At 45.2% G+C, this 42,849-nt stretch carries 42 protein-coding genes and 1 riboswitch (1 of these 43 cut by a window edge); of the genes, 16 read left to right on the plus strand and 26 right to left on the minus strand.

Going from position 1 to position 42,849, the window contains the following annotated elements:
* Positions 1-924, plus strand: the 3' portion of a protein-coding gene (locus BM003_RS05265) for a bile acid:sodium symporter family protein (protein ID WP_093670831.1). It extends 54 nt beyond the left edge of the window; 924 of the gene's 978 nt are visible here — the last part of the coding sequence; its start codon lies beyond the left edge, outside the window; its stop codon occupies positions 922-924.
* A 417-nt stretch (positions 925-1,341) separates the two neighbouring features.
* Positions 1,342-2,313, plus strand: coding sequence for a bile acid:sodium symporter family protein (locus BM003_RS05270; RefSeq protein WP_093670833.1), 972 nt, complete (start codon positions 1,342-1,344; stop codon positions 2,311-2,313).
* Between the two features lie 74 nt (positions 2,314-2,387).
* Here BM003_RS05270 and BM003_RS05275 read toward each other — a convergent pair whose 3' ends face one another.
* From BM003_RS05275 to BM003_RS05310, 8 genes are all read right to left on the minus strand, one after another.
* Positions 2,388-4,364: a beta-glucoside-specific PTS transporter subunit IIABC gene (locus tag BM003_RS05275; protein ID WP_093670835.1), complete on the minus strand. Its 1,977-nt coding sequence runs from the start codon at positions 4,362-4,364 to the stop codon at positions 2,388-2,390.
* 237 nt (positions 4,365-4,601) lie between these two features.
* The gene (locus BM003_RS05280) at positions 4,602-4,922 is read right to left on the minus strand and encodes a hypothetical protein (RefSeq protein WP_093670837.1); all 321 of its coding nucleotides are present in this window, start codon (positions 4,920-4,922) and stop codon (positions 4,602-4,604) included.
* 467 nt (positions 4,923-5,389) lie between these two features.
* Positions 5,390-6,181, minus strand: coding sequence for a GNAT family N-acetyltransferase (locus BM003_RS05285; protein ID WP_177184649.1), 792 nt, complete (start codon positions 6,179-6,181; stop codon positions 5,390-5,392).
* Between the two features lie 250 nt (positions 6,182-6,431).
* Positions 6,432-7,121: a 7-cyano-7-deazaguanine synthase QueC gene (gene queC, locus BM003_RS05290; RefSeq protein WP_093670841.1), complete on the minus strand. Its 690-nt coding sequence runs from the start codon at positions 7,119-7,121 to the stop codon at positions 6,432-6,434.
* 30 nt (positions 7,122-7,151) lie between these two features.
* Positions 7,152-7,640: a preQ(1) synthase gene (gene queF / locus BM003_RS05295; protein WP_093670843.1), complete on the minus strand. Its 489-nt coding sequence runs from the start codon at positions 7,638-7,640 to the stop codon at positions 7,152-7,154.
* Between the two features lie 12 nt (positions 7,641-7,652).
* Positions 7,653-8,324 (minus strand): queuosine precursor transporter, encoded by a 672-nt coding sequence (locus BM003_RS05300; RefSeq protein ID WP_093670845.1) that lies wholly within the window; start codon positions 8,322-8,324, stop codon positions 7,653-7,655.
* A 144-nt stretch (positions 8,325-8,468) separates the two neighbouring features.
* Positions 8,469-9,092 carry an NUDIX hydrolase gene (locus BM003_RS05305; RefSeq protein ID WP_177184650.1) on the minus strand — a complete coding sequence of 208 codons (624 nt, stop codon included), beginning with the start codon at positions 9,090-9,092 and terminating at the stop codon, positions 8,469-8,471.
* Positions 9,085-9,795, minus strand: a complete 711-nt coding sequence (locus BM003_RS05310) for an HD domain-containing protein (RefSeq protein WP_093670849.1) — start codon at positions 9,793-9,795, stop codon at positions 9,085-9,087. The genes BM003_RS05305 and BM003_RS05310 overlap by 8 nt, the downstream gene beginning before the upstream one ends.
* Before the next feature lie 175 nt (positions 9,796-9,970).
* Between BM003_RS05310 and BM003_RS05315 the strand changes: the two genes are divergently transcribed.
* Together BM003_RS05315 and BM003_RS05320 are read left to right on the plus strand one after the other, a co-directional pair.
* Complete coding sequence (locus tag BM003_RS05315; RefSeq protein ID WP_093670851.1) at positions 9,971-10,801, plus strand: lipoate--protein ligase family protein; 831 nt, start codon at positions 9,971-9,973, stop codon at positions 10,799-10,801.
* Between the two features lie 71 nt (positions 10,802-10,872).
* Entirely contained in the window at positions 10,873-11,490 is a 618-nt protein-coding gene (locus tag BM003_RS05320) for a L,D-transpeptidase (RefSeq protein ID WP_245734071.1), read from the plus strand.
* Between the two features lie 1,062 nt (positions 11,491-12,552).
* Here the strand turns inward: BM003_RS05320 and BM003_RS05325 are convergent.
* The 6 genes from BM003_RS05325 to BM003_RS05350 form a co-directional block, all read right to left on the minus strand.
* Positions 12,553-12,804 carry a hypothetical protein gene (locus BM003_RS05325; RefSeq protein WP_093670853.1) on the minus strand — a complete coding sequence of 84 codons (252 nt, stop codon included), beginning with the start codon at positions 12,802-12,804 and terminating at the stop codon, positions 12,553-12,555.
* Positions 12,805-12,986: 182 nt separating this feature from the next.
* Positions 12,987-13,943, minus strand: a complete 957-nt coding sequence (locus BM003_RS05330; RefSeq protein WP_093670855.1) for an ABC transporter permease — start codon at positions 13,941-13,943, stop codon at positions 12,987-12,989.
* Entirely contained in the window at positions 13,936-14,874 is a 939-nt protein-coding gene (locus tag BM003_RS05335; RefSeq protein ID WP_093670857.1) for an ABC transporter ATP-binding protein, read from the minus strand. Before BM003_RS05335 ends, BM003_RS05330 begins: the two co-directional genes overlap by 8 nt.
* The gene (locus BM003_RS05340; protein ID WP_093670859.1) at positions 14,864-15,556 is read right to left on the minus strand and encodes an ABC transporter ATP-binding protein; all 693 of its coding nucleotides are present in this window, start codon (positions 15,554-15,556) and stop codon (positions 14,864-14,866) included. Before BM003_RS05340 ends, BM003_RS05335 begins: the two co-directional genes overlap by 11 nt.
* Positions 15,553-15,930, minus strand: a complete 378-nt coding sequence (locus tag BM003_RS05345) for a GntR family transcriptional regulator (RefSeq protein WP_093670861.1) — start codon at positions 15,928-15,930, stop codon at positions 15,553-15,555. Before BM003_RS05345 ends, BM003_RS05340 begins: the two co-directional genes overlap by 4 nt.
* 43 nt (positions 15,931-15,973) lie before the next feature.
* A complete protein-coding gene (locus BM003_RS05350; RefSeq protein ID WP_093670863.1) occupies positions 15,974-16,765 on the minus strand; it encodes a hypothetical protein in 792 nt (263 codons plus the stop codon).
* Positions 16,766-16,920: 155 nt separating this feature from the next.
* On the opposite strand from BM003_RS05350, the gene BM003_RS05355 reads away from it, so the two are divergent.
* The 6 genes from BM003_RS05355 to BM003_RS05380 all read left to right on the plus strand — a co-directional run bounded on the left by BM003_RS05355 (position 16,921) and on the right by BM003_RS05380 (position 24,101).
* Positions 16,921-17,409 (plus strand): hypothetical protein, encoded by a 489-nt coding sequence (locus BM003_RS05355; RefSeq protein WP_425441039.1) that lies wholly within the window; start codon positions 16,921-16,923, stop codon positions 17,407-17,409.
* Positions 17,410-17,727: 318 nt separating this feature from the next.
* A complete protein-coding gene (locus tag BM003_RS05360) occupies positions 17,728-19,167 on the plus strand; it encodes an FTR1 family iron permease (protein WP_245734073.1) in 1,440 nt (479 codons plus the stop codon).
* 133 nt (positions 19,168-19,300) lie between these two features.
* Entirely contained in the window at positions 19,301-20,458 is a 1,158-nt protein-coding gene (efeO, locus tag BM003_RS05365; protein ID WP_093670867.1) for an iron uptake system protein EfeO, read from the plus strand.
* Between the two features lie 23 nt (positions 20,459-20,481).
* Positions 20,482-21,723, plus strand: a complete 1,242-nt coding sequence (gene efeB, locus BM003_RS05370) for an iron uptake transporter deferrochelatase/peroxidase subunit (RefSeq protein WP_093670869.1) — start codon at positions 20,482-20,484, stop codon at positions 21,721-21,723.
* A 253-nt stretch (positions 21,724-21,976) separates the two neighbouring features.
* Positions 21,977-22,885, plus strand: a complete 909-nt coding sequence (locus BM003_RS05375; RefSeq protein ID WP_093670871.1) for a DMT family transporter — start codon at positions 21,977-21,979, stop codon at positions 22,883-22,885.
* 334 nt (positions 22,886-23,219) lie between these two features.
* Entirely contained in the window at positions 23,220-24,101 is an 882-nt protein-coding gene (locus tag BM003_RS05380; protein ID WP_093670873.1) for an aminoglycoside 6-adenylyltransferase, read from the plus strand.
* 93 nt (positions 24,102-24,194) lie between these two features.
* On the opposite strand, the gene BM003_RS05385 is transcribed toward BM003_RS05380, so the two are convergent.
* Complete coding sequence (locus tag BM003_RS05385) at positions 24,195-25,469, minus strand: MFS transporter (RefSeq protein WP_093670875.1); 1,275 nt, start codon at positions 25,467-25,469, stop codon at positions 24,195-24,197.
* An 844-nt stretch (positions 25,470-26,313) separates the two neighbouring features.
* Positions 26,314-27,306: a phosphate acetyltransferase gene (gene pta, locus BM003_RS05390; RefSeq protein WP_093670877.1), complete on the minus strand. Its 993-nt coding sequence runs from the start codon at positions 27,304-27,306 to the stop codon at positions 26,314-26,316.
* A gap of 204 nt (positions 27,307-27,510) precedes the next feature.
* On the opposite strand from pta, the gene hemQ reads away from it, so the two are divergent.
* The 3 genes from hemQ to gerQ all read left to right on the plus strand — a co-directional run bounded on the left by hemQ (position 27,511) and on the right by gerQ (position 29,434).
* The gene (hemQ, locus tag BM003_RS05395) at positions 27,511-28,257 is read left to right on the plus strand and encodes a hydrogen peroxide-dependent heme synthase (RefSeq protein WP_093670879.1); all 747 of its coding nucleotides are present in this window, start codon (positions 27,511-27,513) and stop codon (positions 28,255-28,257) included.
* 184 nt (positions 28,258-28,441) lie between these two features.
* Positions 28,442-28,864 carry a cell wall hydrolase gene (locus BM003_RS05400; RefSeq protein ID WP_093670881.1) on the plus strand — a complete coding sequence of 141 codons (423 nt, stop codon included), beginning with the start codon at positions 28,442-28,444 and terminating at the stop codon, positions 28,862-28,864.
* A 30-nt stretch (positions 28,865-28,894) separates the two neighbouring features.
* Positions 28,895-29,434: a spore coat protein GerQ gene (gene gerQ, locus BM003_RS05405; RefSeq protein ID WP_093670883.1), complete on the plus strand. Its 540-nt coding sequence runs from the start codon at positions 28,895-28,897 to the stop codon at positions 29,432-29,434.
* Positions 29,435-29,512: 78 nt separating this feature from the next.
* Here the strand turns inward: gerQ and BM003_RS05410 are convergent, their stop codons facing one another.
* The 4 genes from BM003_RS05410 to BM003_RS05425 form a co-directional block, all read right to left on the minus strand.
* Entirely contained in the window at positions 29,513-29,968 is a 456-nt protein-coding gene (locus tag BM003_RS05410; protein ID WP_093670885.1) for an HIT family protein, read from the minus strand.
* A gap of 86 nt (positions 29,969-30,054) precedes the next feature.
* Positions 30,055-30,429 (minus strand): DUF423 domain-containing protein, encoded by a 375-nt coding sequence (locus BM003_RS05415; RefSeq protein ID WP_093670887.1) that lies wholly within the window; start codon positions 30,427-30,429, stop codon positions 30,055-30,057.
* A gap of 693 nt (positions 30,430-31,122) precedes the next feature.
* Entirely contained in the window at positions 31,123-31,992 is an 870-nt protein-coding gene (locus tag BM003_RS05420; protein ID WP_093670889.1) for an NAD(P)-dependent oxidoreductase, read from the minus strand.
* 79 nt (positions 31,993-32,071) lie between these two features.
* Positions 32,072-33,331: a glycosyl hydrolase family 18 protein gene (locus BM003_RS05425; protein WP_093670891.1), complete on the minus strand. Its 1,260-nt coding sequence runs from the start codon at positions 33,329-33,331 to the stop codon at positions 32,072-32,074.
* Between the two features lie 255 nt (positions 33,332-33,586).
* Between BM003_RS05425 and BM003_RS05430 the strand changes: the two genes are divergently transcribed.
* Complete coding sequence (locus BM003_RS05430; protein ID WP_093670893.1) at positions 33,587-34,780, plus strand: aminotransferase class I/II-fold pyridoxal phosphate-dependent enzyme; 1,194 nt, start codon at positions 33,587-33,589, stop codon at positions 34,778-34,780.
* Positions 34,781-34,831: 51 nt separating this feature from the next.
* Here the strand turns inward: BM003_RS05430 and BM003_RS05435 are convergent, their stop codons facing one another.
* Positions 34,832-35,158 carry a DUF1516 family protein gene (locus BM003_RS05435; protein ID WP_093670895.1) on the minus strand — a complete coding sequence of 109 codons (327 nt, stop codon included), beginning with the start codon at positions 35,156-35,158 and terminating at the stop codon, positions 34,832-34,834.
* Positions 35,159-35,378: 220 nt separating this feature from the next.
* Between BM003_RS05435 and BM003_RS05440 the strand changes: the two genes are divergently transcribed.
* Both BM003_RS05440 and BM003_RS05445 read left to right on the plus strand, forming a co-directional pair.
* Positions 35,379-36,248, plus strand: coding sequence for a helix-turn-helix domain-containing protein (locus BM003_RS05440; protein ID WP_093670897.1), 870 nt, complete (start codon positions 35,379-35,381; stop codon positions 36,246-36,248).
* A 189-nt stretch (positions 36,249-36,437) separates the two neighbouring features.
* Complete coding sequence (locus BM003_RS05445; protein ID WP_093670899.1) at positions 36,438-37,718, plus strand: MFS transporter; 1,281 nt, start codon at positions 36,438-36,440, stop codon at positions 37,716-37,718.
* Positions 37,719-37,821: 103 nt separating this feature from the next.
* Here BM003_RS05445 and BM003_RS05450 read toward each other — a convergent pair whose 3' ends face one another.
* The 5 genes from BM003_RS05450 to BM003_RS05470 form a co-directional block, all read right to left on the minus strand.
* Positions 37,822-39,267, minus strand: a complete 1,446-nt coding sequence (locus BM003_RS05450; protein ID WP_093670901.1) for an amino acid permease — start codon at positions 39,265-39,267, stop codon at positions 37,822-37,824.
* 174 nt (positions 39,268-39,441) lie between these two features.
* A riboswitch (Lysine riboswitch) is annotated at positions 39,442-39,623 on the minus strand.
* A gap of 91 nt (positions 39,624-39,714) precedes the next feature.
* Entirely contained in the window at positions 39,715-40,941 is a 1,227-nt protein-coding gene (locus BM003_RS05455) for an MFS transporter (RefSeq protein ID WP_177184652.1), read from the minus strand.
* Positions 40,942-41,028: 87 nt separating this feature from the next.
* Positions 41,029-42,075 (minus strand): ArsR/SmtB family transcription factor, encoded by a 1,047-nt coding sequence (locus tag BM003_RS05460; protein ID WP_093670905.1) that lies wholly within the window; start codon positions 42,073-42,075, stop codon positions 41,029-41,031.
* 207 nt (positions 42,076-42,282) lie between these two features.
* A complete protein-coding gene (locus BM003_RS05465; RefSeq protein ID WP_093670907.1) occupies positions 42,283-42,516 on the minus strand; it encodes a DUF1653 domain-containing protein in 234 nt (77 codons plus the stop codon).
* A gap of 171 nt (positions 42,517-42,687) precedes the next feature.
* On the minus strand, positions 42,688-42,840 hold the full coding sequence (locus tag BM003_RS05470) for a zinc ribbon domain-containing protein (protein ID WP_342742012.1): 153 nt from the start codon (positions 42,838-42,840) through the stop codon (positions 42,688-42,690).
* Between the last annotated feature and the right edge of the window lie 9 nt (positions 42,841-42,849).

The following is a 42,849-nucleotide window of genomic DNA, read 5'->3' on the forward strand; positions in this document are numbered from 1 at the left end:
GTTTTGGCAGCAGCTGCTGTAGGCTATTTCCAACCAAGCCTCATCACATGGGTCCTTCCCTACATCAACTATTTACTCGGAATTATCATGTTCGGCATGGGAATGACATTGAAAAAAACAGATTTCGCCGATGTGTTCAAACGACCGAAGGATGTCATTGTCGGCGTCTGCGCGCACTATTTGATCATGCCGCTCGTCGCCTTTGTCCTCTGCTATGCATTTAGACTTCCTCCGGCTGTCGCCGTCGGTGTTATTCTCGTCGGCTGCTGCCCGAGCGGTACCGCTTCAAACGTTATGTGTTTTCTCGCAAAAGGAGATGTCGCACTTGGCGTTTCCGTTGGTGCCGTGTCGACTTTAATCGCCCCGGTTATGCTGCCATTGATGCTTTGGCTGCTCGCCGGACACTGGGTTAAGATTCCGACTGCCTCTCTTTTTGTCAGTGTTGTCGAAATTGTTATTGTACCAATTGTTCTTGGCGTTCTTGTGAACACCTTCTTCGGTAAGAAAGTGCACAAGGTCACCCAAGCCCTGCCGCTCGTGTCCACCGTTGCAATTATCCTCATCGCCGGCGGTGTAGTTGCCGCTTCAAACAAGAATGGCGATTTGTTAACGGCAAGCACACTGATCATTATACCGGTCGTTATGCTGCATAATCTGCTCGGCTATGCACTCGGATTCCTTTTCAGCCGCCTGCTCGGCATGAATCATCCGAAAAGCCGTGCCATCACTTTCGAAGTCGGCATGCAGAATTCAGCACTCGGTGTCGCGCTCGCCATGGCATTTTTCTCGCCCATGGCTGCGATACCTGCGACGCTGTTCAGCATCTGGCACAACATGTCCGGGTCGCTGCTTGCCTCGTTTTGGGCGAGCAAGCAAAAATCCGAAACAAAAATGCCGAATGCCGAAGCAGTTACAACACAGTAAACAGTTGCTTCTAAACAATTAAATCAGCAACTACGGATTGTCTTTGTCCGGCTGAAAATCATGCATTCAGAAGATGCAGAATTGCGTTGACTTTATTAATCGCGGATGTTATAGTAACGAAACCAAATTTATTCTGCAAGGAGTTTTCATTGTTATGTACCTATTCAGCGCGCGAGTCAATGTCATCTTGATCAGCTAGGACCTAAGGCATCCGTTAAATAAATAACGTTTGTCCGGGTCCTCATTGACATGAATGGGACCTGGAAAAGCGCCCGTTCACACAACTGCGAACGGGCGCTTTTTCTAGTTTCTAAGAAAGGAGTGCCTGTGTGAATGAATTTGGAGAAAACAAGCAATCCTTGGTATGAAAGAAGTTAACAACTACAGGATAGATGAAAACAGAAGGGAAGAATTTTCATGAAGCATATCATCACGATCGGGCGCTATTTAAACGCTCACTTTGTATGGTTTGTTCTCGCTGCCGCTGCCATTGCCTATTTTCGCCCAAATCTTGCCACATGGGTCGTTCCTTATGTTCCCTACTTACTCGGCATCGTCATGTTCGGAATGGGTATGACGCTTAAACGTTCGGATTTTTCCGGCGTGTTCAAATCGCCGAAAGAAGTCACCTTGGGGGTCATCGCCCACTACCTGATTATGCCGCTGCTCTCTGTAGCCATCTGCGCGCTCTTCCAACTGCCCGACGCAATAGCGGCCGGCGTTATTCTTATTGGGTGTTGTCCAAGCGGAACGGCAGCTAACGTGATGTGTTATCTTGCAAAAGGCGATGTTGCGCTTGGCGTTTCGATCGGCACAATTACAACATTCCTCGCACCTGTCCTACTACCGGTACTGCTGCTCCTATTTGCCGGTCATTGGGTGCATATCCCGACACTGTCATTATTTATAAATATTTTTCAAGTTGTTGTGCTGCCGGTGTTTCTCGGATTGCTTATCAATACGTTTTTGGGCACCAAGGTCAGAAAGGCAACTTCCGCACTTCCACTCGTCTCAACCGCGTCAATCCTGCTCATCATTAGCGGTGTGGTTGCCGCAAACAGCGCAAATCTGTTCGCAACGGACATGCTCGTTCTGATTCCCATTGTCATGCTCATTAATGTGCTCGGATCGGTACTCGCCTTCTTTATCAGTAAACTGTTTGGCGTGAGTCATGTGAAAAGCAGGGCAATCACCTTTGAGGTCGCCACACAGAACTCCGCGCTTGGGCTGTCTCTTGCGCTGCTCTTTTTCTCGCCGGCAGCCGCTATACCCGGCACGCTGTTCAGCGTCTGGCAAAACATTTCCGGACCGATACTTGCCTCCCATTGGGCGAAAAAAGAGATGGATGAAGCTCCATTGAAACCTGACCAGGCACCTGACCCGGTTTGAATCATACCAAATTCAGTTCAAAACAAAGTCCGTAGGCTCTAATTAGCCCACGGACTTTGTTTTGATTTTATCCATTATTTTTTGTACGTTTGAATCAACACGGAATCTGCAGAAGCACTTGCGTTAACATGTGGAACAACGGCCTCATAATCATTCGTATTTGTGACGATGACCATCGTCGTTGTATCATACCCGGCTTCCTTGATCTTGTCCGGTTCAAAGAGTGTTAAGATGTCGCCTTTCTTCACCTTCGCGCCGGCTTCAACTTTCGGATCAAAATAGTGGCCCTTTAGTTCAACCGTATTGATTCCAATGTGAATCAATATCTCCACCCCTGATTCAGCTTTAATTCCATACGCATGTCCCGTTGGAAACGCAACCGTGAGTTCCCCATCAACAGGAGAAACGCAGGTGCCAATCGATGGAATGACGGCAGCACCATTTCCCATCGCTCCGGAGCTGAAGACCGGATCGTTAACCGTCGATAAAGGCACAGACTTGCCTTCAATCGGGCTGACTACCGTGTCCGTCAAAGTCAAATTCGTTGTATCTATTTCGGTTTCGGCCGATTCAACAGCAGACGCGGCTTCGTCAACATGGTCTAACCCGAGCTTGGCTGTTTTCTTTTCGGTGATGCTCTTCTTCCCTGAAGTCACTTTTGCAAACAATTTCTCCGTATTGCTTTCGTTAAATCCAAAAATAAGAACAAGCAGGAATGAACTGAGCAAGGCAACAAAAAAACCGATAAATGCCCACACAATACTCGAATTTTTACCGATGAAAAGCGGCATTTCAAAAATATTCATAATCGGCGTGTAACTGAAACATTTCACACCCGCCGCGCTAACAACAGCCCCGCCTAGCGCTCCGCCGACAATTCCGAAAATAAATCCTTTTTTATATTTTAAGTTGATCCCGTAAATAGCCGGTTCGGTAATACCGAAAAATCCGCTGATGGCAGCTGAAATCGCAATTTCTTTGTTTTTCAGCTTCTTTGCTTTAAAAATGGATCCGAATACCGCACCAAATTGTCCGGCAACGGCAACCATCATGACTGCAAGCAATGTGTCGTAACCATATGTTTGTATATTAATCAGTGAGATTGGCAAAATGCCCCAATGCAAGCCGAAAATAACAAAGATCTGGAAGGTCGCGCCAAGAATCCCCCCGGCAATCAACGGACTTAATTCATATAAAAATTTATAGCCGTACGCGAGTCCCGTACCAAGTGCCGTTCCAAGAGGACCGATAACGAGAAACGTTAGTAGTCCGGCAACAATTAATGTTAGAAAGGGGACAAATACAAGCTGTGTCACGGCCGGCAAATGTTTCTTAAACCAACGTTCAATATGACTTTCCAGCCAAATGGCAAGAATGGTCGGAATAACGGCTCCACCGTACGTTTTAAAATCAACAGCATAACCCCATAAATGAGCGACATCTGGAATTTTAGCGTCCGTGAGCGGATAAATCATCGCAGCTGCAAGCGCAACGGCAATGTACTTGTTCGTATTGAATTTGTCTGCTGCGGTTATCGCAATGAAGATCGGCAAGAGGGTAAATACGCCGCTGGCTAAAGTATTGAGAATGAGGTAGATCGCCGAACTTTCAGGCAGCCAGTGGAACGTCGCAATAAGAATAGCGATACCTTTCAGTACACCAACACCTGCCAGCACGGAAATAAATGGTGTGAAAATCCCGGAGATGACAGCAACAAAACGTTCAAACCAGTTTTCAGACTGAGCTGACTCTTCGACCTCAGATGAAGCTGCAGACGACTTGCTGTCTACTGCACTAAAGCCATATTGCTCCATGATCGCTTCATAAACCGGCACAACCTCGTCGCCAATAACAACCTGATATTGGCCGCCGGCGCTGACCGCAGTAAGCACATTCGGTAATTCTTCAAGGACTTCCTTATTAGCCTTGCTTTGATCGTTAAGCCTGAAACGCAGCCGCGTCGCGCAATGGATCAATGATTTGACATTTTCCTTGCCCCCGACATTAGTAACAATATCATTCGCTAATTGGCTATAATCCTTTTTACCCATTCAATAACCTCCTATTAACCGTTTTCACTAATGAACGACGATAAACGATTCGCTCAAATCAAAAATTGTTTTTTTTGAAACAAATTGCTTGTATCTTTTTTTCCAATAATAAAGGAGGTCATCAATCCACTATAGACTGTGTTAATCTGTTGACTATTACTTATTGAGCGAATTTAGTGTAAAATAAAAACGCTTTCTTGTCAAATTAGTTTTCATGAAATTATATTTTATATCAGCCTATTTTTCACACATCGATAAACTGAAATTTTTAACTAAGAAAAACCGGGTATAAAACGCCCGGTCCTTTATCACCAGCCATGTGTCATGGGTTCGTGTCTTTTCGGTACTGAATCGGCGCTTCGGTTGCTCGCTTGCCGCGGGCAGTCCAGGAGCCTCCCCAGACAGGCTGTAATCTGCGGGGTCTCCTTTGGCCTGCGCTCCCGCAGGCGCCCTCGCACCTCCGCTCTGATTCTCAGCTAAGACACTGATGACTTTCGCTAAATGCGGTTTTGAATCATCAAGCTTGTCTTGAACAAACAGTTCTAGTTCATGAATCATTTTGATCCTTGATTAAGTAACGTGGCCGGAATAAAATAAGCGGAGATTTTCCGGTTATTTGCATCATGGCGCTTGTTTCACAGGTACATAAGGGTAATTTTTCCGCTTATGCACAGAAAAACCCATCATTTTCACGTTTTTCGATTCGATAAGCGGAATTTCTCCGTCTATTTAAGCGATTTTTTCATGCATTTTCTAATTAAGCGGAATTTTTCCGCTTAATTATCAGATTAGGCGCTTCCCTGATCGCCCAACCAAATCTTATTACCTTATCGTCTACCAGCAAGGCAAAACGATAAACTTTCTTAAACCGCAAACCAAAATTTGTGCTTTGACCTCTGCTCCCAGACATGTAGGCGCTTATAACGCTCGCTCTCCTCTGGATTCCTGATCCTTTGCTTTCCATTGGATTTTTTTAAAAAAATAGGCAGAGTGACTCTTTTCTCTCTGCCTATCTCATCCTTTTATTAATAGTTAACCATCATCCATTTTTCTATTGGCACAAAACCTAATTTTTCATAGATACGCCCGGCAGACGGGTTGTCGTAAAATAAACACGGCTGTTTATGTTCTGCAGTAAGTGCACCGATCGTTTTGATCAGACAGCTTGTGGCAAAGCCTTGATGTTCGTACTCCTTTTTTGTACAGACACCAACGATCATCGCGGCACCTGCTGTCTCGGCCGCCGTTGAGACACTGCTGACCAGTTCATTATTTCTTTCAATATAATAAGTTCGTGAACTACCCTTGTCCATATTCTTCTGCAGCATTGATGGGGTTTCGGTATAATTAGTAAATATCGAATTTCGCAGCGCGACGACTTTCTCCGCTTCTTCCGGGAAAAGCATCTTCACATCTTTGCGAATAAGCGTCTGATCAATCGGAAGCCGGGTATCCCGTTTCGCATAGTGGCACAACTGTTTTTTTAAAATCGGCACATCGATATGCGGAATAATCTTTTCCACCAAATTCTGCAGTCCGGAAAAATGCTTCAATTGACCGCTCTCCAGCATCACTTTTGCCCACGTATGACCATCCAGAAGGTCGGGATCGCGCGCATAAGGGATGAAATTGCCTAAATAACGGAGCAAAATACTAAGCAGCTCACCTTGTTCATTAAAATCCCCCCACAAAGTGATCGTATCGCCTTCCATACCAAAAGCTTCAATATCTCCTAGAATAAATAGGTTTTCTGCCGGCCGGTCACTGGCAAATGTAAGGACTAGATCTCTGTCTTTTTTTGTGAGCATCCGAATCATATGCGCGAGCCCCTCTCTGTTCTCAATTTTCTAGATGAAAGATACAACACGATTCCAAGGATTACTTATGTCAACGATTATACGAAACCGCTGTCTGGATTAATGTTTGATTTACATTTTAGTTCATTTACAAGTGATTCGTTGTGATTGGCCGCACACTTGAAATAAGGTGTGTCATTTCGGTGCGATCAGGCCTGTTCATGAAAAAAAAGAGCAGAATCCGCTTCTGCTCTTCGCCTTTTATTTTTAGTTAGTTCGTCCAGTCAACTGTAATCTGATAGGGAATCGGATCAACCAATCCAGCTTCTTTAAAACCCTTGATCCGCAAGCGGCAGCTATCGCATGTCCCACACGCTTTCTCCCCGCCATTGTAACAAGAGGTGGTCAATTGATAAGGTGCACTAAGCTTCATGCCTAAGCGAACAGTGTCTGCTTTAGTCAAGTGCATCAATGGCGTTTTAATCGTCAAGTGATGGGCACTGACACCGGTTTTTGTCGCCAAATTAATCGTCTGATTCATACTTCGGATAAATTCAGGCCGACAATCCGGATAGCCACTGTAGTCAACAGAGGATACACCGGTAAAAATCGTGTCCGCACCGATAACCTCTGCGTATGCCGTCGCAAGCGAGAGAAAAATCATATTTCGCGCAGGAACATAGGTCACCGGTATCCCCTTTTCCGTACCGTCCTCAGGAACACGGATTGAAGCATCGGTCAACGCGCTTCCGCCGAGCTGTCTAAAAAAATCGAGATCTACAATACGATGTTCCTTCACCTCGTAGAACGCGGCAATTTTCTTCGCCTGCTCGACTTCGCGCTGATGACGCTGACCATAACAGAACGTGATCGGGCAGAGTTCATAGCCTACATTATTGGCAATGCTCATACAAGTTGTGCTGTCGAGTCCGCCGCTGAGTACAATAACTGCTTTTTTCACAAGTGATCGCTCCTCTATATTAAGCTGTCCTTAGCGATTATCAATAGGTTCCGGATACAGATCATGCTTGCTCAGCCTGTCAAAAGCGACCTGCTCCCAGCGTGTGCCTTTTTTACCGTAGTTGACGTACGGATCAATACTGATGCCGCCGCGAGGCAGAAATTTCCCCCAGACTTCTAAGTACTTCGGGTCCATGAGCTGTATCAAATCATTGGCGATGTTATTCACACAATCCTCGTGAAAATCGCCATGGTTGCGGAAGCTGAATAAATAGAGTTTAAGTGATTTGCTCTCAACCATGCGTTCCGCCGGGACATAGCTGATATGCAGCGTTGCGAAATCCGGCTGATGGGTAATTGGACAAAGGCTCGTAAACTCCGGAAAGTTAAATTTAACGAAATAGTCACGCTCCGGATGCTGATTTTGAAAGGTCTCCAGCAGGTTCGGATCATAGTCAAACGTGTAGGTTGTCCCTTTATTTCCAAGCAGGGTTAATCCTTCATTTTTTCGATCGCTCATTACAAACACCTCTCAATCCTGATTTAACACCATTTCGCCCCGAATAGTGTTCCGCACGCGAATCCAATGCACAATCAAATAGATCATCGGTACGCCAATGACCGCATAGGAAAATTTAAGAACATATTCAGTACCGATCGTTGTCAAAATTGCGCTTACCGGCAGAATACCGGCAAATCCGACAAACATGAACACGGTCGAATCGGCAAGTTGACTGATGGCCGTACTCGCCAGACTGCGCAGCCAGAGCATCTTGCCCTTTGTACGTTTCTTTAATCCGACAAACAGAGCAATATCGAGTGTTTGCGATAGGCTGTACCCGCAAAGCGAAGCAGCAACGATACGCGGCATCGCGCCAAGCGTTCCGGCAAAAGCCTCCTGCCCCTTCCAAAATGGCGCGGCAGGTAAATGAATCGCCGCTTGAAGCAGCAGGGTAAACAGAACATTGGCGAGCAGACCGATCCATACGATCTTTTGGGCGACCGGTTTGCCCCAGCATTCCGTAATACTGTCGAGTACAAGAAAAGTGAGCGGATAAATGATAATGCCCGACGTCATGGAGTAGCCGCCGATGGAGAAAAGCTTTGACGCGACTAAGTTCGCGGCAATGAGGCAGGTCATAAAGACCATTGATAAGATAATGAGTTTGAAAGGAATGTTCACTTTCAATTGCTGTTGATCCATTTCTGATCACTCCCATAGTTTTTTTGGTACGGCAGAGGAGGGTTTCGAACTCTGCCAAGCTTGCAACTTCTTGATTATAGATTTGCTTTGCCGGATTGACAAGAAGATTAAGCATCTTTTTTTGCGAATTACGGGTAAATTTCACTAAAAAAGGGGAAGCTGAGCCAGCTTATCGATCAGACGAATATAATAGTTTGGACTGTGCGGCACGCACTGTTTCCGATCTACGGTTCGTTTCTGCCAAACACGCGCTCCGTTCGATTCGTCAAATCCTGCTAGCTCCAATTCCTGCTTTACGCCCTGGACAAGAGCCGCAAAATCCGGATAAGCGGCTTTATAAATTCCGGCAACCTCTTCCTTTTGAAGCGTGAACGCATTCATTTTATAGTGATTGACGCATAGAAAAACATGACAGCGTTCGCGGTCAATGAAATCGCCTTGCACAATTTCATCCCGGATCACGCCGAGCGGCTGCAGCTCCTCCATTTGAACCGGTGCGCCAAGTTCTTCATGAATCTCGCGAATGGCATCCGAAACCGTTTCATCCGCTTTAATATGACCGGCTGCCGTGATGTCGTATAAGTCTGGAAAATCTTTTTTCGCATGACAACGCTGCTGCATGAAAATGAAGCTGCCGGCTGCCGTTTGTTCCACAAACCAGCAATGAAAAGTCTCATGCCAGCAGCCCTTCTTATGAACCTCATCACGCGTTTTTATCCCGATTGGTATTCCCTGTTCGTTGAAAATTCGAATCTGCTCCTCATTCATCGGTACGTCCTCCATTATCAACCCTTGTTTGAAGCATTTGCGCGTGCTTAGAATTGGTTTCATGGGACTCTTCAAAAAAACGATTCAGGAAGCTGAGCATAAAAAGATGGCGTTGCTCCGCAAGCTTTTTCCCGGTCTCCGTGTTCATACGATCCCGAAGGAGCAGCAATTTTTCATAGAAATGATTTACCGTTGTCGACCGCTGCGCTTTATAGTGTTCTGCCGTTTGGTGCAAGACCGGCAGAACATTCGGATCAAACAGTTCTCGCTTTTTATAACCGCCATAGGCAAAAGCCCGAGCGATGCCGACGGCTCCAATCGCGTCGAGCCGGTCGGCGTCCTGTACAATCTTACCTTCCATGCTCGACATCGGCGTCTGCACGCCGGCGCCCTTGAATGAAAGCTCGCGAATAATGGTACACACATCTTCGATGATGCGGGCATCGGCATTTTGCGATTCGAGCCAGTCCGCGGCTGCACGTGGACCCGCCTCATCGTCACCGCCATTGAACTTCCAATCAGCGATGTCATGTAAAAGCGCCGCGAGCGCGACGATATCTTCTTTAATGCTCTTCGCATCTTCGTGCGCCATAATCTGCATGCTCGTCTCATAAACACGATGGATATGCCACCAGTCATGCCCACTGCCTTCTCCATAAAATTGTTCTTGGACATAATTCGCCGTGCGCGTGACAAGATCCATTTCATTCATCCTCTTTTCGTTCGTTTTTTTTAATTATACCTTACAGAATAAAGCTTCATATCGACGAACGCCACAACCTGCTCCCTATCACCGGTGACACTTCTTGGCCCACGATTTACACAATGCCTGCTATAATAGACACTAGATACTGCATTAATCGAAGGAGGTCTTCCGTGTGTCGCTACTTGACCAGCCGCTCTGGCGTGTGATCGACCAGTCAACGCTTGGCAGCGGGTTCGACGGTAAGCAGTCGTTTGCTATCGATGACGCGATTTGTCAATCCGTAGGTGCCGGTGAATCACCAAACACCATTAGGTTGTGGGTGCACCACAAAACGGTGATGCTCGGCATTCAGGACACGAAGCTTCCACATTTTCAAGCTGGTTTGGACGTGCTGCGAGAGAACGGCTTCAATTATGTCGTACGTAATTCCGGCGGTCTGGCTGTCGTGCTTGACGAAGGTGTTCTTAATGTTTCCCTGATCTTTTCTGAAAAGGAACACCCGATTTCTATCGATGACGCGTTTCAAGCCATGGTTGATTTTATTCGAGAAACACTTGCTCCATTTGGGATACGATTCACGAGTGGAGAAATCACTCGATCCTACTGTCCTGGAAGATATGACCTCAGTTGTGATGGCAGCAAATTTGCCGGCATCTCTCAGCGCCGTGTCAAACAAGGTGTTGCCGTGCAGGTCTATCTCTGCGTTTCAGGCAGCGGATCAGAACGCGCGCGCCTGATCCGCGATTTTTACCAAAGCGGATTGCAAAGTCAGCAGACACGGTTTGCCTATCCGGATATCGACCCACATGTCATGGCCTCATTAGAGGAACTTAGCGGAAAACAATTTGAAACACAACGTATGGTCCACGCCTGTCTCCAAACCCTGCAATCTCAAGGACCGATCTTCTCAACAGCCGCGCTGACCGATGAGGAAACGCGAAACTTCGGGCTATACTATGACCGTATGATTCGCAGAAACGAAAAAGCATTTGGACTGAATTGACACCAATCAAAACTATGACACGAAGAATATATTAATTGAAGCATCTGTATTAGGGAGGAACTGGCTCCACCATGAGACTTATGTACAAAAGCTGTGGCATCATCGCCGCTTTATTTCTATCACTGACATTGACCGCCTATTTACCTCCTTTTCAAGCCAGCATTACAGCAGAGCATACTAATAAACAAAGTACTGTAGAGACGCCATCTGCAGCAGAAACCAAGTCGTCAGAACAGAAGACGGTCCCGGTCAGCTGGGACAAGCCTTCAGGCGGCAGCTATCCGGTTATAACGAAAAATGAGCCGATTTGGATTGATGTCTCGATCAAAGATCAAAAAGTGTACATAAAAGAAGACGATCGCACTCTGTATACCATGGTCGCCTCAACCGGCCTTGATGCGAGTCCTGATACGACAACGCCGACTGGTACCTATTATATTCAAGCCGAGCGTGGGAAATGGTTCTACGCGCCAAAATACAAAGAAGGCGCGAAATATTGGGTTTCTTGGAAAAACCATGGTGAATTTCTCTTCCACAGTGTACCAATGGATAAGAATCAGCATATTCTCTCAGCAGACGCAAAAAAATTAGGTGAGAAAGATTCGCATGGATGCATTCATCTTACCGTTCCCGACGCGAAATGGGTTTACGAGCATATTCCTTACGATACCAAAGTTGTGATTCATTAATAAAGAAACAAGCAGCCAAAGGCCCCTCACGAAGGACTTGGCTGCTTGTTTCTTTAACACAGATAAGAATGTACAAAAAATAAAAGATTTAAGGAAATGAGTGTAAGGCTGACGGCGGCTTTGCCTTGCTGGTACGGCGATAAGGTCATAAGAATCGATTGGATGTGATCAGGTTAGCACCAAATCTGAAAATAGGCGGAAAAATTCCGCTTAATTAGAAAATGAACGAAACAATAGCTCAAATAGACGGAGAATTTCCGCTTATCGAATCGAAAGGCGTGAAAATGGCGGGTTTTTCTGTGCATAAGCGGAGAAATTACCCTTATTTACCTGTGAAACAAGCGCCAGGATGCATATAACCGGAAAATCTCCGCTTATTTTATTTCGGCCCTGCGTTACTTCATTAAAGATTAAAATGATTTATAAGACAAACCGGGCAAAAGCGCCCGGTCCTTAATTTCCAGCCATGTGTTATTGGTTTGTGTCTTTATGATACTGAATCGTCGCTTCGGTTACTCGCTTGCCGCGGGCGCACCGCGAGCCTCCTCAAACAGGCAGGAATCTGCGGGGTCTCACTGGCACCTGGTCCCGCAGGCGCCCTCGTACCTCCGCTTTGATTCTCGGCCAAGACACTGGTTTATTAGTTTAAATACGGGGCAAAATCACATACTTTCTTTACTTGTTAGAAAACTTGGCTTCGCCAAGCCTCTGGCGAAGGCGAAGACTTAGTTGCGACGGCCATGGACGGCCTAGTGTCCGGTGAGCCGCAGGACGCGGCGTTTTTTCGGACCGCTTACACTCGTTTCCTTTAAATGTTTTCTTATACTTTCCTACCAGTGTGAAATAGAACCGTTTGTTTAAGACAAGCTTGATGATTCAAAATGCCATTTAGAGCAGAGAAACTTTCGCTAACAGTAAAGAAACTTTCATATGTAAGGAACTTTCGCTAAGTACGCATACGTCCTGTATGCAATGCGAAAGTCATCACGTCCTGTGAAAGCACGTCCTGCAAGCAACGCGAAAGTCACCGCATCCTGCGGAAATACGGACCGGGCTTTGCAGTTAGGAAAATGCGAACGATTTACTAAGCTGACCCACCTTATTTCCTTTCACGACAACCAGACACTCGTCTCCACGAGACAAATTTTCAATCAAAACGGTCAGCCAATCCGACCGCTTGTGTATTTGTTTCACTTGATTTTTTCCGTAGATATAAACATCCTGACCTAGTTTTTCGCAGTATCGGTAAAAACGGATCATCTGTTTCACTCGAAATGCGGAAGCGTAGACTTTGAAAGAAAATATAGTTTTCATGATTCTTTCTCCTCCTTGAAACGTGCGCAAACCTTCTTGGGATACGTACAGCTTACATTAGAATTATGAACTTTATCTTAATTCAAGGCGGGACATTGAAAGAATTTAAGCAACCATCAAAAGTTTTCCATAAAAGCAAAGAGCCGAGGTGTCCGCCCGGCTCTTTGCCTTTGCCTATTTTCTTACGCTTTGATGTCACGCCGCGTATAGAACGCCCAGCCGACAAGCACAAAAAGTACATAGTAAACAGCGAGCACTGCAAGTGAGAATCCCAGCGTCATTTCATCGCGCAGCGGCGTTCCGGTTGTATATTGTGTTAAATCTGTATTGGCGAACAACACATATTTTACCCAATCATAACCTTGCAAGATATTGACAACAATAGATGAAGCCATCAAGGTGAAAATGGATAGACCAATTGCGAGACCGCCGTTGCGGAAAGCTGAAGCAATGAGCCCGGCGAACGTGACCATCATAAAGAGCGACACACAATTCAGTAAATAGCCCTTCCAAACCTCAAGCGTCCAGCTGGACTGATACACAGCTCCGTTGGCATAACCGATATAGACGTCGCCTGCTCCGCCGAACCCGAACAGAATGCCGCCAAGCAGCCATGAAGCAATAAAAAGCGTAATCAGACACACAACGGTAAACAAAAGTGCTGAAATGTATTTCGACAGCAGTATCTCCGTACGATAGATCGGCCGAATCAGAAGCAGTTTAATCGTCCCGGTATCAAATTCACTGGCAATTGATGTGGACACGACGATGATCGTGAAAATGCTGATGACCAGCACCATATTTGCTGCAGCACCTTCAACAAATGTCCATAAGGTTTCTCCATGGTGTGGTTTGAGATTATGATCAATGCGGTATTCATTAATGGCGATCGTTTTCTTGAAATAATCGGTCGCCTGTTTGTTCCCTTTGACCGAATCCATTTGCTTATTCAAATCTTTATTTTCTTGAATTAAGCTCTGTTTCCAATGCGGATCGTCTTTCGGCTGATCACCGGAATATTTGATAATCAATCCTGCAGCAAGAATAAGCCCAAGCAGAATAATAATCATGACCTTCGCGGAACTTCTGCGGTAGATTTTCATATTTTCATTTTGCAGCAAACCAAAGAAATTACTCAACGCTCTTCCCCCCTGTTACTTCCAGGAATCTGTCTTCCAGTGATTTGGCGGCAGTTGCGACACTGTAAATCTTAATTTTCGACAGGACCAATGTGTCGACAACAACCGGTATCTTTTCATGTTCAATCGGTAGTTCAATGGTTGTCTCATCCGGGAGAATCGCGTCGATCGCTAGTTTTTCCTTAACCGCCTGTGCGGCTATCCGCGCGTCGTCGACCTCGATTCGAACTTTCGCCGTTCCCTTTTCGATAAAATCATCCACAGTCTCTACACCAATTAACTTGCCTTTTTGCAGAATCCCGATACGGTCGCACATCAGCTGCATTTCCGATAACAAATGGCTTGAAACAATGACTGCTACGCCTTCTTCTCTAGAAAGTTTGTGCAAATAGGTGCGCAAGTCATGGATTCCTTGAGGGTCAAGACCATTGGTCGGTTCATCGAGGATCAAGACCGATGGGTGGTGCAGCAGCGCCTGAGCAACGCCGAGCCTTTGGCGCATGCCTAGAGAATAGCGTTTTACTTTTTCATGGATTCGGTCCTGCAGTTCAACCAGCTTCACGACTTCCATGATTCGCTCCTTGCTAATCCCTGGGATCATGCGTGCGTAATGTACCAGGTTTTGGTAGCCGGTGAGAAACTTGTACATTTCCGGATTCTCGACAATCGCCCCTACTTGAGCAATCGCTTTTTTAAACTCGCCCCTGATGCTGTGTCCTTGTATGTAAATGTTACCATGGGACATCCGCATCAGGCCGACGATCATCCGAATCGTCGTTGTTTTCCCGGCTCCGTTTGGTCCGAGAAAACCGAAGACTTCTCCTCCGTAAATGTCAAAGCTCAAATCATCAATAATTGTCTTGCGGCCAATCCGCTTGCTGACATGTTCCAACTTCACTGCCGGCTTTGATGCTTCGGCATTAGTGCTCATACTTTTCCACCATCCAATCTACTAAGCTTAAATTTTCATTGCAACGAATGTCTTCAACGCTCTTCTGATCGAGGATGACTCCGTTTTTAATTAGGATGACCGTGTCAAGCAACGGTTCGATTTCCTGCAATTCATGTGTGGTAATGATTACTGTCTGTTTTTCCAAATCAATAAATGAGATCAGACCTTTGATGATTGAACTGCGCACCATCGGATCCAACCCGGAAAGCGGCTCATCCATTAAAATAAACGGCACTTCACGGGCGAGCGTTACAACGATTTTAAGACGACCTCGGTTTCCTTTGGACAGATGCTTCACTTTCTGAGATTGATCAAGTTTCATAAATTCAAGCATTTCTTCTGCTTTTTCACGGTTAAAATCACTGAAAGTCTGCGCATAGAAATCGACGGTCTGCTTCACCGTGAAAAATGAGTAATAGGCATCTAACTCAGACAAGTAGGCAACCTTCCGGCAAATCCTGCGGCCCGCGGTTTCCCCGTCGATGAGTACAGTGCCTTTCGTCGGCTGAAGCAACCCGGAAATCAGTTTCAACGTCGTTGATTTCCCGCTCCCATTGGATCCGATCAGACCAATAATATGCCCCGGCTCAATTTGAAGGCTGACGTCATCCAAAGCTTTCTTTGTCAAATACCGTTTGCTTACACCTTCTAACTGAATCATTCATTTTCCTCCTTTTGTGCTAAATAGTCGTTCAATCCATCGAGCATTTCCGTTTCCGAATAACCCATTTCGCGCATTTCGGTCACAAAAAGCTTGATATGACTAATTTTCAGATCCTCGCGCATGCGGCGAATAACGACCGAATTTTCTGTTACAAAGGTGCCTTGGCCCCTCTTTTTTTCTACAATCCCGCTTTCCTCCAGTTCATGATATGTTCTTTGTACTGTGTTCGGATTCACTCCTGAGTCAATGGCCAAATCGCGAACGGACGGCAAACGCGTGCCCATTCCAAGTTCTCCTCGAACAATCTTATTCTTGATGCGCTCGCACAATTGCAGGTATATAGGAACAGACGGATTGAATGGTTGTGCCATAGTCGCTAGCCTCCTCGAAGTCGATCTCAATAATCCTGTTCACTTATGATGCCTCCAGCTCATGATCCGTAAGCCACGCAGTAATTGAAAAAACAATAATCGTTATCAGAAGATCAAACACGAGGCTGCCAACATAAAGAGCACTTGAATCGACTGTGACGTCACTAAATACTCCCGGAGTTCCCGTGCTCTTCGGCGTCACAAAGTTAATTAATGAGGAATCCGGAATTTGCCCCCAGTTCGTGAGAAAGTCAATGACACCTGATTGCGTCAACTTGGTATCGATAAAAAGATAAATGCCGATACCAACAATCAGCACAAGCCATGACCATTTTCCGATCCGTGAACGCATGGTGCGCTGCACGGTCCAGAGAAAAAGAAAAGTCACACCGCCGCCGATCCCGCACCAGAGCAAGATCAATACCGCAAGAACAGCTATGCGCGATAGAGACAGTTCCTGTGGAAAGTCATTCAGTCTGAAAAGGCTGATCCATGTGTAGGAGCCAACAACTATGCTTGTAACAGCCAAATACACCATTGCGCCTGACAATTTTGCCAGCAAAACAGCCCATGCAGGCAGCGGATTCTGCAGCCAAAGATGAAAGGTCTTGCGCTCTTGTATCACATTAAAGAGCAGATAAACCGGAACATAGAACAGCAGGCAGACAGTCAGCATGACGCCGATTACCGCAGGTGGCACGCCTAAACCGTCGCCGAAGCGCATATCCAGAAAAATACCCAGCCCCATCATTAAAAACTGCAAGACAAGAAAAATCATGAACGCCATCCAACCAAGGCGTAATTCTTTTTTAAATAAAGTAAACCAAATCGACATAGTTCTATCCCCCGATTTTTTGTATTTCTGTATTAGTTGTATAGTACACTAGATCAGAAATATCGTCAAGAATCTTCTTAAGCGAAGTTACCGGCATCATTATCTTTACCAGTTGGGATATGCTATAATGAACCGATTAAACTGAGATGATGGAGTTGAAGAAATCTTTGTTACTTGACTACAACCAAAAACTGGCGATTTTCGAATCGTTTTCTGAATTAGAGCGAAAAGATGTTTCACTTGGTCGTGTGAATTTTCAATATACAGGAAGCGCGGCAGACAAGAAAAATGTTGTGTACCATCTTCACCCCAATGGCAATGGCTATGTATTCGCAAAAGGCATTGACGGCTATGAAGCCGATCCGAAGGGCTTGGTCAACATTCGTGATTTTTCCGAAGAGGAGCTTCGCACACTGCTGAAAAAAGCAATTTTCGCTCTATCACCGGAAGGCGTCTATGAGCAGGAAACAGCAGACGGAAATGATCACGAACTATGGGTGACACCAAGCGGCAGACAAACACTTGAAATCATCTATGATAACGAACTTTGGAATGTTTATGCAGGCGAACAACTTGACGGAACATTCCGCACATATAAGGAAGCAACCGAATATTTAACCGAAGAAGGCTTCATACGGAAATGAGGTGCCGCGATTTTGCGGCGCTTTTTATTTTGACCGTAATACCAACGTTTCACTACACGTTTTAAATGACTGTGTCCACTAATTTTGGAGTACTACTTATCCCTTTCAAGTGTTTTTTCAGAGTATCAATCTGCTTCCTTTTTTCCCCTTCACACCTTTCCGCAAGGATATACAAACGATATATTTTATTTTCTATAACATATATCACATTTATCATTGTTTTTTATTAAATTATATTGACACTACGCTTGTATCCTACTAAACTTATACTTGTTTAATTGAAAATGATTATCATTACCGTTATGGAGGTGCTTCACTATGAAATTCGGTCGGTGCATCGGCGCATTGATTATAATTTCCTTCTTAATCATTTCGATGTATCCGTTACCAGCGCATGCGGAAACAGCTGTCGATGTGTCACCTGCGCTTAATGATCTGAATCACGCGATCACCGCGTTGCAAAATGGCAAATCTGCTGACACTGATTTTTCTTCCTTTAAAGTGTGGTGGCAGCACCATAAAACGGCAATCTCCAAGAGCTCACTCGATGCCTCGATTCAGCTGAGCCAGGATATCAGTTCCGCTTCTCTAGATCTACTTAACGGAGACAAAAAACAAGCGATAAAAAGTGTTGGTACGCTTCGACAAACACTGCAAGACTACCAAAGCGGATTGTACGGCGGTGGCAGAAAATCTGGGCATCACTCACTAACTTCCTACATAACCGAGCTCAGAAACACCAAGCAGTCCATGGACAAAAAGGATTGGGTTACCGCCGCGTCTCAGGTGAAACAGCTTCAGCAAGATTGGTTGTCTGTCGAAGGCGACGTTGTCAGCCAATCGCAAAACATCTATACCGAATCCGAGAAAGATTTGGTCATGATGGACGCATATCTAGCAAATCCAAGCACGCGTTCGAAGGCACTGCCGCTCGTTGACGAAATGATTACCAGTCTGAAACCACTTGCATCAGCAAATTACGGAATGTGGGACGCGGCGCTGATTCCGATTCGAGAAGGACTCGAAGCGTTACTGGTTATCGGCGCGATGTTGACCTTCGCCCGAAAAGCAAACTCGAAGCCTGCAAAGCTTTGGATCTGGAGCGGGACCAGCTTAGCTATTATTGTTTGTCTCACAGTCGGCGCACTCGTCTCATTTTTATTATCGGTCGCCGCTTTTGGCAACAACAATTCGTTAATCAACGGTTGGTCCGGCGTGATTGCCAGCCTCATGCTGCTCTATGTGGGCTACTGGCTGCATCGCAATGCCGACATCAAACGATGGAACGCTTTTATCCATTCCAAGACCAGCGAAGCAATCAGCAAGCGTAAAATGGTTTCCTTTGCCCTGCTCGCTTTTATCGCTGTTTTGCGCGAAGGCATGGAGACTGTTATTTTTCTGATTGGCATGGCCGGGCGAATGCCTGCGTCGAAACTGATTATGGGTATCGGCGTCGGATTTGGGATCCTGATCGTCATTGGTTTTCTCATGTTGAAACTCGGCGTCTTGCTCCCGATCCGTCCGTTTTTCATGATTTCAAGTTTTGTCGTCTTTTACCTGTGTTTCAAATTTATGGGATCGGGCATCCACAGCCTGCAAATGGCCGGTGTTCTTCCTTCGTCGGTTTCAGATGCTCTGCCATCGATCAATAGTCTAAGTATATTCCCATCATGGTACAGCATTATTCCACAAGCCGCGTGCTTGCTGATCTTTATCGTCATCATTCTGAAGAGACTGCCCACAGCGGCATCAAATTAGAAAACTTGGCTTTGCCAAGCCTCTGGCGAAGGCAAAGACTTAGTTGCACTTACACTCGTTTCCTTAAATTTTTTTATATACTTTCTTACCAGTGTAAAAATTCAAAACACGCCAAGGAGGCTTAACTTTTCCTATGAAGCATCAAAAGAAAATCGTTTTTTTACTAGTAATGGCTCTATTACTCTTGCCGGTCATCACCGCATGCGGAAGCGCGCAAAAATCCGGGAGCGAAAAAACAGCGCAGTCCACGAGCGACCCGGTGAAGCAGGGTACGACAAAAATGAAACAATTGAACAGCAAATTGCAAGATGCCTTGAAGAAAAACGATGTCGCTGCAATTAAAAAGTACGGGAAACAAATTAACACACAATGGCTCTCCTATGAAAACGGTGTACGTGATCGTTTCCCGCTTCAATACGCGAAAATTGAACGCTATCAGCAGCCCATCTACGCCCAATCGAATCTCGCAGATCCCGACGTCGCACAGATGAAAGAGAACAGTGACGCATTAACCGGACAATTAAGCGATTTGCTGACTGCCAAGGAGACAAAATCAAAACCATCCAAGCAAATGAACCAGGCTGTTGATGACTACCTCAGCTATGCTGATGAACAAATCGACATGCTCGTGAAAACAACGAAACCGTTCGTTAAAGCCGTTAAAGACGGCGATGTTGAAAAGGCCAAAGAGCTCTACACACTGCCGCGTATCTACTACGAACGTGCCGAACCAATTGCCGAGAGTTTTGGAGATCTAGACCCTGCCATCGACGCCCGTATTAACGATGTCGATGATGTGTCCAAGTGGACCGGCTTCCATGAAATCGAACGCGCCCTCTGGGAAAAGAACAGTCTCAAAGGTCAAGGAAAATATGCTGATAAATTAATGGCTGACGTTCTGAGTCTGCAAAAAGAGGCACAGTCATTCAAGCTGACGCCGAAGGCAATGGTTGCCGGCGCGATGGAACTGCTGGAAGAAGCAGCAACGAGCAAGATTACCGGCGAGGAAGAGCGCTACTCACACACGGATTTAGTTGATCTTCAAGCAAATGTCGATGGATCTAAAGCGGTCTATCAGGCAGCGATCCCCGCACTCAATAATGGTCACAAGGATCTCGCGAATGCCATTGACAAGCAATTCCAAGCCTTTGACAAGCAGATGTTAAAATACAAGAAATCCGACACCAACTATGAAGACTATACAAAGTTGAGTAAAGAACAAATTCGGGAGATCAGCAACGAGCTGAGCAAACTTTCGAAGCTCATGGCCCAAACCGCAAAAATTTTCTAATAAGATAAGAAAGGATGACCCAAATGGACAGGGACGATCTCAGCACCTCAGAGCAGAAAAAGGGATATTCCAGACGGGAAATGCTGAAAATGACAGCTCTTGCCGGGGGTGGTATTGCTCTTGGCGCCAGCGGTCTCGGAACCGCACTCGAATTGTTCGGCAATACGGGCGCGGCCGATGCAGCGAAGACAGCAACAGTTCCCTTTTTCGGCAGTCACCAGGCAGGCATTACGACCGCGCATCAGAGCTACGGTTATCTGGCCGCCTTTGACATCGATCCGTCGATTCACGATGTCGCGAAAATTATGGCCCTGTTCATCTCATGGACGCGTCTTTCCGCGACATTGACACAAGGCAAACGTGAAGCAAACAGCAGCAACAAGGAATTGCCGCCGAACGACACAAATGAAGCGCGCGACCTTGGCGCCGCTAATCTAACCATCACCTTCGGCCTTGGGCACTCCTTTTTTATCAAAGGTGGAAAAGATCGGTTCGGTCTAGCGAATCAAATGCCGAAACAACTGACAGCGATGCCGAAAATTGCGCATGAAACGCTTGATCCTGCTATCTCGAATGGCGACATCTGCGTTCAGGTGTGTGCAGACATCCAGCAAGTCGCTTTCCATGCCTTACGTAATCTGATTAAGGAAGCGCTTGGTACGGCTAATATCCGCTGGATGGAATCGGGATTTCTAAATGGTCCGAAGGGCAAGACGCCGAGGAATCTGTTTGGATTTAAAGATGGAACCGCTAATGTCACCGATCCTGAAAGTCAAAATGAAGTCGTTTGGACCGGCAGTGATGAACCGAAATGGATGCGCGGCGGATCCTATCTCGGCTACCGTAAAATTAAGATGATTATTGAGACCTGGGACCGTGATTCGTATAGTGATCAGGAACAAGTCTTTGGAAGAAAAAAGGATTCCGGCGCAGCCTTTGGCAGAAAACATGAACACGAACCGGTCATTATGAGCAAGCAGCCGGCAGATTCCCATGTCCGGCTTGCTCACGGAACAGGAAAGAAAATCTTTCGACGCGCCTACTCGTACACAAATGGTATTCAAGCAGCAACAGGCAACCTTGACGCCGGACTGCTCTTTATCGCATACCAAAATAAGCCGCAGGATAGCTTTATTCCGATGCTTCGCGTACTCGGAAAGAGCGATGCGCTCAATGAGTACACCGACCATGTGGCGACCGGACTTTTCGCCGTCCCAGCCGGAATTAAGAAGAACGACTATTTTGCTCAGCACTTATTTGAATAACCTAATTATGACCGCCCTCATGCAGAAATCTTGCTTGAGGGCTTATTTTTTTTACCTATCAAGACCACTTTCGTCTATAATAGTTCTAAAAGTCGGTTGAGGAGGTTTTTACATTGCGCTATTACTACGATATCTTTGAAAACGATCAACCTGCCCTTCATTCCTAAGAAAGGGTACGGATGAATCCTATTTTTCCGATCCCTTCCTTGGGTATACGCATCGTAAAATCCCATAGAGAGAAGGGTCTTAACTCATGAAATCATCAATTATCGGAGCCATTTACTTGGCGCTCGCCGCGGCGATTTGGGGCGGTATGTACGTTGTGAGCAAATATGTCCTACAATTCATTGCACCGCTCGCGCTTGTCTGGCTCAGATACCTGCTCGCTTCGCTTCTTCTGTTTGCCTTATTGTGGTTACAGCAACGGAGAACGCATCATCACCTGAAGTTGAGCAAAAGACAATGGCTGATGCTCCTTTGGATCGGATTCATTGGTTATTTTGTCTCAATTGCCTGCCAATTTATCGGTACGAAACTTTCCGATGCTCACACCGGCGCCATGATCACATCGGCAACGCCTGCTTTTGTCGTCGTGTTCGCGCGCTTTGTACTGAAGGAAGCCTTCACCTGGCGGAAAATCATGTCGTTGATCGTAGCGACAAGCGGCGTGGTCCTGACCATTGGATTACCCAATCAATTCGGCGATTATTTTTGGGGCTGCATCGCTTTAGTCATCGCAGCAATCACCTGGGCGCTGCTTTCCGTTTATGTTAAAAAAGCGGCTGATGAACTCCCAGCGCTTTTGATTACAACCTACGCGATTTTCTTTGCGCTGATTTTCACCACACCATTCATGGTTCACGACTGGTCGACAGGAACTGTTCATCTTGCCGACGGACGCGTAATCGCCGGCGTCCTTTATCTGGGTATTGTTGCGACAGCCGGAGCATTTTTTCTATGGAATAAAGGGCTGACCATGATCGACGCGGGAGCAGGATCACTCTTTCTATTTTTTCAGCCGATTGTCGGCACACTGCTCGGCTGGCTCATTCTTGGCGAAAAGCTGTCCTTCAATTTTGTTGCCGGCAGCATACTCATTTTAGTCGGCGTGGCACTTGCCACCTTTGAGCGAAAGGCAAAGAGCGAACTGCAGGAGTTGTAACAAATTCTCGAAATCTCGTAACGAATCCAGAAAAAGTTGTAACTAATTCATCAAAAGTTGTAACCAATCATCGAACTCGTAACTAAGTCATGTAAACTTGTAGCCAATCCAAAGAAAGTCGTAGCCAATTCATCAAAAGTCGTAACCAATCATCGAACTCGTAACTAAGTCATGTAAACTTGTAGCCAATCCAAAAATAGTTGTTACCAAATGCAAAGAAAACGAGGAAAGTCTTATGAAAAAACGATTGAATCGACTTTAGAATGATGCACGACCGCCTCCAACCTTTCCTGTTTTTTCGGGATTACATCACAAATAATTGGAGGCTTCAGCAATGAGAAATGAACAAGAAATGAAGAATTTAATCTTAGATCTGCCACAAAAAGATGAACGCATTCGCGCTGTGATCATGAATGGATCACGTACAAATGCAGATGCACCACGCGACTGCTTTCAGGATTATGATATTGTCTATGTGGTTCGCAACGTTACTTCATTTACTGCAGATCACCATTGGGTCGATCGATTCGGCAAGCGGATCATCATGCAGATGCCTGACCTGATGGATATTGGAATTGGATCCGACCATGTTGCCAAGGCTAAATTCGCCTATCTGATGCTGTTCGAGGATGGAAATCGAATTGATTTGACACTCATGACCTTGGAAAAAGCAAAAGAATGGGTGAATGGCGACAGCTTGAGCATTATTCTGCTTGATAAAGATGAACAATTTTTATCAGTGCCGCCCTCAGATGATCGTAATTATCGAATTATTCCGCCTAGCGCGAAACAGTTCGCTGATTGCTGCAACGAATTCCGGTGGGTGTCACCTTATGTCGCCAAAGGTTTGTGGCGCGGAGAAATTCCGTATGCAAAGACAATGCTTGAGCACTACGTCCGCGATATGATGCTGAAAATGCTTTCCTGGCACGCAGGGACACGCACCGACTTTACGGTCAGTGCCGGAAAATGCGGCAAGTACTTGCCCCGTTATGTTGAGAAATCGGTGTGGCAGAACTACCTGCTCACCTATCCGGATGCTGAACCGGAGCATATCTGGCAGTCGTTGTTTCAAATGGGCGAGCTGTTCCGTACTTTGGCGAAGCAGGTAGCCGAACATTTCGGTTACACCTATGCGGAGGCTGAGGATCAACGCGTCTCAAATTATCTGAAGCATGTGCATGACCTGCCTGCTGATGCCAAGAACATCTTTTAACAAAGAAAAGGACGCTGACGCGCCCTTTTCTTTGTTGTTAAGCAATATATTTTTGCCGATACATCAATCCGGTCGACTCGATTTCAGGAATAATCATCCCTCAAATTTTTCTTCTTGGATTGCTGCTTTACCGCCCACCGTCCACGCGAAAATACCAATACCGAGAATACCAATGAACGAGCCGACAATGACAGCAATTGCCGATACATATTGGAACAGGACGCCATAGATGAACATCCCTAAAGGTTGCAAAGAGGTTGAGCCGACCATCAGAATCGTGAAAACGCGTCCCTGGTAATTTGTGGGGATCGTTTTCTGCATATAGGTCGTTAACGGTACATTAACAAAAACGAGTACGAGTGCCAAGACAAAGTTGACCATTCCGAAAATGGTTGTCGACACCCACGAATTCAACTGTACGAGGAGCGGAATGATCACGAAAATGAGCGGAAGGCCTTCAAACATTAACGACTTGCTGACCATGCCGATCGGATTGCTGTCAACAGTGAGCTTCGCTGCAAACAAACCACCCGCGACCATGCCCAAAGAGAATAGTGCTTCCGACAAGCTATACTGGATATTTTGCATATGCAGCACATGAATCATCAAATAGGGGAAGCCGACATTGAACACGCCGCACAGGAAATTAAGTACAGAGGCAACAAGAATCATCGAAAGAATCAACGGCTGCTTTTTTACATAGATCAGCCCTTGCTTCATCGATGACCACATCGATTCCGACTTTGCATTCGCTTGCTCTGCGACTTCAATCAAGTGAAAATTCATGGTTAGAACGATTAAGACAACGGCTATTTCAGCCACGATTTCGAAGTAAATGAACGCTTGGAATGGAACAAAAGCGAATACAACTCCGGCGGCAATCGGACCGACAATCATCGCAAGCGCATTTGCCGACTGTTCTAATGAGTTGAGCTGCTGAATAAATGGTTTGTCCACCAATCTTGAAACAGCCGACAAATAGGTAACGCTGAAAATTCGCGCATTCAATCCAAGCGTTGCGACCATGATCAATACCATGAGATAGTGCCAGCTTCCTAGAATGGGAAAAAGGGAACTGTAGATGATAAGCAGCACGATACAACCGATTTGCGTCGTAATCATGACCCGCTTGTGATCATAGTGGTCGGCGAGATAGCCGATCAGCGGCGAAAACACGATACCGATCAGAGGAACGATCAATAAAGTCGTGCCGAAATTCATCGCTGAACCTGTTAATTTCAATATGTACAGACTAATCGCAAAGTTGAAGAGCGAGCTGCTGAAGTTGCCGATAAAATCGCTGGTCACCGCTTTTTTAATCTGCAAACGTGATGCCCGCGCCAAGAAAGATTCTTGCTCCGTTTCCATCTTCTCATCTCCGGAAATGATTCATTAATTTCCAATTATAGACTTCACAAGTACATTTGAAAATAATTTTCCAAACATACAAAAAAAGCCGTGCAACAAGCACCTGGTCCTTACTTCCGCAGAATGCGGTGACTTTCGCGTTGCATACAGGACGTACTTTCACAGGATGTGATGACTTTCGCGTTGCATACAGGACGTACTTCCACAGGACGTGGTGACTTTCGCGTTGCATACAGGACGTACTTCCACAGGACGTGATGACTTTCGCGTTGCATACAGGACGTATGCGTACTTAGCGAAAGTTCCTCCTTACATACGAAAGTTTCTTTGCTCCAAATACGGTTTTGAATCATCAAGCTTGTCTTGAACAAACATTTCTACCATAAATCATTTTAATCCTTCATTAAGTAACGCGGCCGGAATAAAATAAGCGGAGATTTTCCGGTTATATGCATCCTGACGCTTGTTTCACAGGTACATAAGGGTAATTTTTCCGCTTATGCACAGAAAAACCCTCCATTTTCACGTTTTTCGATTTGATAAGCGGAATTTCTCCGTCTATTTAAGCGATTTTTTCATGCATTTTCTATTTAAACGGAATTTTTCCGTTTAAGTTGCGACAGCCATGGACGGCCTAGTGTCCGGTGAGTCGCAGGACGCGGCGTTTTTCCGGACCGCATACACTCGTTTCCTTGAATCTTTAATTTTTTATACTTTATACGTAAATAGGGCATTTTATAGTTTCATTCAAGCTGTGTCCCGTGCCCCTCAAGCGGGTCATGGATGTTTCTTTACTTACAAAAAAGAAGTGCGATTCATTCCGCACTCCTTGTTCTTATTCTTGTTACGCGTTCTGGGGCTGCGCCGCGCTCAATGCTTGTTTTGCGGTAATCAGCGCCAGCTTATAAACATCGTCTGCTATGCATCCTCGTGAAAGGTCGTTAACAGGCTTATTTAAGCCTTGCAGTATCGGCCCGATCGCAGTATAACCGCCGAGACGCTGCACCATTTTATAGCCGATGTTGCCAGCATCAATATTTGGGAATACGAACACGTTCGCCTTGCCGGCTATTGGAGAATCCGGTGCTTTTTTCGCAGCCACTTCCGGTACATAAGCAGCATCAAATTGAAGTTCACCGTCAACAACTAATTCCGGTTCCCGTTCCTTAACTAGTTTCACTGCTTCGGTTACTTTATCAATGGACGGATCTTTTGCAGATCCTTTCGTGGAAAAGCTCAGCAGGGCAATCTTTGGATCAATGCCGAACATTTTTGCTGTTTCTGCAGATTCAATCGTGATCTCCGCCAACGTCTCGCTATCCGGCGAGATATTAATGCCGCAGTCGGCAAATACGAATTCTTTTTCTCCTTTAACAAGAATGAAGGAGCCTGAAATACGTTTTTTTCCTGGCTGAGATTTGATGATCTGCAGCGCCGGACGTACAGTTTCCGCCGTCGAATGGGCTGCCCCGCTCACCAATCCGTCCGCTTTGCCCATGTAAACAAGCATCGTTCCATAGTAGCATGGATCTTTTAACCATTCCGCAGCCTTTGCCTCATCGGTCTTGCCTTTTCTGCGCGCAACAAGTGCGTCGATCATTTCCTGAAGGTTCTCGTCTGTCTCAGGATGCATGAATACAACCTTTTTCTCGTCAGCAAGCTTTTTCAACGCATCGGACGCATCCTCAACTTTACCGATGAGAATCGGCACGATCAGCTCTTCTTCCGCTAAGGTTTGTACCGCTTCAAGAATCCGTTCATCAGCACTCTCAGGAAAAATGATCGATGGCTTGCCATTCTTTATTTCCGGTTTCAGTCTTTCAAACAAATCTGCCATTGTTCGATTCGCCCCCTCATTAAATTCAATCTATACTAAGTATAAACCAAAATAACCTGTCCTACATTTGGAAAGTTAATTTCATCTTCCGCCCCTAATGGATATCTATGCTATATTTAGTAAAGTAAGAATGAAGAAAAACTTAGCGGCATTCCTATGGTAGACGAATCCGCTAATCTACTTGTATAAGAAGAGGTGTTCAGAATGTCTGAAGCAGCTCAGACACTAGACGGATGGTACTGTCTTCATGATTTTCGGACCATTGACTGGTCGGAATGGAAATCGCAGTCCGAGTGGGAAAGGCAGCAGGCTTTGATGGAATTCAATCAGTTTTTCACCCAATCAGAGTTAAATGAAGAGGAACGAGGCGGCAGCTTTGCGATGTATTCTGTCCTCGGCCAAAAAGCGGATTTCGTGATGATCTCACTTCGCCCGACCATGGACGAGCTTGGCGAATTAGAGGCTCAGTTTGATAAATCAAAGCTTGGTCAAGTCACCAACCCCGCCTATTCGTTCGTTTCAGTGGTGGAATTAAGCAATTATCTTGGCAAAGATGGCGGCGATCCGTACGCAAATCCGCGCGTGCAGCAACGTTTGAAACCGACTTTGCCGAAAACCGATTACTTTTGCTTCTATCCGATGGATAAAAAGCGGGAGCACGGTGACAATTGGTACATGCTCCCAATGGAAGATCGGAAAGAAATGATGAAGAGTCACGGACAAATCGGCCGGAAATATGCTGGGAAGATCCACCAAATCATCACCGGTTCCGTCGGTTTCGACGATTGGGAATGGGGCGTCACACTTTTCTCAGATGATCCCCTTCAGTTTAAAAAAATTGTCTACGAGATGCGTTTTGATGAAGCCAGCGCTCGTTTTGGCGAATTCGGACCATTCTTTGTCGGCACGCAGCTAACCCAAGAACTATTTAATCAGAGATTTTCCTTATAACTTAATTCATCACGGTCAAGACCTGGAAACAGGTCTTTTTATTTTGTGATTTGATCCCGCTTTCCCGCTTTCCATGTCATGATTTGCCCTGCACCGCATAGGCTTTAAGTGTACGAAAATCGGAGAGCCCATACCTACTGAAAATATGTTGCATTTTCCTTTCACAAAGGAGGTGTTTACGGCTATGGCCGTGGTTCAACACACGTCAAATGATATTTCGCTGCTTGCACGGCTGATGCGGGCGGAGGCTGAGGGCGACGGACAACTCGGCATGCTGATGGTCGGCAATGTCGGCGTGAACCGTGTGCTCGGAAACTGCCTTGACTTTGAGGGATTGAGAACGATTCAGCAGATGGTCTTCCAAAGTCCCGGCGGATTTGAAGCCACGCAAAAAGGCTACTTTTATCAAGCGGCACGTAGCGTGGACAAACGCCTTGCCGAGCGTACGCTTAAAGGTGAACGTTTTCATCCGGCATCGAACGCGCTTTGGTTTTTCCAGCCTTCAGGTGCTTGCCCTGCCCAATGGTACAATCAGTGGAACACCGGGCGATTTAAAGCGCATTGTTTCTTCTCTCCCACTGAATCGGATTGTCCAAATGTTTATTAATCATTTTATTGCTAAGGAGTGACTTTACTTATGGGTGTTCAATTTCCGCCAGACAGCTGGCCGTATGGTGCGTCATTCAGTCCCGATCCGGGTGCGCAGCCGGGCTGGGATGCATCTAGGCAGCAGACGTCACCGCAACCAAGCGGCACTTTTCCATTCCAAGGTCAATTAACCCAGCCGGCAGGCGTGCAGCAGCCCGTGGCCCAGACACTACCCTATCCCTATCCTGCGTACACAACCCCGGTTCCACAAACCGGTCAGCCGATCGTTCCTGGAGTACCGCAAGTTTTGCCGCTGCCCTTTGTTGAACAGTCGTATATTGAAAATATATTGAGACTGAATCTCGGGAAAACCGCGACCGTTTACTGCACCTTTGAAGGCAACAGTGAGTGGAACGCGAAAACATTTACCGGTACTGTTGAAGCGGCCGGACGCGACCATGTGATCATTGAAGATGAAGAAACCCGAGTACGCTATCTCATCCCAATGGTCTTCGTGAATTACTTCGAATTTACCGGACCGCTCAGCTATGAGTATCCTTATGGTCCGCAATCTCCGACCGGAAGATAATATTCTAGCAAAACGGAGCACTCCGCCTATGGCAGTGCTCCGTTTTTGTGTTTAGGTGTTACCAGCTATTTGCTCTTATCATTTTCCGTATACACGGTTCAAATCATTTGCCAGTTCATCTTTTAGTTTACCGTGCTTTTTTTCATTAAACTGCTTGGTTTCATCATACCAATTGGATGAGTCATACAACCAAACAGGACCCTTTCTTCTCTCCTCTTTTTCCCATTCATATCTTGGAAAAATATGTGCATGTAAGAAAGCATCTGTATTTCCTAGAATATCATAGTTGATTCTAAGAGGATGGCAAACATGCATAATCGCGTCTCCTACTAGACTCATATCTGTTAGAAACTGCGAACGCTCATCAATTGTCAGATCGTTAAGGCTAAATACCGCTTTATTGGGAAGCAGTACACAATAACCGGGCAAAAACTGCGTATCTCCGATAACTGCAAAGCCGCTTTTCATTTTTGCTAGAACCATTGGGTTGGTCCCATTTTGAGCAGATTCAATCCTATTGTCTCTCCAATCCATGATACAGCCCTCCGCATCGTCCATTTACATCTCAGGATGAATTTCAAAAAAAGGAGCTTGTCCGCTCTCTCCATATTCTGTGGCAATCATGCACGCAATGCGGCAATAACGATAAGCAGCCAGCTTGCGAGAAAAGCAACGCCGCCAATTGGTGTAATGGCTCCAAGCACGCGAACACCGCTCAGCGTCAGCGCATACAAGCTGCCGGAAAAAAGAAGAATGCCGACTGTCATCAGCCATCCAGACCAAGAAAGCAACATGCTCTGTCCGCTGAATACGGTTAATGCGAGGAGGCCGATCACAATCAGTCCCAGCGCATGGTACATCTGATAATGAACACCTGTTTGAAAGACGGACAGATCTTGCTCCGTAAGCCGCGTCTTCAATACATGCGCCCCGAATGCGCCAAATGCGACAGACAGGAATGCTAAAACAGCGCCAATAATGATAAAAACTTTCATGAGCCCAGTCCTCTCAAAAATGATTCTTTTTTCATTCTAGCATCTATCTAATGGTCCGTCGCATGTGCGGCTCGGAGAAGCGCTCATAGATTAGCGATATTCAAGATTTTATCGGGCGCTTTGGTCGATTTATCGAGCGTTTCCCGGTTTTTATCGAGCGCTTTGAAAACTTTATCGAGCGTTTCACGGTTTTTATCGAGCGTTTCCGCCTTTTTATTGTGGTTTTTCGCATCTTAACTTTTTGCAACCAAGCTACTGTACACATTTCCTGCTGACAAAAAAACTACGTTAGATACCTTCATAAAAAAATAATCCCCATTTATCTCACTTCTTTTTCATTAAGCATCCTGGTCCTTCATTAAAATAAACGGAGATTTTCCGGTTAGTTGCATCATGGCGCTTGTTTCGCAGGTAAATAAGGGTAATTTTTCCGCTTATTCAAAGAAAAGCCCTCTATTTTCTCGTTTTTCGATTCAATAAGCGGAATTTCTCCGTCTATTTAAGCTATTTTTCCGTTTATTTTCTAAATAAGCGGAATTTTTCCGCTTATTTATCAGATTGGGTGCTTACCTGGTCGTCAAAACGCATCTTATGATCTTATCGTCGTTACCAGCAGGACAATATGCTGAACTTTCTTTACTTGAAAAAAAAGCTGCGCGCACTTCAGCCGCAGCCTTTCCTCTCACTATTTATTTATCTATCCCAATATTTTTTGTAGATCGCTTGTGTACCGCTGTTTTCTTCGCCTTTTTCAGCCAGCTCATCATAGATCTTCTTGGACAATGCAAGTCCCGGTGTGTCCAGTCCCATCGCCTCGGCGGACTCAAGTGCGATTCGCTCGTCTTTAATCAAATGCTTGATATAAAATCCAGGTTCGAAGTCGCCTTTCAGCATACGCGGGCCGAGATTGCTGAGCGACCAACTGCCGGCCGCGCCTGTCTCAATGCTCTCCATCACTTTGTCGGTGTCGAGACCCGCGTGCTTCGCATAGCTGAGTGCTTCGGCGACGCCGATCATGTTTGAGGCGATGGCAATCTGGTTCGCCATTTTGGTATGCTGGCCCGAGCCGGCTTTTCCCTGATAGACTATTTTCTGTCCCATTGCTTGAAAGACAGGTGCCAAGTCCTCAACGTCTTTCGGATCCCCGCCAATCATGATCGACAACGTCCCTTTTTGCGCGCCGACATCACCGCCGGAAACTGGGGCATCGAGCGCGTGCAGTCCTTTTTCAGCAGCCGCTTGATGAATTTTTTCCGCAAGTTGTGGTGATGAGGTTGTCATATCGATCAGATAGGTGCCCTTTGCAGCATGGTCAATAATCCCGTCATCAAAATAGACGGAAGCAACATCCTTGGGGTAGCCAACCATTGTGATAACGGCGCCCGCTCCTTCGGCAGCTTCCGCAGGACTGGATTTCCAAACAGCACCTTCTTCAATGAGGTCATCCGCCTTGCTTTTCGTTCGGTTGTACACATGCAGCGTGAAGCCTGCTTTCATTAGATTGCGGATCATGCCCTTGCCCATGACCCCGGTTCCAATAAATCCAATCGTCTTTACCGTCATTCAGCTCACTCGCTTTCCTATCAACTCTAGGTTAACGATAGCATGAACGGCGCGCGTTTTCACGTCATATGCAGCCCAATCAAACTTTGCGAATCTGGAAAAAGTGGGTAAATACCCATGGATATTGCGGCATCGCGAAATTAAGCTGCCAAGTACCGATACCGCCGATCCGTGAATTATAGACAATCTGCGCCTTTTTAAACAGACTCCGCACATCCTCAAACCAGACGACACGGTTCTGCCCGCTGTCATCCGTATAATAGAAGTAAGCGGATTGATCCGCCGTCGAATAGTTGATCGGCACTTGCTCACTCATAGCGAGATTAATTGCTGCCTGATACGTAATTGCCCGGCCGGGATTCTGACTGGAAAAAGGGATCGGCCAATCATAACCGTAAAAAGGCGTGCCCATGATAATTTTATTGCGATCCATGACGCTAGCTGCATAATTTACGGTTGCAATCACATCTTGGATCGGCGCGGTCGGACCGGGTTCGCTGCCCACATAATGCCAGTCATAAGCCATAATGAAAAATTGATCGACAATCGCTCCGATTGCTGCATAATCATAGCCGCGCACCCACGGCACCGTATCGTCTGTCTTGGCAGGGACTGCGATACTAAGATTAAGTCCGGCCGCCTGTGTACGCTGCTGCAATGCCTGCAGGAACATAACAAAAGCGTTCCGATCTGCAGGCAGCACACCTTCAAAGTCAACATTGATTCCGCCATACCCATTTGACGTTGCAAAATTGATCATATTGTCGATTAAACGTTGCTGCACATCCGGCGTGTTCAGCACACGCTGGACCAGGGCTGAATTAAATCCCGTCTCGGTCAGATTCGTTACGGTAATCACCGGCGTGACCCGTCCGCGCCATGATGCAAGTACAGCCGCATTGTCATTGAGCGGGCTCAGGTCACCATTCCAATTAAAGTGTGTTTCGAATAGACCAATATAGGTAAGGTATGGCGCATTGTCCGCAATCACTGCTTGATCAAGTGCCGGCGTGCGCAGCTGTGTATAACTGAAGTGTGTTGCCACACGCCGTTCAATCTCCGGGATGTTAATTTTTTGACCGGGACTTAAACGCTCAGGATTGATCTCTGGATTCGCTTGGCGCAGCGCACTTAACGGGACATACGCCATGCGCGAGATTGTCCAAAGACTGTCGCCTGGCTGTACTGTATAAACATCACTCGTCACGAGCAGCGCCTGACCGGTCACGATGTTGGTCGCGGTCAGTCCATTTGCCGCTCTTAGTGTATTTACAGGAATATCAAATTTCTGGCTGATTCCAAATAGTGAATCTCCAGCCCTCACTGTATAAACAAACATAGTTCCACCCTTCCCGCACCCGTCATTTGCGGGCGTCCTCATGCCGCAGATGCATAGGCATTTCACACTAGTTTATTCAGTGCATGCGAAACGGTTCCGAAAGAGGCTCTAGATTCGAATTTAAAAAAAGGTTATCATTAAATTTGCCGCGAGAATTATTTATTGAAGTGGCAGCACTTACTGCACGCTAAAATGAACGAACCTAGGCTGCAGTTCATAGTCTATAGAAAGTACGGAAAGAAATGAGGGTTATTTATGGCTGAATTCATCCCATCACGGCAGGTTCAATCGTTGCCTGCCAACTATTTTACGAGTATGGATCACCGTATCGATTCGGTAGTCAAGCAAGGCATCGATGTCATTCATCTTCATACCGGCAGTCCGGATCAGCCGACTCCCAAACCAATTATCCAAGCAATGAATCAAGCTGCACAGCTTCATGAAAATCAAGGCTATCCTCCGGCGGGCGGCAAACTATCGCTTAAGAAGGCAATCAGTGAATTTTATATGCGTGAATACGGTGTTTCCGTTGATCCTGAGACGGAAGTCACGGTCTTCGACGGCGCAACCGTAGCCATCTCGGCACTGCCTCAAGCGATGCTTAATCCTGGCGATGTCATGCTGACGACTGATCCCGGCTATCCGCTCTATTTTGTTTGCCCGAGGCTGGCCGGCGCTGAAACCTACGGAATCCCAGTTCGCGCTGAAGATGATTTTTTACCCGATTATAAAACCATTCCTGAAAAGGTATTGAAAAAAGCTCATCTATTAATGTTGAACTATCCAAACAACCCGACCGGAGCAATCGCGACCAAAGATTTTTTTGCGGATACCGTTCGTTTTTCTAAGGAGCATCATATTCCGGTCGTTCACGACTTTGCCTACGCCGCCTTTGGCTTCGATGGCAATCGCCCGCTCAGTTTTCTGCAAACTCCGGGTTCAAAGGAACAAGGCATCGAAGTGTACACGTTATCGAAAACGTATAATATGGCCGGATTCCGAGTCGGCTTTGCTGTCGGCAACGCATCGATCATTCGCGCGCTCAGCCAATTCCATGATATCGATCATTCAGATGTGCCGAGCGCAATTCAAGATGGCGTTGCCGCGGCGCTTCTCGGCCCGCAGCAATCGGTTCAAGAGTTATGCGCGCTCTATGAACGACGCCGAAATATCCTCGTCTCAAGTTTCCGCGCCATTGGCTGGGATGTGCGCGCGCCGAAAGGCTCGTTTTTCTGTTGGTTCAAGGTTCCGGAAGGCTATACGTCCGAATCCTTTGCCGATGCACTGCTCGAACGCGCGCATGTCGCGGTGGCACCAGGCGCAGGATTTGGCGCCCACGGCGATCAATTTGTTCGCGCCGGACTGCTCGAATCCGAGGAACGCCTGAAGGAAGCTGCGGAACGGATCAAGGCTTCCGGAATTCTCAATGAGACACCTGTACAAAATTAACAGATTAATCAAAAGAACTTTTCCCAGCATCATCGGGAAAAGTTCTTTTGATTAAATAACGTGATAGCCCATTAATACAATGACAATTAGGAGCACAGCGATCAGGATTAGAAAAATTCCGGAACGCTGCTTTTTTTTGCGCTTACCCATCGCCACTTCCATGAGTCCGATTAAGGCGAAGGAAAGCACGCCCTTAATTGTCGGGACCAGCGGGAAATGGATGATAAACAGCATGACCACTCCGGTTATAATCATAAACAGGTAAGCCGTCCGCAGAATCATACTCCACACTTTTTGCTCCGTCAAAAGATAGCTCAGGATAAAAAAGATCACGACAAGACCCCAAACGAGGCCATGGATTTGCAACAAGGTATGCATGTCATTTCCTCTTTTCAGTTTATAAATCAATCACTAGACTTGTCTCTATTTTATCATGATGACACATTTTTCCCAGTTTTTACATGATCGCAACAAAAAACACGAGTATTTTTTATCATCCCTTTGGTTACTACTGACCGTTTAGAGATTATCATTATAGTTCACTTATGTTATAAATAGATTGTTGAATATATGAAAATTTGCTGTGGAGTTGATTAAAATGTCTCTAACCATTGGTGCGGCATTACACAGTTTTAGAGTTGATAAAAACATGAGCCTAAAACAAGTAGCAGCCGGTATTATTTCGAGTTCTTTTCTATCCAAATTAGAAAATGGGAAAACTGAGATTTCTTTTAGTCATCTTCTGCGAATCATCGATCGTTTGAACATTACATTTGAAGAACTTTTAGCAAGAATGAATGATCAAATGGGCATTTTTGGCATGAAAAGTGGACTTAACGAAATCTCAACTGCCCTCTACGCAAATAATGACAAACTATTAGAAGATTTAGAGACTCGATATCATCGAAAATGGATAGAATCCAAAGAGACATCTTTTCAATTTTTAGAAATAATATCCAGAGGATACTTAAGACACTTGAAAGACACTTTGTTAACAAAAAAAGATGCAGAAACCATTCGAATTTATTTATACTCCATCCAATCTTGGGGAGAATTTGAGCTTTTAGTATTCGGCAACTGTGTTATTGTATTGCCCACAAAAACTCTGGTAAATCTAACAAACCTGCTATCATTAAGAACAGATAAATTCCAAACAGTAAATCGCAGTCTTGTGATTGGAACTTTACTAAATGCTGCCAACATTTTAATTGAAAGAGGGGAACAGATACTTCCAAACAAAATTTTCATGCGTATTAATTCCTTACATATCAGCGAGAACGATTTTTTGCTGCGCCAACAATTTCTCATGCTGCAAGGTCTTTATGAAATTACGCTTGGTCATGTTTCCTCCGGTAAAAAAACTGCTGAGAAAGCAATAGAAATTGCGCGAGTGCTTGGTGCAAAAGAATTTGCAGTTAATGATTCAGCTACTTTAAAGGAATACCTTCTTAAGTATTCAAAAAAATGAATATATGAAACAGATAAAATAATTTTCTTTTTTAACTGCTACTATTGCAATGTCAAAAGGATTTGATAATGAATTAAAGAAGAGGTGATACATAATGGAAATCACAACTACTCGTGTTAATTCTGAGGATAGCTAGATTATCTGTGGTGGTAAAGATGCCTAAGTAGCAATTAAAGAAAGGATATAATTATGCACCTATTTATAAAAGATAGCGCCTACAGAACGCTTATCCACGCAAATATTTGGAATCAACTTGGGGATAATTTATTTAATATTGTTTTCGTGATATTCGCAGCAAGTTTAAATTATCATGTACTGGCGGTTTCTCTTGTGTCATTTATTACTGTAATCCCGGCAATTTCACAAGTATTGACAGGTTATTTAGCCGACAACACCCATCATAAAATTAAGTCGTTACAAATAGGTAAGTTATTTCAAACACTACTTTTTATAGGTATTACGCTTTTAATTGCAAAGGATAATACCTTTATTATATTTTTACTCATTCTTCTTTTTAAAGTTATATCTGACATAATAGGTAGCTATGCAGAGGGGCTTGAAATACCCTTGCTTAAAATCAATGTCGAGGATAAAGACCTAAACGAGGCATTTTCTTTTTCAACAGCTGTCTCGCATATGATTAACATAGTCGGGCAGGCAGCAGGTGCTAGTTTAATAATACTTTTAAGCTATGATTATAAAGCATTCGGTTTAATTAACACAGTTACCTTTATAATTGCAGCACTCATTATATTTATTGGCAACAAAAGAATTAACGAAGATCCCTTTACAAAATCATCTACTGCTAAAAAAAACAGTCGTTCATTTTTCAAGAGTTTTTTGGGTTCGTTTAAGGAAGTCTATGTTGGCTTAAAGCAAAAACCTGGAATCATTTCAACATTTATCATATTCGCTGCCATAAATGTTCTAGGTAGCGCATCTGATGGATTGATTAATCTAGGCCTATTGCATAATGAACATTTTTGGCTGATTAACTATGGTTATACTGTAGGGGCTGCAAACATTGTTTTCTCTATTGGTTTAATACTGGGTTCATTAATTATTCACGACTTTCTGAACAAATTAAGTTTCCCAAAATTGGTAGGTATCCTTGCCTTCTTAATCGCCATAATGGCAGTTAATTTTGTTATGCTTAAAAGCATCTGGATTCTATTAAGTTGTAATTTTTTGGTTGCTTATTTGCTTGGTAAAATTGGACCAAGATTCACAAGTAATATCGTTTCCGCAACAGAGGAAACTCATTTGGCAGCCACAATGGGAATCATAAACACAGTGTTGGTTTTTGGTGCTCCTATTGGCCAGATCATTTTTTTAGGACTAGCAAATATTGCTAGTATAAATATAGCATGGATTATTTATGGTATTTCTTCAATTGGAATATGCTCTACTTCATTGTTATTACGAGTTCCAAAGAAGAATTCAAAAATCAACCAAACCAGTGAATTATAAGCTTACGTTTCAATTTCGCAACTATAAAATGACAAAGAACACTCTCCTAGATAAACAAAAAAACACGAGCGGTGTGCACTCGTGTTTTTCGTCATTCGTCCTCTTAATCCTTGTGACGTGACAGATCACATTGGTCAAGCGGAATCAATTTTGACTTCATCTTCCATTTGGCGATCAGCCAGACAGCAAGGAAAATCGGAATGCCGATATAGGCTGCAATGATGCCGCCCCAATCAATATGACCACCGGAAAAGGCACCGAAACTCTGCCCGATCACAACCACCATACATACCGCAAATGCAAACAACGGACCAAACGGGAACCACTTCGCCCGATAAGGCAAGTCGCTGAGCTTCCCGCCTTGGGCTACATAGGCGCGGCGGAACCGATAGTGACTGATTGCGATGCCGAGCCAAGCGATAAAGCCGCACATTCCCGAAGCACTCAGCAGCCAGTTGTAAACAATGCCGTCGCCGAATCCTGAGGCAAAGAATGCGAGCAGCCCGAATGCCGCAGTAACAACAAGCGACCAAATTGGAATCCCGTTCCGTGTGACATAACCGAGGAACCTTGGTGCCTTTCCTTCCTTAGCCAAAGCGTAGAGCATACGCGTTGAGGCGTAGAGTCCGGAATTTCCTGCAGACAGCACCGCCGTTAAAATAACGGCATTCATCACCGATGCGGCAATGGCAAGCCCTGCTCTTTGAAACACAAGTGTAAAGGGACTGACCATCACCGAGTCCGATGCGGACAGATTATGACTCGTGTAGGGAATGATCATGGCAATAACAAAGATGGCTAAAATATAAAACAGTAAGATGCGCCAGAAAATTGTGTTCATTGCTTTCGGAACACTTTTTTCCGGGTGTTCGCTTTCCCCAGCACTTACACCAAGCAGCTCCGTTCCCTGAAAGGAGTAGCCGGCCGCGAGGAACACACCAAATGCTGCCAGAAAACCGCCGTGGAAAGGTGCATCACCAACTGTGAAATTTTGAAATCCAGGAACGCCTCCTCCAAGCACGCGAAAAATCATTAACAATCCGAGAATTATAAAAATGATGACGGTAGCTACTTTTATGAATGCGAACCAGTACTCCGACTCACCATATCCTTTTACGGTCAGTGCATTCAGCAGGAAGATGATGAGCAGGAAGATACCGCTCCAAAGAATAGATGGGCTGTTCGGAAACCAAAATTTCATGATCAGCGTAGCCGCCGACAGCTCACTTGCGATCGTAATCGCCCAGTTGTACCAATAGTTCCAACCAAGCGCGAAACCAAACGACGGATCGACAAAACGCGTTGCGTAGGTGCTGAATGAGCCGCTGGTGGGCATATACGTCGCAAGCTCCCCAAGGCTGGTCATGAGAAAATAGACCATGATCCCTGTTAATCCATACGCGAGCAGTGCGCCGCCCGGACCGGCCGTATAGATTGCGTTTCCGCTGGCGAGGAATAGTCCTGTTCCGATCGCGCCGCCAAGCGCGATCATCGTCAAATGGCGTGACTTCAATCCCCGTCTTAATTGATTATTTCTCTTCTGTTGCATTTTTCTCTCTCCCTCTCTGTATTTCGGGGAGATATGTGAAGAATAGATTTATTGTTACTAAAAACGCCCGTCAAGGCAAACTAATGCCTTCGGCGGACGAGAAACTTTTATAGTAAAAATGAATAAGATCTGCATCATTACAGGCTTATTGATCCATTTACTCCTCGCACATCTTCCGCCGATAGCACACCACATGCCTAAAACGCATGTGACAGTCCCGTCCCTTTCGGAAACGGACCCAGCGCACTCGGGCAAGAGAATCCGAATGCACTTCGGCAACAGTTCCTTACACGTATCGTCCGGCGTCTCTTCGCCTCGGATGCGCTTATCTTAACTGCCGCGCCTCTACCCCCTCGTGATCTTGTGAGGAGATGTCGTTTTTCAACAACAGATTCTATTCTACCTTTATTGAAAATGATTATCAACCGGAAATGATCTCCTGTTCCTTTAAAAATTACTTTTAAAAAATTTCACAACTTGGTTGATCTGAAGTTCCTCTCTAAAAGGCACATATAGAAGCGTCACCGCACCAGCAATGACTATGCCAAAAAGTAAGAAGATCCATTGAAGGGGCAGATATCCGGTTAAGAATGAGCCGAATAATGTACCTAGAGGAACTGTACAAGAACTGAGCATTGAACCGAAGCTGTTCACTCGTCCTCGTTTATCGTCGTCCGTAATTAATTGAAAGGTCGTTCCAATGCCGATGCTGGCAAAACTGATTCCGAGCCCCAATAGTCCGAAAAAAAGAATAAACGGAATCAATCCTGGAAAAATCCCTGACAAAATAAGCGCTACGCCCTCAAAGATAAGCCCTGCAACGGCGAGCCTAATCTGACTACGAATGTGTCCGAAAAAAATTGCTATGCTGCCTAATAAAGCCCCGACAGAAATCGATGCCTCAATCCAGCCCACCCCTGTTGATCCAAAGTTAAGCTGTTTACTTGTAAAAATAATAAGGACATCAAGCGGTGCGAGAAAGAAATTAATGATCACTCCACCAACCAACGTGAGAAACAGAAGTCGTTTCATTCGAATCGTATAGAAAAGCCCCTCCTTGAATTTGAAAACGAACGTTTCACGCTGCTTCGCTTGAGTCACTCTAGGAATTTTTAAGAACAGAGAAAAAATAAATGAAACAAGAAAGGAAAGACCATTTAGAGCAAACACTGAACCAATGGAAAGAAACGTAATGAGAAAGCCACCGACCACCGGACCGAGTATCGCCGATATACGCCGAATAAACTCAAAAATTGCATTTCCTTTTGATAAACCAGCCTTATCCAAAATGAGTGGAACTGTGGCGGATAGAGCAGGATTAAAGAAGGCATCCATGACTGAAATGATGACAAGACACAGATTAATGATCGCAAGTGAAAAATAACCTTCGAAGAGAAACAAAGCAACGATCGCCATGATGCATGCACGCACCGCATCTGCAATCATCACCATCTGTTTTTTTATATTTCGGTCTGCGAGCACACCGGCTAAAGGCATGATAAGAATAGCCGGAAGCGTCATGCAGATGACGCTCATACCAAGGGACATTGCGGAACCTGTTTGCTTCATAATCGTCCACATCAGACCAACGTAATAAATTTGATCGCCAAATATAGAAATACCCTGCCCCGTTAGTAGAATTAAAAATTGGCGGTTACGTCCCAAAACATTCATAATCTTCGCCTCTTTATTTGATAGTAATAAAATAACTAATTTCATTTAAATCGAATATGTAATTAAAAAAAAGCAAAAGAACGCTGCCTAATCTTTAATCAGTGATTGAAGCATTTGATCCATCAGCTTTTTTATCTGGTCATTTTGTACTTCGTAATAGACTCGATTTTCATTCCGCACCGGCCGAACTAAATCATAAGCTGCCAATAGGGATAGATGGTGTGAAATAGTTGAATTAGACAACTTTAAGCGTTTGCCCAATTCATAACCGTACAAAGGACTTCGATTAAGTAGGCGGATAATGCTCAGACGTTTTTCGTCAGCAAGCACTTTAAATGCTTGATCCACCTTATCTTTATCTGCCGAATATGCCGGCTCTTCGAAAGGAAGCTGCCTAGTGCCAAAAAGAAACAGGCAAAAGCTGTCTGTGCTGGTGGTAAAGGACCATTGATCATAGAATACAGACGGCGCCAAAACGACTTCATCCATTTGATCAACAGGCATACGATATTTTTTTGACACCCGCATCAGAAAAGAATTCGTCCCAAGCGATTCAGCAAAATCTTTAACTTGGTTGAGGACGAACTGCTGCTGTTCTAAAAAATCTTCGAACTCATCGCTCATTAAACCATAGAACGTCCGCAGAAGCTGAATCACTCGCTGTTTCGTTTCTTCTTTGTGCACGTATAAATAAAGTAGTTTCCACTTTTCCTGCTCCGGCAGATTACTTTGATCAATGGCTGTCGTTGCCGTGCTTAACTGTTCAGGATCAACGCTGTCCCCCGATCCATAACCGGTATGGAGAAAATAAGCAAACCATTCATGAGCATCAAGCTTTGCCAGTGCTTTTAAAAAGAGGTCCACATCGTGATAAGCCTTTGCTTCCCAGGCATAGCGAATGAGGGTCAGGCCAAGATAACTCTCGTAACTAAAAAACACTTCTAATTCATCTTTTACGTTAGATGGTAGAAGCAATCGCCTCTGATCGACCCATTGCTTTAATTGAATCGCTTTGCCTTTGATCATTACAACATCATCCGACTGAATCTGATCCGGTGTTGCCACGCGAAACATCGCTGCAAGTAATTCAAATACCGGAGAGATAACAAAATGAACTTCAGGTTTCCTTACCATTTCATCGCCTCAATCACAATAAATTGAACTTATTTTCGATAATAATAAAATATGATATTTCATGATAATCGAATTATAACATAAATTTATACTGCCCTTTCAAAGAATTTAATTTTAAGGGTTAAATTTGTGTATTCATAACTTACGATCCGCAATGAGCGGACATGGTTTAAAATCACAGCAAACATTTAAAAGTGGCCTCTTCAATTATCGCCCTTGATAAACTTCAAATCGGTAGTGCTGTCCGGTTGGATTCGCTTTTCCCGCATCGACCGCTGATAAAAACATTTCTTTAGGCCTGACCCATAGTTTCCGCTCGCCATACATGGCTCGGTAAACAACCATTTCTCTTTCCGTTTCCGAGTCGATTGCGACAGCCTCGACATAATAGAGTTTCCCTTTAAAATGACGGTAAAGTGTATGTACCTGAATAGCTCTCATATGGTGAATGCACTCCTGTGAACCTCCCACGACTAAAGTCGCGGGCTTCTGATTTTTCTCAATCAAAAGTTCCTGCGAACAATAAGCTTGCCCAACACGACTTACCATTGGGTAGCGGCTTATTTCTTTGAGCAGGCGAACCCCGTCGTCCCGACGGTTCTTAGCTTTTATTCAGCCCTCAATTGAGGTCTTTTTTAGCCCTTTATGCAAGATGTTGAGCGCTGCATTGACATCCCGGTCGTGGTGAGTCCCACACTGCGGGCAGTCCCATTCCCGGATGTGGAGCGCTTTCGTTCCATCCTTGTGCCCGCAAGTGGAACACATCTGGCTAGA

It is taken from the genome of Sporolactobacillus nakayamae (genome assembly GCF_900113325.1).
In the GTDB taxonomy this organism is placed as follows: Bacteria; Bacillota; Bacilli; order Bacillales; family Sporolactobacillaceae; genus Sporolactobacillus; species Sporolactobacillus nakayamae.

What these genes read in the sequence shown, in the direction of transcription:
- BM003_RS05410 (WP_093670885.1), bottom strand. Translation starts at nt 29,968, where the DNA reads ATGGATTGGAGAGACAATAGGATTGAATCTGCTCAAAATGGGACCAAC.
- BM003_RS05465 (WP_093670907.1), bottom strand. Translation starts at nt 42,516, where the DNA reads ATGAGAGCTATTCAGGTACATACACTTTACCGTCATTTTAAAGGGAAA.
- BM003_RS05455 (WP_177184652.1), bottom strand. Translation starts at nt 40,941, where the DNA reads ATGAATGTTTTGGGACGTAACCGCCAATTTTTAATTCTACTAACGGGG.
- efeB (WP_093670869.1), top strand. Translation starts at nt 20,482, where the DNA reads ATGGACAGGGACGATCTCAGCACCTCAGAGCAGAAAAAGGGATATTCC.
- BM003_RS05400 (WP_093670881.1), top strand. Translation starts at nt 28,442, where the DNA reads ATGGCCGTGGTTCAACACACGTCAAATGATATTTCGCTGCTTGCACGG.
- BM003_RS05325 (WP_093670853.1), bottom strand. Translation starts at nt 12,804, where the DNA reads ATGAAAACTATATTTTCTTTCAAAGTCTACGCTTCCGCATTTCGAGTG.
- BM003_RS05270 (WP_093670833.1), top strand. Translation starts at nt 1,342, where the DNA reads ATGAAGCATATCATCACGATCGGGCGCTATTTAAACGCTCACTTTGTA.
- BM003_RS05280 (WP_093670837.1), bottom strand. Translation starts at nt 4,922, where the DNA reads ATGATTCATGAACTAGAACTGTTTGTTCAAGACAAGCTTGATGATTCA.
- queF (WP_093670843.1), bottom strand. Translation starts at nt 7,640, where the DNA reads ATGAGCGATCGAAAAAATGAAGGATTAACCCTGCTTGGAAATAAAGGG.
- BM003_RS05305 (WP_177184650.1), bottom strand. Translation starts at nt 9,092, where the DNA reads ATGAATGAGGAGCAGATTCGAATTTTCAACGAACAGGGAATACCAATC.
- BM003_RS05445 (WP_093670899.1), top strand. Translation starts at nt 36,438, where the DNA reads ATGCACCTATTTATAAAAGATAGCGCCTACAGAACGCTTATCCACGCA.
- BM003_RS05385 (WP_093670875.1), bottom strand. Translation starts at nt 25,469, where the DNA reads ATGGAAACGGAGCAAGAATCTTTCTTGGCGCGGGCATCACGTTTGCAG.
- BM003_RS05310 (WP_093670849.1), bottom strand. Translation starts at nt 9,795, where the DNA reads ATGGATCTTGTCACGCGCACGGCGAATTATGTCCAAGAACAATTTTAT.
- BM003_RS05285 (WP_177184649.1), bottom strand. Translation starts at nt 6,181, where the DNA reads ATGATTCGGATGCTCACAAAAAAAGACAGAGATCTAGTCCTTACATTT.
- BM003_RS05430 (WP_093670893.1), top strand. Translation starts at nt 33,587, where the DNA reads ATGGCTGAATTCATCCCATCACGGCAGGTTCAATCGTTGCCTGCCAAC.
- efeO (WP_093670867.1), top strand. Translation starts at nt 19,301, where the DNA reads ATGAAGCATCAAAAGAAAATCGTTTTTTTACTAGTAATGGCTCTATTA.
- BM003_RS05375 (WP_093670871.1), top strand. Translation starts at nt 21,977, where the DNA reads ATGAAATCATCAATTATCGGAGCCATTTACTTGGCGCTCGCCGCGGCG.
- BM003_RS05380 (WP_093670873.1), top strand. Translation starts at nt 23,220, where the DNA reads ATGAGAAATGAACAAGAAATGAAGAATTTAATCTTAGATCTGCCACAA.
- BM003_RS05415 (WP_093670887.1), bottom strand. Translation starts at nt 30,429, where the DNA reads ATGAAAGTTTTTATCATTATTGGCGCTGTTTTAGCATTCCTGTCTGTC.
- BM003_RS05340 (WP_093670859.1), bottom strand. Translation starts at nt 15,556, where the DNA reads ATGATTCAGTTAGAAGGTGTAAGCAAACGGTATTTGACAAAGAAAGCT.
- BM003_RS05440 (WP_093670897.1), top strand. Translation starts at nt 35,379, where the DNA reads ATGTCTCTAACCATTGGTGCGGCATTACACAGTTTTAGAGTTGATAAA.
- BM003_RS05435 (WP_093670895.1), bottom strand. Translation starts at nt 35,158, where the DNA reads ATGCATACCTTGTTGCAAATCCATGGCCTCGTTTGGGGTCTTGTCGTG.
- BM003_RS05450 (WP_093670901.1), bottom strand. Translation starts at nt 39,267, where the DNA reads ATGCAACAGAAGAGAAATAATCAATTAAGACGGGGATTGAAGTCACGC.
- BM003_RS05420 (WP_093670889.1), bottom strand. Translation starts at nt 31,992, where the DNA reads ATGACGGTAAAGACGATTGGATTTATTGGAACCGGGGTCATGGGCAAG.
- BM003_RS05335 (WP_093670857.1), bottom strand. Translation starts at nt 14,874, where the DNA reads ATGAGCACTAATGCCGAAGCATCAAAGCCGGCAGTGAAGTTGGAACAT.
- BM003_RS05345 (WP_093670861.1), bottom strand. Translation starts at nt 15,930, where the DNA reads ATGGCACAACCATTCAATCCGTCTGTTCCTATATACCTGCAATTGTGC.
- hemQ (WP_093670879.1), top strand. Translation starts at nt 27,511, where the DNA reads ATGTCTGAAGCAGCTCAGACACTAGACGGATGGTACTGTCTTCATGAT.
- gerQ (WP_093670883.1), top strand. Translation starts at nt 28,895, where the DNA reads ATGGGTGTTCAATTTCCGCCAGACAGCTGGCCGTATGGTGCGTCATTC.
- BM003_RS05460 (WP_093670905.1), bottom strand. Translation starts at nt 42,075, where the DNA reads ATGGTAAGGAAACCTGAAGTTCATTTTGTTATCTCTCCGGTATTTGAA.
- BM003_RS05275 (WP_093670835.1), bottom strand. Translation starts at nt 4,364, where the DNA reads ATGGGTAAAAAGGATTATAGCCAATTAGCGAATGATATTGTTACTAAT.
- BM003_RS05350 (WP_093670863.1), bottom strand. Translation starts at nt 16,765, where the DNA reads ATGTCGATTTGGTTTACTTTATTTAAAAAAGAATTACGCCTTGGTTGG.
- BM003_RS05320 (WP_245734071.1), top strand. Translation starts at nt 10,873, where the DNA reads ATGAGACTTATGTACAAAAGCTGTGGCATCATCGCCGCTTTATTTCTA.
- BM003_RS05300 (WP_093670845.1), bottom strand. Translation starts at nt 8,324, where the DNA reads ATGGATCAACAGCAATTGAAAGTGAACATTCCTTTCAAACTCATTATC.
- BM003_RS05360 (WP_245734073.1), top strand. Translation starts at nt 17,728, where the DNA reads ATGAAATTCGGTCGGTGCATCGGCGCATTGATTATAATTTCCTTCTTA.
- BM003_RS05470 (WP_342742012.1), bottom strand. Translation starts at nt 42,840, where the DNA reads ATGTGTTCCACTTGCGGGCACAAGGATGGAACGAAAGCGCTCCACATC.
- pta (WP_093670877.1), bottom strand. Translation starts at nt 27,306, where the DNA reads ATGGCAGATTTGTTTGAAAGACTGAAACCGGAAATAAAGAATGGCAAG.
- BM003_RS05425 (WP_093670891.1), bottom strand. Translation starts at nt 33,331, where the DNA reads ATGTTTGTTTATACAGTGAGGGCTGGAGATTCACTATTTGGAATCAGC.